General features: G+C 68.9%; 52 protein-coding genes, 1 tRNA gene and 1 pseudogene (2 of these 54 cut by a window edge). 26 read left to right on the forward strand and 28 right to left on the reverse strand.

All coding sequences use genetic code 11. The features are described 5' to 3' along the window. The 3 genes in view from ACFHWE_RS04690 to ACFHWE_RS04700 are tightly spaced (each overlapping or abutting the next) and all read left to right on the forward strand, a layout consistent with a single transcriptional unit that may run on beyond the window. Positions 1-352, forward strand: the 3' end of a protein-coding gene (locus tag ACFHWE_RS04690) for a GNAT family N-acetyltransferase (protein ID WP_416599355.1). 596 nt of this gene lie to the left of the window's left edge; 352 of the gene's 948 nt are visible here — the last part of the coding sequence; the start codon falls outside the window, past its left edge; its stop codon occupies positions 350-352. Next, on the forward strand, positions 349-1,509 hold the full coding sequence (locus ACFHWE_RS04695; protein WP_416599356.1) for a peptidogalycan biosysnthesis protein: 1,161 nt from the start codon (positions 349-351) through the stop codon (positions 1,507-1,509). Before ACFHWE_RS04690 ends, ACFHWE_RS04695 begins: the two co-directional genes overlap by 4 nt. After that, entirely contained in the window at positions 1,496-2,143 is a 648-nt protein-coding gene (locus ACFHWE_RS04700) for a histidine phosphatase family protein (protein WP_416599357.1), read from the forward strand. The genes ACFHWE_RS04695 and ACFHWE_RS04700 overlap by 14 nt, the downstream gene beginning before the upstream one ends. On the opposite strand, the gene ACFHWE_RS04705 is transcribed toward ACFHWE_RS04700, so the two are convergent. Genes ACFHWE_RS04705 through ACFHWE_RS04735 form a run of 7 tightly spaced genes read right to left on the reverse strand, consistent with a single transcriptional unit; the run spans position 2,140 to position 9,837 of the window. Then, the gene (locus ACFHWE_RS04705; RefSeq protein WP_416599358.1) at positions 2,140-3,789 is read right to left on the reverse strand and encodes an ABC-F family ATP-binding cassette domain-containing protein; all 1,650 of its coding nucleotides are present in this window, start codon (positions 3,787-3,789) and stop codon (positions 2,140-2,142) included. The genes ACFHWE_RS04700 and ACFHWE_RS04705 overlap by 4 nt on opposite strands. Beyond that, positions 3,786-4,946, reverse strand: coding sequence for a hydroxymethylcytosylglucuronate/cytosylglucuronate synthase (locus ACFHWE_RS04710; protein ID WP_416599359.1), 1,161 nt, complete (start codon positions 4,944-4,946; stop codon positions 3,786-3,788). Before ACFHWE_RS04710 ends, ACFHWE_RS04705 begins: the two co-directional genes overlap by 4 nt. Beyond that, on the reverse strand, positions 4,943-5,488 hold the full coding sequence (locus ACFHWE_RS04715; RefSeq protein ID WP_416599360.1) for a nucleoside 2-deoxyribosyltransferase: 546 nt from the start codon (positions 5,486-5,488) through the stop codon (positions 4,943-4,945). The genes ACFHWE_RS04710 and ACFHWE_RS04715 overlap by 4 nt, the downstream gene beginning before the upstream one ends. Next, complete coding sequence (locus tag ACFHWE_RS04720) at positions 5,485-6,414, reverse strand: hypothetical protein (RefSeq protein ID WP_416599361.1); 930 nt, start codon at positions 6,412-6,414, stop codon at positions 5,485-5,487. Before ACFHWE_RS04720 ends, ACFHWE_RS04715 begins: the two co-directional genes overlap by 4 nt. Continuing rightward, a complete protein-coding gene (locus tag ACFHWE_RS04725; RefSeq protein ID WP_416599362.1) occupies positions 6,411-7,598 on the reverse strand; it encodes a hypothetical protein in 1,188 nt (395 codons plus the stop codon). The genes ACFHWE_RS04720 and ACFHWE_RS04725 overlap by 4 nt, the downstream gene beginning before the upstream one ends. Continuing rightward, the gene (locus ACFHWE_RS04730; RefSeq protein WP_416599363.1) at positions 7,595-8,845 is read right to left on the reverse strand and encodes a DegT/DnrJ/EryC1/StrS family aminotransferase; all 1,251 of its coding nucleotides are present in this window, start codon (positions 8,843-8,845) and stop codon (positions 7,595-7,597) included. Before ACFHWE_RS04730 ends, ACFHWE_RS04725 begins: the two co-directional genes overlap by 4 nt. Next, positions 8,842-9,837 carry a radical SAM/SPASM domain-containing protein gene (locus ACFHWE_RS04735; RefSeq protein WP_416599364.1) on the reverse strand — a complete coding sequence of 332 codons (996 nt, stop codon included), beginning with the start codon at positions 9,835-9,837 and terminating at the stop codon, positions 8,842-8,844. Before ACFHWE_RS04735 ends, ACFHWE_RS04730 begins: the two co-directional genes overlap by 4 nt. 1,187 nt (positions 9,838-11,024) lie before the next feature. On the opposite strand from ACFHWE_RS04735, the gene ACFHWE_RS04740 reads away from it, so the two are divergent. Then, entirely contained in the window at positions 11,025-12,218 is a 1,194-nt protein-coding gene (locus tag ACFHWE_RS04740) for a damage-control phosphatase ARMT1 family protein (protein ID WP_416599365.1), read from the forward strand. 838 nt (positions 12,219-13,056) lie between these two features. Here ACFHWE_RS04740 and ACFHWE_RS04745 read toward each other — a convergent pair. Continuing rightward, positions 13,057-13,401 (reverse strand): hypothetical protein, encoded by a 345-nt coding sequence (locus ACFHWE_RS04745; protein ID WP_416599366.1) that lies wholly within the window; start codon positions 13,399-13,401, stop codon positions 13,057-13,059. A 451-nt stretch (positions 13,402-13,852) separates the two neighbouring features. Here ACFHWE_RS04745 and ACFHWE_RS04750 point away from each other — a divergent pair, with 451 nt between their 5' ends. The 4 genes from ACFHWE_RS04750 to ACFHWE_RS04765 all read left to right on the forward strand — a co-directional run bounded on the left by ACFHWE_RS04750 (position 13,853) and on the right by ACFHWE_RS04765 (position 15,996). Next, complete coding sequence (locus tag ACFHWE_RS04750) at positions 13,853-14,731, forward strand: helix-turn-helix domain-containing protein (RefSeq protein WP_416599367.1); 879 nt, start codon at positions 13,853-13,855, stop codon at positions 14,729-14,731. Further along, positions 14,728-14,910: a DUF397 domain-containing protein gene (locus tag ACFHWE_RS04755; protein ID WP_416599368.1), complete on the forward strand. Its 183-nt coding sequence runs from the start codon at positions 14,728-14,730 to the stop codon at positions 14,908-14,910. The genes ACFHWE_RS04750 and ACFHWE_RS04755 overlap by 4 nt, the downstream gene beginning before the upstream one ends. A gap of 329 nt (positions 14,911-15,239) precedes the next feature. After that, positions 15,240-15,539, forward strand: a complete 300-nt coding sequence (locus tag ACFHWE_RS04760; protein WP_416599369.1) for a hypothetical protein — start codon at positions 15,240-15,242, stop codon at positions 15,537-15,539. Positions 15,540-15,744: 205 nt separating this feature from the next. Further along, on the forward strand, positions 15,745-15,996 hold the full coding sequence (locus ACFHWE_RS04765) for a helix-turn-helix domain-containing protein (protein ID WP_416599370.1): 252 nt from the start codon (positions 15,745-15,747) through the stop codon (positions 15,994-15,996). Positions 15,997-17,181: 1,185 nt separating this feature from the next. Here ACFHWE_RS04765 and ACFHWE_RS04770 read toward each other — a convergent pair. Further along, entirely contained in the window at positions 17,182-17,931 is a 750-nt protein-coding gene (locus ACFHWE_RS04770) for a GntR family transcriptional regulator (RefSeq protein WP_416599371.1), read from the reverse strand. A gap of 203 nt (positions 17,932-18,134) precedes the next feature. On the opposite strand from ACFHWE_RS04770, the gene ACFHWE_RS04775 reads away from it, so the two are divergent. From ACFHWE_RS04775 to ACFHWE_RS04800, 6 genes are all read left to right on the forward strand, one after another. Beyond that, positions 18,135-18,812, forward strand: coding sequence for a hypothetical protein (locus ACFHWE_RS04775; RefSeq protein ID WP_416599372.1), 678 nt, complete (start codon positions 18,135-18,137; stop codon positions 18,810-18,812). Between the two features lie 101 nt (positions 18,813-18,913). Continuing rightward, positions 18,914-19,483 (forward strand): NUDIX hydrolase, encoded by a 570-nt coding sequence (locus ACFHWE_RS04780; protein ID WP_416599373.1) that lies wholly within the window; start codon positions 18,914-18,916, stop codon positions 19,481-19,483. Between the two features lie 195 nt (positions 19,484-19,678). Next, complete coding sequence (locus ACFHWE_RS04785; protein ID WP_416599374.1) at positions 19,679-19,936, forward strand: DUF2742 domain-containing protein; 258 nt, start codon at positions 19,679-19,681, stop codon at positions 19,934-19,936. Next, positions 19,933-21,378, forward strand: a complete 1,446-nt coding sequence (locus tag ACFHWE_RS04790) for a DUF3631 domain-containing protein (protein WP_416599375.1) — start codon at positions 19,933-19,935, stop codon at positions 21,376-21,378. The genes ACFHWE_RS04785 and ACFHWE_RS04790 overlap by 4 nt, the downstream gene beginning before the upstream one ends. 93 nt (positions 21,379-21,471) lie before the next feature. Next, positions 21,472-21,690: a helix-turn-helix domain-containing protein gene (locus ACFHWE_RS04795; protein ID WP_416599376.1), complete on the forward strand. Its 219-nt coding sequence runs from the start codon at positions 21,472-21,474 to the stop codon at positions 21,688-21,690. Next, positions 21,690-22,910 carry a tyrosine-type recombinase/integrase gene (locus tag ACFHWE_RS04800; protein ID WP_416599377.1) on the forward strand — a complete coding sequence of 407 codons (1,221 nt, stop codon included), beginning with the start codon at positions 21,690-21,692 and terminating at the stop codon, positions 22,908-22,910. Before ACFHWE_RS04795 ends, ACFHWE_RS04800 begins: the two co-directional genes overlap by 1 nt. Before the next feature lie 93 nt (positions 22,911-23,003). Here the strand turns inward: ACFHWE_RS04800 and ACFHWE_RS04805 are convergent. The 9 genes from ACFHWE_RS04805 to dnaA all read right to left on the reverse strand — a co-directional run bounded on the left by ACFHWE_RS04805 (position 23,004) and on the right by dnaA (position 35,693). Beyond that, a tRNA-Ile gene (locus tag ACFHWE_RS04805) sits at positions 23,004-23,080 on the reverse strand. Between the two features lie 173 nt (positions 23,081-23,253). Continuing rightward, positions 23,254-24,108 (reverse strand): DUF3566 domain-containing protein, encoded by an 855-nt coding sequence (locus ACFHWE_RS04810; RefSeq protein ID WP_416599378.1) that lies wholly within the window; start codon positions 24,106-24,108, stop codon positions 23,254-23,256. 107 nt (positions 24,109-24,215) lie between these two features. Beyond that, complete coding sequence (gyrA, locus tag ACFHWE_RS04815) at positions 24,216-26,789, reverse strand: DNA gyrase subunit A (RefSeq protein WP_416599379.1); 2,574 nt, start codon at positions 26,787-26,789, stop codon at positions 24,216-24,218. An 85-nt stretch (positions 26,790-26,874) separates the two neighbouring features. After that, the gene (gene gyrB, locus ACFHWE_RS04820) at positions 26,875-28,812 is read right to left on the reverse strand and encodes a DNA topoisomerase (ATP-hydrolyzing) subunit B (protein WP_416599380.1); all 1,938 of its coding nucleotides are present in this window, start codon (positions 28,810-28,812) and stop codon (positions 26,875-26,877) included. A 348-nt stretch (positions 28,813-29,160) separates the two neighbouring features. After that, positions 29,161-29,628 carry a DUF721 domain-containing protein gene (locus ACFHWE_RS04825; RefSeq protein ID WP_416599381.1) on the reverse strand — a complete coding sequence of 156 codons (468 nt, stop codon included), beginning with the start codon at positions 29,626-29,628 and terminating at the stop codon, positions 29,161-29,163. 58 nt (positions 29,629-29,686) lie between these two features. Beyond that, entirely contained in the window at positions 29,687-30,820 is a 1,134-nt protein-coding gene (recF, locus tag ACFHWE_RS04830) for a DNA replication/repair protein RecF (protein ID WP_416599382.1), read from the reverse strand. Positions 30,821-30,879: 59 nt separating this feature from the next. Further along, entirely contained in the window at positions 30,880-31,785 is a 906-nt protein-coding gene (gene gnd, locus ACFHWE_RS04835) for a phosphogluconate dehydrogenase (NAD(+)-dependent, decarboxylating) (protein ID WP_416599383.1), read from the reverse strand. Positions 31,786-31,893: 108 nt separating this feature from the next. Then, the gene (dnaN, locus tag ACFHWE_RS04840) at positions 31,894-33,033 is read right to left on the reverse strand and encodes a DNA polymerase III subunit beta (protein ID WP_416599384.1); all 1,140 of its coding nucleotides are present in this window, start codon (positions 33,031-33,033) and stop codon (positions 31,894-31,896) included. A 974-nt stretch (positions 33,034-34,007) separates the two neighbouring features. After that, entirely contained in the window at positions 34,008-35,693 is a 1,686-nt protein-coding gene (gene dnaA, locus ACFHWE_RS04845) for a chromosomal replication initiator protein DnaA (RefSeq protein WP_416599385.1), read from the reverse strand. Between the two features lie 724 nt (positions 35,694-36,417). Between dnaA and rpmH the strand changes: the two genes are divergently transcribed. From rpmH to ACFHWE_RS04885, 8 genes are all read left to right on the forward strand, one after another. Further along, complete coding sequence (gene rpmH / locus ACFHWE_RS04850; protein WP_028647916.1) at positions 36,418-36,561, forward strand: 50S ribosomal protein L34; 144 nt, start codon at positions 36,418-36,420, stop codon at positions 36,559-36,561. Between the two features lie 93 nt (positions 36,562-36,654). Next, positions 36,655-37,134, forward strand: coding sequence for a ribonuclease P protein component (gene rnpA, locus ACFHWE_RS04855; protein ID WP_416599386.1), 480 nt, complete (start codon positions 36,655-36,657; stop codon positions 37,132-37,134). Then, entirely contained in the window at positions 37,131-37,433 is a 303-nt protein-coding gene (yidD, locus tag ACFHWE_RS04860) for a membrane protein insertion efficiency factor YidD (RefSeq protein ID WP_416599387.1), read from the forward strand. Before rnpA ends, yidD begins: the two co-directional genes overlap by 4 nt. A gap of 28 nt (positions 37,434-37,461) precedes the next feature. After that, complete coding sequence (gene yidC, locus ACFHWE_RS04865; RefSeq protein WP_416599388.1) at positions 37,462-38,415, forward strand: membrane protein insertase YidC; 954 nt, start codon at positions 37,462-37,464, stop codon at positions 38,413-38,415. Positions 38,416-38,631: 216 nt separating this feature from the next. Then, on the forward strand, positions 38,632-39,120 hold the full coding sequence (locus ACFHWE_RS04870) for a protein jag (RefSeq protein ID WP_416599389.1): 489 nt from the start codon (positions 38,632-38,634) through the stop codon (positions 39,118-39,120). 281 nt (positions 39,121-39,401) lie between these two features. After that, the gene (gene rsmG, locus ACFHWE_RS04875) at positions 39,402-40,130 is read left to right on the forward strand and encodes a 16S rRNA (guanine(527)-N(7))-methyltransferase RsmG (RefSeq protein WP_416599390.1); all 729 of its coding nucleotides are present in this window, start codon (positions 39,402-39,404) and stop codon (positions 40,128-40,130) included. A gap of 8 nt (positions 40,131-40,138) precedes the next feature. Beyond that, positions 40,139-41,170: a ParA family protein gene (locus ACFHWE_RS04880; RefSeq protein ID WP_416599391.1), complete on the forward strand. Its 1,032-nt coding sequence runs from the start codon at positions 40,139-40,141 to the stop codon at positions 41,168-41,170. 53 nt (positions 41,171-41,223) lie between these two features. Beyond that, a complete protein-coding gene (locus ACFHWE_RS04885; protein ID WP_416599392.1) occupies positions 41,224-42,234 on the forward strand; it encodes a ParB/RepB/Spo0J family partition protein in 1,011 nt (336 codons plus the stop codon). 133 nt (positions 42,235-42,367) lie between these two features. Here the strand turns inward: ACFHWE_RS04885 and trxA are convergent, their stop codons facing one another. The 8 genes from trxA to ACFHWE_RS04925 all read right to left on the reverse strand — a co-directional run bounded on the left by trxA (position 42,368) and on the right by ACFHWE_RS04925 (position 53,397). Continuing rightward, a complete protein-coding gene (gene trxA, locus ACFHWE_RS04890; RefSeq protein WP_416599468.1) occupies positions 42,368-42,691 on the reverse strand; it encodes a thioredoxin in 324 nt (107 codons plus the stop codon). A 41-nt stretch (positions 42,692-42,732) separates the two neighbouring features. Then, entirely contained in the window at positions 42,733-43,665 is a 933-nt protein-coding gene (trxB, locus tag ACFHWE_RS04895) for a thioredoxin-disulfide reductase (protein ID WP_028647909.1), read from the reverse strand. A 139-nt stretch (positions 43,666-43,804) separates the two neighbouring features. Continuing rightward, entirely contained in the window at positions 43,805-44,632 is an 828-nt protein-coding gene (locus ACFHWE_RS04900; RefSeq protein WP_416599393.1) for an anti-sigma factor family protein, read from the reverse strand. After that, positions 44,629-45,255: an RNA polymerase sigma factor SigM gene (gene sigM / locus ACFHWE_RS04905; protein ID WP_416599394.1), complete on the reverse strand. Its 627-nt coding sequence runs from the start codon at positions 45,253-45,255 to the stop codon at positions 44,629-44,631. Before sigM ends, ACFHWE_RS04900 begins: the two co-directional genes overlap by 4 nt. Positions 45,256-45,275: 20 nt before the next feature. Beyond that, positions 45,276-46,841, reverse strand: coding sequence for a hypothetical protein (locus ACFHWE_RS04910; protein WP_416599395.1), 1,566 nt, complete (start codon positions 46,839-46,841; stop codon positions 45,276-45,278). A 273-nt stretch (positions 46,842-47,114) separates the two neighbouring features. Then, positions 47,115-48,905, reverse strand: coding sequence for a murein biosynthesis integral membrane protein MurJ (murJ, locus tag ACFHWE_RS04915; protein ID WP_416599469.1), 1,791 nt, complete (start codon positions 48,903-48,905; stop codon positions 47,115-47,117). A 196-nt stretch (positions 48,906-49,101) separates the two neighbouring features. After that, positions 49,102-50,919 (reverse strand): murein biosynthesis integral membrane protein MurJ, encoded by a 1,818-nt coding sequence (gene murJ / locus ACFHWE_RS04920; protein ID WP_416599396.1) that lies wholly within the window; start codon positions 50,917-50,919, stop codon positions 49,102-49,104. A gap of 6 nt (positions 50,920-50,925) precedes the next feature. Then, entirely contained in the window at positions 50,926-53,397 is a 2,472-nt protein-coding gene (locus tag ACFHWE_RS04925; protein ID WP_416599397.1) for a DUF6049 family protein, read from the reverse strand. Between the two features lie 233 nt (positions 53,398-53,630). Here ACFHWE_RS04925 and ACFHWE_RS04930 point away from each other — a divergent pair, with 233 nt between their 5' ends. The 4 genes and pseudogenes from ACFHWE_RS04930 to ACFHWE_RS04945 all read left to right on the forward strand — a co-directional run bounded on the left by ACFHWE_RS04930 (position 53,631) and on the right by ACFHWE_RS04945 (position 55,957). Further along, positions 53,631-55,121: a CCA tRNA nucleotidyltransferase gene (locus ACFHWE_RS04930; RefSeq protein WP_416599398.1), complete on the forward strand. Its 1,491-nt coding sequence runs from the start codon at positions 53,631-53,633 to the stop codon at positions 55,119-55,121. 159 nt (positions 55,122-55,280) lie between these two features. Then, a pseudogene (locus ACFHWE_RS04935) lies at positions 55,281-55,388 on the forward strand (type II toxin-antitoxin system Phd/YefM family antitoxin); the annotation flags it as partial. Between the two features lie 9 nt (positions 55,389-55,397). Further along, positions 55,398-55,535: a hypothetical protein gene (locus ACFHWE_RS04940; RefSeq protein ID WP_416599477.1), complete on the forward strand. Its 138-nt coding sequence runs from the start codon at positions 55,398-55,400 to the stop codon at positions 55,533-55,535. Continuing rightward, on the forward strand, positions 55,532-55,957 hold the full coding sequence (locus ACFHWE_RS04945) for a type II toxin-antitoxin system VapC family toxin (protein ID WP_416599399.1): 426 nt from the start codon (positions 55,532-55,534) through the stop codon (positions 55,955-55,957). The genes ACFHWE_RS04940 and ACFHWE_RS04945 overlap by 4 nt, the downstream gene beginning before the upstream one ends. A gap of 15 nt (positions 55,958-55,972) precedes the next feature. On the opposite strand, the gene ACFHWE_RS04950 is transcribed toward ACFHWE_RS04945, so the two are convergent. Both ACFHWE_RS04950 and ACFHWE_RS04955 read right to left on the reverse strand, forming a co-directional pair. Continuing rightward, positions 55,973-57,271, reverse strand: a complete 1,299-nt coding sequence (locus ACFHWE_RS04950) for an MFS transporter (protein ID WP_416599400.1) — start codon at positions 57,269-57,271, stop codon at positions 55,973-55,975. Positions 57,272-57,351: 80 nt separating this feature from the next. Beyond that, on the reverse strand, positions 57,352-57,671 hold the final stretch of the coding sequence (locus tag ACFHWE_RS04955; RefSeq protein WP_416599401.1) for an inositol-3-phosphate synthase. It continues 757 nt past the right edge of the window; only the last 320 of its 1,077 coding nucleotides appear in the window; the start codon falls outside the window, past its right edge; it ends in the stop codon at positions 57,352-57,354.

A 57,671-nucleotide genomic window follows, 5' to 3' on the forward strand; every position in this document is an offset into this window, starting at 1 on the left:
CGGACGTCCGATCGCCTACCGGCTGGACGCGAGGCACGATTCCACCGTGTACGCACTGGAGTGGTCCTTCGACGCCCGCTTCGGACGGTACGCCCCCGGCATGTTCCTCATGGTCGATGGACTTCCCCAGTGCTGGGCCGACGCCGACCTGGAACGCGTCGACCTGTTCGGCAGTCCGGACACTCTGAAGCAACTTCTGGCCACCGGCACCCGGGAACGGGTCGACCTCGCATGGCCTTCGGGCAGCGCGGTCCACCGGCTTCGACATGAGCGGCAGGCCCATGACGCCCGTCTGCGCCAGCGGTTCGAGCGGGGCATAGGCCTGGCGGTCACCTACGGCGGGCGGGAATGACGAAGATCAGGGAATTCGACACGGTGAGCGGCGTACCAGATGAGGTGTGGCCGCAGAGCGAGCGTTTCGCGGGACTCTTCTCCTCACCGGAGTGGTTCCGTCTCGCCGAGGCCGCGGGCGCGCGCTTCCGCTACCTGGTCACCCCCTCCAGCGACCCGGCGATGCTCCCCGTTCTCGTCGACGGGGTGCGGCCGGGCGGCGGGTACGACCACGCGAGCAGTGTCCTGCGGCCCGCTCTCGGGTCCGCTCCGGGCTGGACCCCCTGTTTGACCGTCGGTTCGTGGAACAGCACGGTGTCCATCGGCCCGGTGCGATCTGATCCCGAAGCCCACGGCAGCACGGCGGCGGTCGCCGGACTCGTCGAACGGGCGTTGTCCCTCTCAACGGAGCACGCTCACCGCTCGCTGGCCTGGCCGTTCCTCACTCAGGACGCGGCGGCGCGGATCATCGCCGCCAAGCCGGAGAACACCCTGGTGCTGCGCTGTGAGCCGACGACGTTCATGGAGATCCGCCAGCCGAGCTTCGAGGAACACTTGGCGGAGATGTCCGCGCGGCGCCGCTGGAAACTACTGCGGGAGGAACGACGCTTCTCGGACGCGGGCCTGGAGCTCGGGGTCGAGCCCCTGGCCGAGATCGCCGACGAGGCGCTCAATCTCATCGTCGCCGGTACCGCGCGACGCGGCGGCCTCGCTGATCGGAAGAGAACCGAGAGTCTGCTCATGGCCCAGGCGGACATCATGGGGCGGAGGATGATCGCCTTCACCGCGAGGCGGGCAGGGCGGCTGGTGGCCGTGACCACCGCGATCGCCTCCCACGGCGGTTTCCATACCCGCTCCTTCGGCGCTACCGACGACCTGGTCGACAGGGACGGCGCCTACTTCGTCCTGGCCTATGGTGCTCCACTGCGTTACGCGCATGAGCAAGACCTGAACTGGGTGTACGCGGGGCTGGGAGCCTACGAGGCGAAAGCCAGACGGGGGTTCCAGCTCTTGCCCCTGTGGACGGCTTTCATCACCGAGCGTCCTGTCACGGATGAGGAGCGTGCGGCGGCCGGGAAGTGGAACGCGTCGGTCGAGACCCGCTGGCGCGATTGGTACCGAACAAAGCTGCGAACGGAACTCCCCGACTGCTGGAGGTGGTCATATGGCCGAGAGTGAGCGTCTGTTGGTCTTCGTGCGGCACGGCGAGGCCGTGAGCAGCCAGGATGTCTGGGACGCCGACGACCAACGCCCCCTCACTGAGAAAGGTGAGAGCGCGGCACAGCGGGTTGCGAAGGAGGTCGCCGCTTTCCGCCCGGAGCGTCTCTACAGTTCGCCGTCCCTGCGAGCCAGGCAGACGGCCGCGCGGATCGCCGAGCGCATCGGTATGGAACCGGAGCTCGAGCCCGGCCTCTTGGAACGGACCTTCCACAGCCTGGAGGGACTCAGCCTCGATGAGATCGCCGTGCGACATGGCCCGGCGGTCCTGGAGGCCGTGCACCGCCGGAACACCGACGATCTGGTGATCGACGGCGATGAATCCTTCGCCGCCGCGGTCCAACGGGGTCGGGAAAGCGTCGAACGGCTCGTCTCAGGTTCCTACAGGCGGGTCGTCGCCGTGTCCCACGGAGGCCCGCACTGCTGGGCGGTCAGCGCGCTCTGCGGCATCGCGCCGGGGGCCCGGATGTTCCAGCTGGCGGAGGCCCACCTCACGGTGCTCGCCTTCCGTCTCACGAGCGGTGGTCGGCCGGAACTGTCGCGGATCGTCGCGATCAACACGGCGTCCCTTCCGACCACCGTCAGGTGCCGTTAGGTCCGCCGAACGGTGAGGGACCTGATGGAAGCGGAGGAGTACGGATCGGCTTCGCCCGCCACGACGCGGACCGCGTCCTCGTAGTCCGTGATCTCGAAGAACCTGCCGTCGTGCTGGAGGTACAGGAACCGGTCGAGGGTCCGGAGGAACGCCCGGTCGTGCGAGACGGCCAGTACCGTTCCCTCGAACCCGTCGAGCGCGTGTTCCAACGCGACCGAGGAGTCGATGTCGAGGTTGTCGGTCGGCTCGTCCAACAGCAGCAGATTGCTCCCTTCGAGCTCTAGGCAGAGGACTTCCAGGCGCGCCTTCTGCCCTCCGGAGAGGGTGTCGTAGGGGCGGTGCGCGGAGGCCTGTAGTCCGTAGCGGGCCAGAGCGGACATCGAGGCCTCATGGTTGCCGGTCCACCGGCTGACGATGTCGACCACCACGGATCCGAGGAAGTCGTCCCGGACGTTAACCTGGGTGAAGTGGCCTGGCCGGACCCGGCTTCCCAGCTCGTAGGACCCTTCAAAGGGAACGTCCTCACCGGCGAACAGCCGCATGAGGTGGGATTTCCCGGACCCGTTCGGACCGATCAGACCTGCACGTTCGCCGAAGCGCAGCTCGGTGTCGAAGGGCAGGACAAGACCGTCGAGTCCCAGGCTTCCGCAGCGCAGCACACGTCGACCTGACGCCGAACCGCGCAGCCGTACGTGGATCCTCTGCTCCGGGACCGGAGGCGGTGGGGGCCCGGCGTCGACGAACCTGCGCCAACGGGTCTCCGCGGCGTCTGCTTTGGGAGCGTTGCGGGAATTGAGGGCGGCCCGCTGCTTCATGATCTTGTAGTGCTGGAAGAGGCGCCGTTCCTCCTCCTTCCACCGCTGTAGCTCGTCTCCGAGTGACCGCTGACGCTTCTCCCGGGCCTCCTCGTAGGTCACGTAGGACTCGGGGTGGATCCAGGCCCCGGTGGCCTCCAGGGTGACGACCTTGGCGGCGGCCCTGCCCAGCAGCTCGCGGTCGTGGCTGATGAGCAGCACCGTCTTCGGTGACGCGGCCAGCAGGTTCTCCAGCCATCGCTTCGCTGGAATGTCGAGGTAGTTGTCGGGCTCGTCGAGAAGGAGTACGGCCGCGTCGGAATGGAACAGGGCGTCGAGCACGATCTGCTTGCGCTCCCCACCGGACAGTTCTGTGACCTTCCGGTCTCCGACTTCGGACAGGCCTAAGCGCACCACCCGCCGCAGCGTCGCGTCCCACCGGGCCTCCAGCTCGTAACCGCCCAGGTCGGACCATTCACTGATCGCGTCTCCCAGTTCCAGCCCGGCCCGATCGTCGCCCTCGGTCAGGCGGCGTTCGGTGTCGGTGATTCGATGCCCGACCTCGTCGAGGGGGCGTGGGGCGAACCGCAGCAGCATCTGGCGCATGGTCTCGTCCGGACGGTCGAATCCCACGTCCTGGGGCATGTGGAGCGCTGGTCCCCCGATGGAGATCTCGCCTTCGTCGGGTTCGAGCCCACCACCCAGGATCCGCATGAGCGTGGACTTACCGACGCCGTTGTTGCCGATCAGCGCGACGTGCTCGCCGGGGGATACGAGGAAGGACACCCCGAAGAACAGGTCCTCGCCGCCGGGGTGGGCGTAGGAGATGTCCGTGACGGATAGGTGACTCATAGGACTCCTGTGCTCAACCGTTGTGCCATCGCTTCACGGACCACGTTCCCGAGGATTTCCGACACCTGGTTGGGACCTTCGTCGGTCGCGTCCGGTCTCCCTCCCACAAAGGCACTCCTGACGTATGCAATGGCCGCGCTCACATCGGTCTCCAACGTGGCGGCAACCCTATCCGGATCGGCGGCGCCCAGTGCTGCGTCGATGACCCCGATTGCGGCTTCCTCCCCGTTCAACCGGGCCAGTTCCACAGTGTCCCGGTCGAGCACCGCGGGGCTCCAGGTGACGCGCGCCCGCTGGTCGACCGTGTCGGCGAAGCGGTCGGAGTTGAAGATCTGGCTGAGGTTTTGCGGGGGCAGACAGACGGTCGGGGTTCCCGCACTCTGTGCTTCCAACAGCGTAGTCAGGCCAGGAGAGGTGATGAGCAGTCCCGCACCGGCCGTCAGGGTGAGGAAGTCCTCGTGGGTTCTGGGCCCCACCGAGTCGATGATCGTCAGCTCGTCAGTGAGCCCACTCAGGTCTTCGGAACCCACGTTGCCGCAGACGTGCGTCCTGGTGATCCCGGACCGGGCCAGTGCCCGAAGGGTCGGCCCCAGTACGAGCCTCAGATACGCCGGGTTGCCGTCCGGGTTGGTAGGCGAGTGCAGCCCACCGAGGTTAATCACCGCCATGGCGGGATCCCGGTACCTCTCTGAAACCCTTTTGACGATGGAGTCCACCCAGTGCAGGCGGGCGATCCGGCTCAACGGCCGCCACGCTGTTCGGGGCAGGACCGGGCACTGCTGCGCGCAGTAGGCGGCGACGCCGTGCGGGACGGTATCGGCCTCGGTCCACAGGTAGGGGAGGCTGTCGACGTAGACCGTGGGGCAGTCGGCTGCCTGCAACGCTTCGGCGGCCTCGGGGTCGAGCACCACCAGACCGGCCACCACCTCGTGACGATCGAGCAGAGCACGCAGCCGGTCCCGGTCACGGGGCCACTCCTCGTACCAGGCCTCGACATCGAGTGCGGCCAGGATTCGGCGCCCGAGTGTACTGCCGAGCACGACGAGACGGGACTCGAGCCCGCCGCGCTTCATCGCTTCGAGAATCGCGCTGAGTTTGCCGGCGCTGCCCCAGCCGAAATCGACCGCGCAGACGGCCAGGGCCGGTGGGGCGCTCACCGGCCTGACATCCCGATGTAGCCGGTTCCGCCCGGCACGGACTCGGCATCAGCATGAGGGGGAGCCTCGGTATCTGCCTTCGCCGCGATGAGCGTCGCCTGGATCACGGACTCCACGAAGGTGTCCGACCAGTACGCGTCGGCTTCGAGGTAGGTCACGTCGGTGATGGTGTGGAGACCGCTGATCAGTGGGGTGCAGTCCTCGCCGTCATCCATGACGGCGAGGACCGGCTTGCCGAGTGCGGAGGCCCACCCGAGCTCCACCGCGCCCCCTCCGGAAGCGGGGTATCCGACCACCGCACAGACGGCGTCGGCGACCCGCATGGCACGGAAGTCGGCGGTGGTGCATTCTTCGGCGGGGAGCCACTCCGCTCCCCAGCGTTCGTTGTGATGGGCGCTGAATACGTGGGCACCCGCCTCGATGAGCCCTCTGCGCAGGCGGTTCAGCCGGTTTCGCAGATCCGCGCGCACCAGCCGGGTGGAGGGATCGAGCCACTGTGTGTAGGGCGCCGCCAGGAAGACGTGGGGACCGTTGGACGTCAAGAGAGGCTCCCTTCAGAGCATGAGCGTTCGAAGAGTCCGATGACGGAGTGCCAGAAGACTTGGACATCTGGATCGGCGCCGTCCAGGGTCTTCACGGGATCCTGAAGAAGATCCGCGAGGAGTATCCGGTCACCTTCGGCGCTCCTGGTGGCGCGGTCTCCGCCGGAGCGTCCCGGTGCGGGCAGCGTGACCAGATGGTGGGTGGGCCAGGCCCCGTTGAGCCGACGTGCCTCGGCAACCGCCTTGACCTGCTGGACGTTCTCGATGACGAGAACCCCGTCGGGGCACGGGCCCATGACGTGCTCGACCACGGGTCGCCGGTAGTGGGCGACGTTCGCCCGGTAGTAGTCGTAGAAGTACGTGTAGGGCGTTCCGCGTGGAAACGCCGATCCGTCCAGCAGGTGGTACAGACCGTCGAGCCTGTCGTTCGGCAGATCGGACCGGTCTATTTCCACCGTCGTGCTGACGGCCTTCCATAGGGCGGCCCCGTCCGTGTGGACGAGACGGGACCCGACGGGAGTGTTCAGCTGGTCGAAGAGACACTCCGCGTGCCGTGCCACCTCGTGCCAGGCCGACGCCAGTTCGTGGCCACCGGGCACGACGCGGATCTCCTCACCGATTCCGATGAAGAAGAGGAGCGGGCGGTCCAGGAGGCGGGCGACCGTTGCGCTGTGGACGAGGTCCGCCAGCACGGTCGCGGCCAGGCGCCGGGGGTCGGCTTCGCTGTGGTCCACGCAGGCGGCCGAGACCACCACGTCCGGATTCGGCGGTGTGGAGTCGGTCGTCGTACCCGTGACGAAGACGCCCTCCGCGGGGCGTAGCCATTCAAGGGGCTGCCGGAGGAACCGCACTTCGTAGCGGGACATCTCCTGAGCGAGCTCCTGCCCGTACATGGCCGTCACGAGGCGTGTGGTCAGCGGCGTCATGCGAGCCGCCGTCCCGTGGAGGACAGGGCCAGGGCCCAGCGCTCCAGCCCGAGCCCCGCGCATCCAGTCGTCCAGCCCGGTCGGACGTACCCCCGCTCGGTGAAGTGGTCCCCGTGGCGGTTCACGGAGGCGAGCGTGATCTCACCTTCGGCGGTACGGGCCCGTAGTTCGTGCTTGCGGCCGGGGGCGCAGTTCGAGAGATAGAACGGATCGTCGGCGTCCGCCCAGCGGCAGTGGAGACCGAGCTGTTCGGCCAGTGCTTCCAGGAAGTCCGCCACCGCGGCAGCGGTCCGAGCAGTGAACACTGGGTCGCCAGCCCAGAGGATCTCACGGCAGGTGAACGTCGGCAGGCAGCCATGCTCCGCGTCGTATTCGGGCTCGCGTCGGAAGACGACCGCGTCGAAGGTCGCCATGACGGGATCGCCACCGTGGCCGAGATCAGCGAAGGAACCGAGACAGGCGGCCGGGAGGAGGGCGGTGTCCGGGCCCAGGTGGATGACCTGCTCGGGATGGGCGTCGTAGTACCCCAGCTCGCGGAGTTCGGCCACCGTGATCAGGGATTCGGCTGGCGGCCACAGCTGACCTCCACGGCTGGTCACGAATTCACGTACGGCAGTCTTGATGTCCTCGACAGCCGCACCAGCCTCGGGTGCGAGGCCATACCTGGCCTTCACCCGGGGTACGGAGGACTCGGCGGGAGAAGCCGTTTCGCCATAGCCGAGAGCCGACAGGGTGGTGGCGCTGAGCGGGAGGGCGGAAGGACTGTCCGCGACCGCCAGGACGCGCAGCTCCTCGCACCGGCTCACGGAGAAACGGACGTCCGGGTGCGCCAGAGCGAGCCGGTACTCGGTGCGTCGGCGCTTCCGCCTGTCATCTGCGGTCGGCTCACCGCTCGACGGGAGTTCGAGCGTGAGCCGCGCTCGCCGCGGGGACCTGACCCCACCCGTCTCGACCGCGTCCACCAGTGCCTCGTACCGGCGCAGGCTCCGTGGATGTGCTGCGGCTGGATCGAGGGTCATGCCGAGTGTGTGTTCGAGGACTGCGAGCACACACACGACGTCGAGACTGTCCCATTCGGCATCGGGAGCGGTGTCCAGACCGGATCTGGCCAGAGCGGTCCTGAGTCTCCGGTGATCATCCGTGGACAGCATGGATCCGGTGCTCTCCACCCACTGCGTACTCATGAAACCCTCCCTGGCAGGTCGTGAGTACGCAGGTAATAGGCCATGACCTTGCGGACGGCGGCGCTGGTGGCCGTGATGTCGTCCTCACCGAGACCGGGGCCCAGCTCGATGCAGACCTGACGCGCCAAGACGTCGGAGGCCACGGGTACCGCCTCAGCCCGGTAGTCCGGCCTGTGCCCGTCGGGCAGCCTCGTGAACAGCGGCGGCCGCTGGTCACGGAGCCATCCGATATCGGTCAGGCAGGGGTGGCTCGGGTCGCACCCCACGCCCTCGGCACGGATGGCCTCCACGATCTCGTCCCGCCACGAGGTCAATCCGGTCGGCACGAGGGTGTTCAGCTTGAAGTAGGCGTGCGCGCTCCCGTCGTGTACGACCGGGAAGGTCAGTTCCAGCCCAGCCAGCTCCTCACGCAGCCGGGCGGCCCATCGCGCTCTCGTGCGCAGTTCCTCGTCGAGCCGGGCGAGCTGGTGCAGGCCGAGGACCGCCTGTACCTCCGTGAGGTTGTAGCTGTAGCCCATCTCCCGGTAGTCGAACCAGTCCTCCCCCTTGCCCTTGTGCGCCAACGCGCGGACCGTTTCGGCGAAGGCGTCGTCATCGGTGATGACCATGCCGCCCTCACCGACGGCGATGTGCTTTCGGCAGCAGAGGCTGAACGCGGCCGCAAGACCGAAGGTACCGGTCAGCCGCCCAGCGGACGGCGCTCCGTGCGATTGACCGCAGTCCTCGATGACCACGAGCCCGTGACGGGAGGCGAGCGCGGTGAGTTCCGGCATCGGGCACGGCTGGCCGTACATGTGGACCGGGACCAGCATCCGGGTGCGGTCAGTGATCTTGCGCGCGCAGTCCTCCGGGTCCATCGCTCCTGTGAGGGGGTCGATGTCGACGATCACCGGGACGATCTCGGCCTGGATCATCGCCGAAGCGGCGGACACATAGGCGTTGGCTGGGAGGAGGGCCTCGCTCCCGGACGGGAGCCGGGCCGCCAGATAGGCCAGGTGCAGCGCGGCAGTGCCGGAGCTCACCGCGATGGCGTGCTTGCGCTGGAAGCAGCTGGCGTAGGCGCTCTCGAACCGCCGCACTCGGCTGCCGCCGTAGAACTGTGCGAGCGTGCCGCTCTCCAGGACTTCCACGACCTCGGCCTTGGCGGCATCGCTGATCAGCGGATTGGCCGGTCTCCTCTCCGCTCGTACGGGTCCGCCGCCGTGGAGGGCCAGCCGCAAGGGACCCGTCTCGGGCGCGATCGTCATCGACTCGCTCCTTCCAACGCGTGGTCCGCGGCCAGGCGCCGGAGGAAGTGATTCATCGTGCGTGAGGCGGGGTCGCATCGAGAGCAGGCCGTGTTCGTCCCCTCGGCACACCGCGCGCGCAGGTCCTCGGCACGTGACCCGCCCCAGTGACCGGATGCGGACCCTTCGCGAACATCGGCGATGACGCCATCGGCGTAGGCCAGCATGTTGCATCCGTAGACTTCGCCGCTGTCGGCCCTGACGTACGCGATGAACGTCGGGACCGTGCATGGTGCGGGCCGCTGCTCGCCGAACATGTCGGGGTCCGCGATCACGTCGACACCGTGCTCCTTCGCGCGGTCGATCAGCGCGGGGATCAGTCGGCGGAGGCGGGAACGCTGTTCGGCGGTCGGGACGAGGTCATCGTGGTCGCGGACCGGGATCAGATGCCACCAGCGCGGCGGCAGGTCGTGGCTGAGCAGGAGGTCCGCCAGTGTCTGGAGGTCCTCCACGCCCATTCGCTGGACCACCGTGTTCACGCCGTAGCTCATGCCCGCCGTGGTCACGGCGTCGATGCCCGCCAGACACTTGTCGAACAGGCCTCGGTTCCGCCGGATCCGGTCATGGGTGGCGCCTACCCCGTCCAGGCTGATGACGATCTCGGCGCAACCGGCGTCCGCCAGGCGCCGAGCCTTCGAGGTGAGCAGGCGTCCGTTGGTGATGACCGAGACCCGGGCCCCTGATTCCGCTCCTCGGCGTACAAGGCCTGGCAGTCCCCGAAGGAGCAGAGGCTCGCCGCCGGTGAATCTGATCGCTCGCGGGCGCCGCGCGAGAACGCGGTCGAGAACCTCTCTGAAGTCCTCGGCCGATCTTGCTGACCTGGTCCTCTTCCAGCATTCACACATGTTGCAGCGCACGTTGCAGTCATCGAAGAGGTTGAAGTAGACCAACTCTGGGACGTCGGCACCCGAACCTTGGTGTTCGTCCGCATCTTCCTGGGATATGACGCTCATCGCGCGGTCCCTCCCCTTTCCTTGTGCAGACACAGGAGAAGTCTCGGGCCGCGACGGTCACCGCCGTAAGTGAGAGTTCCTCTCCCCGGGGAGAGGAACTCTCACCCTGAGTTGGAGGCAGATGGAGTCACTGGGGCCGTGACAGCGGACAGAGAGAACGCACTGGCCATTGACACAGGATTCCGGCCGCCCCTCAGCCAGGTTGTGCTGGCACTCCTACCAGACACCGATGCTGCACATCCGGCAACATGCCAGGTTCGGCACACAACAGCCTCGACTGGGGCGTCTACGCCCCCACCATCCACAGGTGGGAACACCTGCTCGGACAGTCCTCACCTCGACCACACGAAACGGGACAGCGCGGACGACCCCGCCTGAGTCCTCTGTGGGTCGAGTGACTCATGGGGCTTCCCGAGGGCTGAGTCACCGACTGCGACATATCCCGGCCCCAACAGCTCTGTGAACTGGGAAACGGCGTCATCCCCGCCCAAGTGTCAACGGCATTTGAGATTCTACGCGGCGTCCGCACCGAACCCTAGGCGGAGAAAACAAAGCCCCAACATGAACTCCCCTCGGCACCCCGAGGGCCTGGGGGCACTGTTTAGTGCGGTGCCCCCAGTGGCCTCAAGGGTTGTAGACACAGTAGTAGAAACACTAGTAGACACAGCAGACTACACAGCAGTAGAAACACTAGATGACGCTACTGTTGACACAGGGTCCCGCTTGAAGTGGGCAGAGTGGCGACGCCACAGGGGATGCCGCACGTCGGCAAACGCCGACATCCTACCTATCATACATACTTCACTCATCCCCACCTCAACTCTCCCTGTGTTCAGTTCATAAGATACGCACGAGACTTATCAAATAAAACTATGCACCGAAGGTGCTCGAAATAATGCCACCAGACATCCTCAAGATCGCGATCCCAACAACTACCATGCTAATCGTGATCCTACGTACAACCAATAAAATCAATAGCAAAAGTCTCCACGCAAGAGTCACCTTCCAACTCCTTCCCGCCAATACGTTCGGCCCTCGCCCTGAAGACGTCGGAGGTACAGCTCGTCGCCTCACTGCACTGCGCGGCGTACAACGGGGTGAGGACCAGGTGCTCGTCGGAAGCGCGGCGGGTGTCGTGGCGTTGAGGATCAGGAACTGACAAGCGGTACACCAAGAGCCGAGGAGAGATGGCAGTGGGAGCATCCGACAGCGCCAGCGGGCCCAACGCTCCGGTGATCACGAGCGACACCCCCGAAACGTTCGCGTGGGGTGTCCTCGCCAAGCGCCACCCGGCCCTGATCCAGCAGGTCCGCGACGCCTTCCCCTACGCACCCCAGCAGCACCGCGCCCTCGACACCCTGCTGGAGGAGATCACCGAAGGCGTCATCGAACCGCTGCCGACAGCCGCTCACGACCACAGCACCTGGACTGCCTGGGGACGTGAACACTTCGGACGCTCGTGGTTCGACGCCCCGTTCCTGTGGGCCGAGAGCTACTTCTACCGCAAGCTCCTCCAAGCCGTCGGATACTTCGACCCCGGCCCCTGGCAGGGAGTGGACCCCTTCGCCCCCTTCAAACAGGCCGAGCTGCGCAGCGAGGAACTGGCCGAGGAGCTGGGCGCCCTGGACGACCTGGCCGCGCGGCCCCGCCAGGAACAGGCCGAAGCACTGCTGCATGCCTCGCTCTGGGGCAACCGCGCCGACCTGGGCTTTCGCATCTCAGCCGGAGACGCAGCGCACAGCGCTGCGGTCTCCCACCTGGTCGCCGACGACAGCTCCCTGCTCTGGTCACTCCTGACCACCGACGAACCGGTCACCGTCAACGTGGTCGCCGACAACGCGGGCCGCGAACTCATCCCGGACCTGGTCCTCATCGACCACCTGCTCCGGCACCGCCACGCCAGCACCGTCACGCTTCACGTCAAGCCCTACCCCTACTACGTCTCCGACGCCATGACGGCAGACGTGATCGACTGTCTCCGGCGACTGCTCCAGGCTCAGGGCCGAGCCGGTGAGATCGGTCAGCGCTTGTGGCAGGCCATGAGCAGTGGCCAGCTCACGGTGAGCGCCCACCCGTTCTTCTGCGCGCCACTGCCGTACCGGGACATGCCCGACGACCTCCGCGCGGAGCTCTCCAACGGCGACCTCACCATCCTCAAGGGCGACCTTAACTACCGCCGCCTCGTGGGCGACCAGCTCTGGGAACCCACGATCTCGTTCCAGGACGCCACGGCGTACTTCCCTGGGCCGGTCGCCGCACTGCGCACCCTGAAATCCGACGTCATCACCGGCCTCCGCGAGGAGACGCTGGCCGAGATGGAGGAGAGCGGCCAGGACTGGCGTACCAGCGGCACCCACGCCGTCATCCAAGCCCGCCGGTGAGCGGGCCCCTCGCGCTGCCAGTCACAGGTCCGGTCCATGCTCCGACCGTTGTTCCCCGGTCAGGCCCCGCTACGCACGCCGGACGAGGTATCGGTCCGTGCCCTGTGCGGTGCTGTAGGGCTCCGGCCGCAGAGCCGCGCGTACGACGTTGCACGTACGGGGCGGTACCGCCCCGCCCCTGTTGGGGCGGTACCGGGGCCCGCGCGCCCAGGACGGAACACCGGACGCGCGGGGGCCAGGGGGCGGTGGCGCCCGCTACGGGGTACGGGCACCACCTCGGCCGTCAGCGTTGCCTTCGACCGACCGCGCCCGGTATTGGGGAGTACCGGGAACGGAGCTGTGTAGCGCTTCGCGCAAGACCCTTTGGACGGATGCGACGGGGTCGTCGGGGTCATGCGGGAGCAGGGGCAGGATGACTGCGAGCCCGACCGCTTCGGCGGCGTTGCGAGGAACGCCGAGTACGGCGGGCGTCGGTCTGGGGGACGTCACACCATGGCCTTTCGGTAGAGGTGAGCGTCGACGTAGGGGCGCACGAGCGCCAGGGGCGGTGCCTCGTCGATCGCTCGCATGTCTCGGCGCGCCTGTTCGGGGGTGTCAGCGCGCACGACGTGACCGGCTCGGGTCGCGAGGTAGCAGTGACCGCCCGAGCCGGTCGGCAACGCGATCATGCACCATGCGGGGAACTCACGACCGAGGAGCTCAGCAGGCGCATGAAACGCGCGGTATTTGCGGCAAGCCTGCCGGGGGATGCGTGCCTCGCACGGAGCAGGACCGCACGACCGGTGACGGCCTCGAGCCGGACGTAGCACCGCGGCGAACAACTCGAGTACGAGCCGGATCACGACGCCCCCTTTGGAGGAAGCGCGACGCTGGCCTCGGCGACGGGAATCCGTCGGCGCTCGCCGCGGACGCTGCGTACCTCGAGCACGTGACCGGTCGAGCCGGGGGCGCCCTGTTTGTAGCCGATCACCATGCCGGGCGTCTCGGACGTGTCCTGAACGCTGCGCACCCACGAGCCGAGCGGAAACTCGCGGTGCATCTCGCGCCACAAGGTCACGAGGCGTACGAGGTCGAGGTGGGTGATGAGCTCGCCGACCTCAGCGCCGGTCATCTCGTTCCCCTCGGCGATCACAGCGTCGTCGGTCACCAAGATGTCGCGCTGATCAGGCAGGAACAGTTCCATCACGCGCTCACCGCCGAGAAGAGGTAGCAGCGAATACGCCCAGATCGCCGCCGAGGCGCGCCTGTTGCGAGGGTGAACCGCATGGGGGTTTGAGGGGTAAAGTCGCTCATGTCAGCGCTCCATTGCAGCGTTGTCCATCGGCCCCGGACGCCTGGACCGCGTCACGGGGCCGCTTTGTGTTCAGTTGTTCGGCGGAGTGTGTTCGCCCTCTCGGGTGCCCTGTTCGAGGGACACCCGGACGTAGTGCTTGCGCCACGGGCCGGGAACAACAGGGGTTGCAACAGGGCGACGGACTCGCGTGCGCACCATGGGGGCTCTCCCGTGGTCAGACAACTACGGATGAGAGTCAAGTCTCACCCTGCAAGCACTCAAAAGCAAGTCGTTTTAAGTAACTTCGCTAGACGACTTTGATCGACTACTAGCCTCCGCGGGCTGTGGCATGCTGTGACCCATGGCAAACAGGCGCGCACCAGCCCCAGATGCCCCGACCGTGGCCAGGTGGCTACTCGCCAAAGAACTCCGCCGACTCCGAGGTGACCGGCAGTTCACGGCCGTGGTGAAGGCGATCAAGACACAACCGTCTTCGTTGGCCCGGTGGGAGTCCGGGCGAGCGGACGGGCAGGTGCCCAGCACGCACAGCCTGGACAGGCTTCTCACTCACTACGAGGTGAGCGAGGAGGAGACAGAACGCCTCATGAAGCTACGCGCAGTCGCGAAGACGCCGGGTTGGTGGCAAAGCCATGAGATCGAAAAGCACTACGGAACCCTGATCGGCCTGGAAGCAGCGGCTTCCGACATGTCCAGTTACGAGGCCCAACTCATCCCCGGGCTCATCCAGACGGAGGACTACGCGCGTTCGGTCATCACGGCCGGCGCTGCTTCTTGGCGCGGCACCGAGGAAGAGATAGAGGACCTCGTCAAGGTCCGTATGCGTCGCCAGGCCGACTGGACTTCACGCGGCACACCTCACCTGTGGGCAATCGTGGGGGAAGCCGCCATCCGGCAGGCGGTCGGAGGCCCAGACACGATGCGTGCGCAGTTGAAGCACCTTCTAGACTTGAGTCACCAGCAAAACCGCCTCACCCTGCAAGTTCTTCCGTACAGCGCCGGATCACACACCGCCATGGAGATGGCTTGCTTCGCGGTGTTGGACGTAGAGGATGCAGGACTGTCCACCGTGTATGTAGAGGGGCCGACCGCGAACCTGTTCCTGGACTCCCCGGAAGACGTCACCCGTTACCGGAGGATCTTTGAACACTTGCGCGAAGCCGCACTCAACACGACGGACAGCCGGGCTCTCATAGCCCACGTCAAGGAAGGCTTCGAATGACACCCCTCGAGTTCCGCCGCTCGTCCTACTCCGGGAGTCAGGGCAACTGTGTGGAGATCGCGGACGCCGCGGCCTTCCACGCCGTCCGGGACTCCAAGACTCCGGAACAGGCACCCCTCACCTTTGGCCGGGATGAATGGGCATCGTTCCTCAACACCACCAAGAGCAACCAGCGCTAGCGGAGGACAACGCGGCCCCTGGTCGACGACCAGGGGCCGACGCATGCCTAAAACGACCCACAACCTGAGGTCCTCACCAGAGGCTGCCTGAGCAGACGGGGAGTGCGACCGACGGTGACCTATTGTGGCCACTCGCTGCGGAATGTCACCGCTCGGTGGTAGTCAGGTGGAGTCCTTCTCCCCCATCACTCGGAGCTCTCCGTGACCGCACGCAACTTCAAAGGACAGTTCTCCTCCTGGCCGGCCACCGCGTTCTTCATCTTCTGTGGCGTTCTGCTGCTGGCGATGCTCAACGACTGATCGGGAGGATGATGGTGGCAGCACCCGGGATGTGTCCCTTCTGCGACCGTAAGATCGGGTCCCTCAAGAACGGTCGACGACGCAAGCACTACATCAACCAGACGTCGGTCTGGTTCTTCGGCTACAAGCTCTTGGAGTGCAAGGGCTCATCGCCCGACGGCACCGAACCCACGTACGACACCAAGACCGTGGCCAACCAACGGCGCAACGGCAAGATGAAGTGCCTGGCCTGCGGCAAGTGGGTGGGCTACACCAAGACCTTCCTCCCGGTGAAGCACGATGACCAGCGTGGCAGGGTATGCCGTGGCTGGAGCGACAACCAGAACTGAGCGACGACCTCAGACACGACCTGAACACACGGCTCCCGGTCGATGGCCGGGGGCCGCCGCATACCTAAAACGGCCCGCCAGCGGATCTAGGCGAACATACTCCTCGTCAGGCCCAAGGCTCACAGTCTTCCGTGGCGATGTCACGACCTGTGGACATGGAGTCTTATCCCCTTCAGAAGCAACTCCGACCACCTATGGGAGAGCAGTGGCCACGAAGACGGAAGCGTTCACGATCCGAGAGCTATACAACCTACCCGCCGCCGTCGACCTGATGACGGCCGCCCGTGCCCTGCACATGGGGCGGATGACGGCCTACGAGCTCGCCAGACGCGGCGAGTTCCCCTGTCGGCTCCTTCGCTACGGCGGGACCTACCGGGTGGTCACGGCGGAGCTCCTGGAGCTGCTGGGCGTGCCCCTGCCCGAGCGGGGCCGACCGGCTACAGTCGAGTCGACATAGCGATTCGATCTGTTGTCGACTTCGTGTCTGGCCGGTGCCGTTCAGTGCCGGGGGAGTGTGTGTTCTGACAGGGGATGCCGTGGGGTCCCACGGTCAAACAAGGAAGAGCCCTGCTCTCCGTGTGGAGAAGCAAGGCTCTGACCAGGGAAAACCGGGTGGGCGTACCAGGACTTGAACCTGGGGCCTCATCCTTATCAGTAAAGAGAACCGATGACCCGACCATGGCACAACCGCCGTTCACCTGGGCCGGAGCATCGTTGACCGTCCATGGACGTCTACCGGAATCCGTGAGCTCTGCTGTACTCGACTGCTGTACAGCGAAGCGCTCAGAGCGCCTCTGCTGCTCCGTCTCCGGCCACGATGGATTACCTTCGGGCGGTCGCGTTCACCCACCTGCGGGCATCTCACGAAGCCGGTTTTCGGGGAGCTCTCACCCGGAACCCGGGGTGAGGCTGTGCGCCCCCATGGCTAGCCATGGGGTGAGTAGGCGTGCCAGTACGTGTCACGGGACCCGTCACGGTGCTGTCACGAGCGTTGTGACAGCACCTGTCACGAGTCGCTGTCACGGGGTTCGTGACAGCGTCGTGTCAACCGCCCGTGACAGAGCTGACCTGCTGACACATGTCCCGTGACACCAGACCGGCCCACCCCCTCCCCATCGACGGGGAGAGGTGCCCGGCAGGCCGCATGCACCGGCTGTTCCCGACTGGCTGACAACCACCCGTCACGGGGTCCGTGGCACGGCTCGAAGGCGGCTTTGGGGGGTGTTTGCAGGCGTCCGTTACGAACAGACGTTACGGCTGCTCAGACCCCGTTACGGGTCGCTGTCACTAGGGTGTTACGAGTCCTGTTACAGGGCCTGGTGACAGAACCCGTTACAGGCCCCGTAACGGCCTTGAGACAGGGCTCTGTAACGGCCTTCCGCCCGCCTGCTCTCGACACGTTGCTCTACCCCAGGGGTCCCCCGCCCGGCCGGAGATGGCGTACCCCACCAGCGAACCCGTGACCGCCCCGGCTTCCGGCAGGTCCGCCACATCCGCCACAGCCGACACGCCCCAGGTCAGGGGCCTGTTTTATGTGGCGGATCTGTGGCGTGTGGCGGATAGATGCCGCCACATAGCACGAGGCAGGGAGACGGGAAAACACTGAAGCCCCGGCATGTGCCGGGGCTTCAGGGGGCTGCTTCTATTGGGGGGAGGACAGGTTCACCGTGTACTCATGACTGATCACGTGGTCAGCGGGAGAGACGTACTCCCGGTACTCGATGGGCCCCTCTTCGTTGGACCACACCGACGTACCCGCAAGAACAGGGTCTCCGACAGAGATGCCCAAAGCTTCAGCTTCCCGCTCATCAGCGCGACGGGCGGTTACCCAGTCACGCCCATGTGTGGCGGTGCTAGCCCCCTTCTCGTGGATGAGGGAGACCAGGCTTGGAATGGGCTCCAAGCCGGTCAGCTCGGGCACCTCCTGGGCGAAGTGCAGAGGAAGCCACGACACAGCCAGAATGCGCGGTGTGCCGTCCCGGTAGGTCACGGACTCCCGCCGAACCACCTTGATGTTGCCCGCGTCCGCGTTGATGCCGAGGACGTCCCCGACGTAGGCGCGCGCGGTGACGGTCCCGGCCTCACGGACCTCGATGCGGTCATGGGTTACGGCGGATGCTCGGTGCACTCGGTCGATCGGCGCGGGAGTGGCCTGCCGGAACGTCTGCACCGTGGTGCCCTGCTGGTTGGTGGCAACCAGCTTCTCACCCCGTAGCTGCTGCATGCCCCTGTGGGCGGTGCCCGGGGAAACGCCCCATTCGTCGGCGATCTCGGCCACGGTGGGCAGCCGGTCACCCTCCTTGAGGGTGCCCTGGGTGATCAGGTCGCGGTAGTGGTCAGCGATCTGCTGGTACGGAGGCAGCGGCCTCTGAACGCGAGGACTCAACTTCAAGCTCCAATCCTCGTATATCGGTCATATTCAAGCTGGCACAAGCTTACGCCCTTCGCGGACTTGACGCCAATGAATGGCTTTGACCTGCATCTTTAATGCTACCCACGGGAAACTTGTAGATCAAGGGTTGTATATGAGGCTCATATATGAATACTGGTACTTGGACGCGCTCGAACACACCTGGACGCTGGGAGACGCTGAAGATGCCGCTGCTCGCTGACCGCCCCACCACCACGACCACGGTCCCCCGCCCCCGCCACCACCACGACCACGACCAGGCCCCCGACCCCCACGCCTGGGTCAGCGACCTGTCCAACATGGAACAGGCCCTCGCACTGGCCCTGTCGGACATGCCCGCCTCGCAGACCGAGCGCACCGCCGCCCTGGGCAAGCTCCTCCCCCCGATCCTGCCCACCCGCCCCGGCGGCCCCCTCGTCCCGCCCCGCCTCACAGACCAGGGCGCGCGCACCCTCAACGCCTGGATCGCCCAGGGCTTCGCCCGCTCGGAAGGGGAAATCGCGCTGTGGCAGGACGCCAACCTGTGCCGCTCCCTCAACCGCTCCCAGGGCTGGAAGACCCCCCAGGGGCGGGCGCTGGCCCGCCGCTACGGCGGCAAGCGCCGCATCAACACCGCCGAGTCCCAGGCCCACCACGCCGTCTGCGACGGCCCCCCGGTGGAACTGCGGGTGCCCTTCCGTAAGGAGTTCGCGGCCATCCACGACCGGCTGGAAGGGCTCTACCCGGCGAGCAAGTCCGACCCCGACCACCTGCCCACACGGGCGATCATCTACCGGATGCGCACCCGTCAGGCGGTGCTGCTGGCCCGCGAGTTCGACCGCGACCTCATCCGCGAGTCCTCCATCGCGCTGGCCCTGGCCTGAATCCGCCCCCGACACAGCGCCGAATCCGACCAAGAACTGCCGCTGTGCCGGGGTCCCTCGACCGTCCGCGAAGCACGCTCCGAAACGGGAGGACTCCCATCATGCCCCACACCAGCGCCGCGCACACGCCCCCGGCCGAACCCCCGCCGGCCACCGCACAGCCGGCGGTGTTCACCGCCCCCCGCCACCAGGTCAGCATCACCACCGTCACCCTCAACGACCAGGGCCGCGTGCTGCTGGTGCGCGACCCCTGGCAGGCCCCGGAATGGACCCTGCCCACCGCCGCCCTGGAGGCGGGCGAGAGCGTCCGCCAAGCGGCCGTGCGGTGCGTGCGCGAACGCGCCGCCCTACCGGTGGAGCCCGACCGCATCACCGGCGCCTACAAGGCCCTCGCTCCGGCGCACCTGAACCTGACCTGGATCGCCGCCCCCGCCACCGACCGGCCCGCCCGCCACGGCGCCCTGTGGGTGCCCACCCATGAGGCGCTGGAACTCCTGCGCGCCGACGACGCCGACCACGCGCCCACCGGCCGCCCGCCCCTGGCCCAACGCCTCCTGGACGCCCACGCCCCGTTCGGCACACACATGCGCCTGCACCGGCCCCGCCCACCGGCCGCCCACACCGCCCACGGCGTGCCCGCCCCGGGCGCCCACCGGCCGCCCGCCCGCTGACCTGCACACCGCCCACCCCAACACGTCCGCGCCCGCCCGCCGGGCGCCGTGCCCACCCGCTCCGGGGCACCCGAGAGGGCGCCCCTGCCCCTACAACCGGGGCGAGCCGGGCACACCGGCCCTGACCTGCGGATGCCCGTGCGCCCGCTCCGGCAACCGACCGCCTTCGCGCCGCCCGAGGAAGGACACCCGCCCATGCCCGAGACCTCACGCCCACACGTGCGCTCCTACCGCCGCGAATGGGCACGCCGCCTCATCGCCCGCGGCAACACCACCGCCCCGCCGCCCGCCTACGGCACCCCCGCCTGGTGCGCCCTGCCCGAGGCCCACCCCGCCAAGATCGCCGCCGTGGTCCTGGCCGCCGAAGCCTGGGCCTGGGGCACCGACCCCCTGCCCGAGAACAACCAGCGGCCCCGCCCTACCGGCCCCGAGCACGGAGGGCACACCCGATGAGGCGCACCGACAACCGCACCCCTACCGAGGGATGGCACAGCGGCATGGACCACCTCGACCACGGCCCCGCCCTGCTCGACGACGTCGAAGCGTTCCTGCGCCGCTTCGTGGTCTTCCCCCACGACGCCGCCGCGACCGCCACCGCCCTGTGGGCCGCCCACACCCACATGATCGACGCCTTCGACTCCACCCCCCGCCTGGCCTTCCTCTCCCCCGAACCCGGCTCCGGCAAGACCCGCGCCCTGGAGATCCTGGAAACCCTGGTACCCAACCCGATGCTGGCCGTCAACGCCACCCCCGCCGCGCTGTTCCGCGCCATCGCCGACACCGACCGCAAGCCCACCGTCCTCTTCGACGAGATCGACACCGTCTTCGGCCCCAAAGCCAAGGACAACGAGGAACTGCGCGGCCTGATCAACGCCGGACACCGCCGCTCGGGCGTCTCCTACCGGTGCGTGGGCGACGGCTCCTCCCAGACCGTGGTGGCCTTCCCCTCCTACGCCGCCATCGGCCTGGGCGGACTGGGAGAGCTGCCCGACACCGTCCTGACCCGCTCGGTCATCGTGCGCATGCGCCGACGCGCCCCCCACGAAAGGGTCGAACCCTACCGGGCGCGCCTCAACGAACCCGAAGGCCACGCCCTGCGCGACCGTCTCACCGCCTGGGCCGCCCACGTGGCCGACAGCGTCCGGGAGAAGTTCCCCGCCATGCCCGAAGGCGTCAGCGACCGGCCCGCCGACGTGTGGGAACCGCTGCTGATGGTCGCCGACGCCGCAGGCGGTCCCTGGCCCGACAAGGCCCGCAGCGCGTGCGTGGAACTGGTCGCCGCCAGCACCGACCCGAGGCGGGTGTCGCTGGGGGTGCGGCTGCTGGCCGACACCCGCACCGTCTTCACCCACCAGGGCGCCGACAAGCTCCCCACCCACACCCTCCTGGCCGCGCTGGCCGAGTTGGAAGACGCGCCCTGGGCCGAACTCGGCGGCAAAGGGCTCGACTCCCGGGGCCTGTCGCGGCTGCTGAAGGACTACACCACCGCCGCAGGCGACCCGATCAAGTCCCGCACCGTGCGCATGCCCGACAACTCCACCCCCAAGGGCTACCACGCGGCGGACCTGGCCGACGCCTGGTCGCGCTACCTCCCGCCACCGGATGGCAGCCCGGCCCCCGTCGACCCCCCGCCCATGGCTAGCCAGGGAGCGGGCTCCGAAGGGGTCCCTGTGGCGGACCGATCCGCCACACCCGCGCTGTCCGCCACACAGAACACGCCTCTGACCTGGGGCGTGTCGGCTGTGGCGGATGTGGCGGACCTGCCGGAAGCCGGGCCTGTGGTGGTGGAGTCCGGCGCGTGCTGGTCCTGCGGTGACCGCTTCCGCCGGTTCGAGTCCAGCGACTACCCCGACATGTGCACCCCGTGCGCGACCAGCCTGCGCACCACGGCCTGACCCACCCGCCGAGAGAAGAAACGGCCCCGGGGCCGCCTGCCAGCAGATCCCCGGGACCGCACTCCAACCCAAAGAAGAAGGAGTACGTCCATCATGACCGAGCACACCGTTCCTGCGCAGCGTCTCCCCCAAGCCCTGTACACCGTGGAGGACGCGACAAAGGTCCTCCGGCTTTCCCGTGCCGAGCTCTACGAGCAGATGCGGGCCGGACGCCTGCGCTTCGTCAAGGTCGGCCGCGCACGCCGGATCCCGGCCGGTGCGGTCACGGAGTTCGTCGCCCTCCTGGAGAAGGAAGCCGAGGTGGCCGCCTGATGGCGAAGCGAGCACACGGGGAAGGGTCGATCTTCCCCTACCGGAACGGGTTCGCCGCCTACGTGTGGGTGGACACGCCCGAGGGCAAGCGCACGCGGAAGTGGTCCTACGGCAAGACCCGTGAGGAAGTCCACGGGAAGTGGCTCAAGAACCACATGCAGGCCAAGAAGGGGCCGGTGGCCACGTCGGTGCCGACCGTGGAGAGCTACCTGAAGTACTGGATGGAAGAGGTCGTACGGGAACCCGACTTCTCCCCGCTCACGGTCAGCACCTACGGCCAGTTCGTCCGCTACTACCTGGTGCCCTACCTGGGCAAGAAGAAGCTGGACAAGCTGACCGCCAAGGACCTTCGGGCGTGGGTGAACACGCTCCGCCGCACCTGCCAGTGCTGCGCTCAGGGCAAGGACGCCGACCGCCGACCGGACAAGCGCCGGTGCTGCGCGGTGGGGGAGTGCTGCGAGAGCTTCACGACCGAGAGCAACATCTACGAGGCCCGCAAGGTGCTGCGCAGCGCGCTGAGCAACGCGGTCCGTGAAGAGCTCCTGTCCCGCAACGTCGCGACCCTGCTGAAGATGTCCAAGCCCAAGCCGAAGAAGGACAAGCCCTGGACGCTGGACGACGTCCACCGCTTCCTCGCATCGGCCCGTGCCGACGACGACCCGCTCTACGCCGCCTACGTCCTGCTGCTGGTGCTGGGACTTCGTAAGGGCGAACTGCTGGGCCTGTGGTGGCCCGAGATCGACACGGACGCTCAGGAGGTGTCCGTGGAGTTCCAGATCCAGCGGATCAAAGGCGAACTCCGGCGACGGAGGAAGACCAAGACGGAGGACTCCGAAGCCACGCTTCCGCTCCCGGACCTGTGCGCGGAAGCGCTCCGGCTTCGGGCCGAACAGCAGGACAAGCAGCGGGCCGAGGCCACCGAGTGGGAGACGTCAGGCTACGTGTTCACCACCAGCACGGGCAGGCCGGTGGACCCCCGCAGCTTCACCAAGCAGTTCGACGCCCGGTGCACCAAGGCGAAGGTCCGCCGGATCGAGGTGCACACCACCCGCAAGACGTGCGGCACCCTGCTGGCCGCCCTGGACGTGCACCCGCGGGTCGCTATGCGAATCCTGCGGCACAGTCAGATCAAGCTGACCATGGACCTCTACACCCAGGTGCACGACGACACCACCATCGCCGCACTCAAGAAGCTGGGAGGAAGCATCACCGGAGGATGAGGTGACGCCGCACAGCGGCCGGTCTGAACGGTGATTGCTGTACTTTGCTGCTGTACACGAAAGACCCGCCGGGTGTCCGGCGGGTCTTTTGGCTGGTGGGCGTACCAGGACTTGAACCTGGGGCCTCATCCTTATCAGGGATGCGCTCTAACCGACTGAGCTATACGCCCTCGTTCCGGATGGAACTCTACCGCATCGGCGAGACCGGAGCGAACCGGTTCCGCTGCGCGGACAGGAGCGGGGCCCGGCGATCCGCGCCCCTCTCACCTTCGATTTTACCGGCTTTTCCGGTGTGCTCGGTCCACCGGCCCGGCCCCGCCTCGGGGCCGGGCACAGACGGGCCCTACTCGGCCTCGGTCAGAGTGAGGTCGATGCCGCCGACCAGGTCGGCGACCAGGTTGTACAGCATCGCGCCCACGGTGGCCAGCGCGGTGATGAGCACGATGTTCAGTGCACCGACCACGCCGGTGTAGCCGAGGACCCGGCCGGGAGAGAACCACGCGGACGGGTTGAGGCCGAGCTCGTCCTCACTGCCGTCGCCCTCCAGAAGCGCTGTCATCATGTTGGAGAGCTCGTCGAAGACACCCAGCATCGACAGAGTCGTGTAGATGACCACGACCGCCACGAACAAGACGATGAAGCACACCAGCGACACCACGAAGCTGTACTTCATCACCGACCAGGGCTCCACGCGGGAGACCGTCAGGTGTGCCTTGCGGCTCGACAGCGTCGCTTTCACGGCGCTCGGCTGTTTGTCGGCAGCCGTCTTGGACTCGGTCACTTCTGTTCCCCCCGGCCCTTCGGTGTCCCCGGTGGATTGGTCGGAACGCGTGTCCACAGCCTCCTCCTTCTTCGTCGCGGAGGAGCCCGTCGCTTCGGACGCGGCGCCCCGGCCCGGGGAGCCGGCTTCCGGTTCCCCGTCCTTGCTCTCCTCGGAGGGCTTCTCCGCGGAGGTGGCCTCACCGGCGTCGGAGCCGCCGGAGGACGTGGTCACGGCCGGAGCCTCGACCGCGTCGTCCCGCGTCTCCGGCGCCTGGCCAGGCCCGTCCTTCTCCCGACCGGGGGAGGACTTGGTGGCCACCGCCACCGTGTCGGCCCCGTCGGCCGGGGCCCGGTCCGCCGCCGCCTCGTCCTTCGCGGCCGTCGGCGTGTCCGTGTCGGATTCGTTGGTGGGGGTGTTCCGCTGCTTGTCAGACATAGAAACGCTACCGCTGGACTTTCGTTGAGACGGGTGAATGGCGCAAGAGGCGTCCCGCAAGGTTCGCGACCGGAACCCTGCGGGACCAAAAGGACCTAAGGTGCAGTCTAGACCTCAGACCCACCTTGCTCAGAGACCACGTCAGAGGCCGTGTCGTCGACTTCGGCCTCCTCTTGGGCCTCCTGGTTGCGTGCGCACGCCACGATCTTGTTGCCCTTGTTCAGGTTCATCAGCCGAACGCCCATCGTGGTGCGGCCGGACCGCTTCACCTCGGCCGCATTGGTGCGGATCACCCCGCCGTTGGAGGTGATCGCGAAGATCTCGTCCACGTCGGGGTCGACCATCATCGCACCGACGAGCTTGCCGCGCAGCTCCACGACCTTGGCCGTCAACACGCCCTTGCCGCCGCGGTTCTGCACCGGGTACTGCTCGGCCGGGGTGCGCTTGGCGTAGCCGTTCTCCGTCGCGACCAGGACGTCGGTGGCACCGTCGCCGCCCCGGATGACGTCCATGCTCAGGAGGTAGTCGCCCTCCAGGAACCGCATCCCGATCACGCCGCTGGTCGCGCGGCCCATCGGCCGCAGCGACTCGTCGGAGGCGGGGAAGCGGATCGCCTGGGCGTCGCTGGAGATCAGCAGGAGGTCGTCGTCGGGGAAGGTCAGCCGCGCGGCGATCAACTCGTCGCCCTCGCGCAGGTTGATCGCGATGATCCCCGCCGAACGGGCCGAGTCGAAGTCCTCCAGGCGCGACTTCTTCACCAGGCCCTCGCGCGTGGCGAGTACCAGGTACGGCGCGGCCTCGTAGTCGCGCAGGGCCATGATCTGGGCGATCTGTTCGTCCGGCTGGAACGGCAACAGGTTCGCCACGTGCTGGCCGCGCGCGTCCCGGGCCGCCTCCGGCAGCTCGTAGGCCTTCATCCGGTACACCCGGCCCTGGTTGGTGAAGCACAGGATCCAGTGGTGGGTGGTGGTGACGAAGAAGTGCTGGACGATGTCGTCCTGCTTGAGCTGGGCCCCGCGCACACCCTTGCCGCCGCGCTTCTGCGCCCGGTAGTTGTCGATCCGCGTGCGCTTGGCGTACCCGCCGCGGGAGATCGTGACGACCACGTCCTCCTCGGCGATGAAGTCCTCCATGCGCATGTCCCCCTCGAAGGGGATGATGTGCGTGCGCCGCTCGTCGCCGTACTTGTCGACGATCTCGGCGAGCTCGGCGCGGACGATCCTGCGCTGGCGGGCCTCGTTCTCCAGGATGTCGTTGTAGTCGGCGATCTGCGCCATGAGCTCGTCGTACTCCGACATCAACTGGTTGCGCTCCAGCGCGGCCAGCTTGCGCAACTGCATGTCGAGGATGGCGCGGGCCTGGACGTCGTCGATCTCCAGCAGGCCCATCAGGCCCGTGCGCGCCTCGTCGGCGGAGGCACTGGCGCGGATGAGGCTGATGACCTCGTCGATCCGGTCCATCGCCCGCAACAGGGCGCGCAGGATGTGCGCCCGCTCCTCGGCCTTGCGCAGCAGGTACCTGGTGCGCCGGAGGATGACCTCGATCTGGTGCTCGACCCAGTGCCGGACCATCTGGTCCAGGCGCAGGGTCCGCGGCACCCCGTCGACCAGCGCGAGCATGTTCGCGCCGAAGGTCTCCTGGAGCTGGGTGTGCTTGTAGAGGTTGTTGAGCACCACCTTGGCCACGGCGTCGCGCTTGAGCACGATCACCAGGCGCTGGCCGGTACGGCCGCTGCTCTCGTCCCGCACGTCGGCGATGCCGGTCATCTTGCCGTCCTTGACCAGGTCGGCGATCTTCAGCGCGAGGTTGTCCGGGTTGACCTGGTAGGGTAGCTCGGTGACGACCAGCGTCTGGCGTCCGCGGGTGTCCTCCTCGACCTCGACGACGGCCCGCATCGTGATGGAGCCGCGCCCGGTCCGGTAGGCCTCCTCGATCCCGCGCTTGCCGACGATGAGCCCGCGGGTGGGGAAGTCGGGACCCTTCACCCGCTCGATGAGCGCGTCCAGGAGCGTCTCGTCGTCGGTGTCGGGGTGGTCGAGGTACCAGTAGACGCCCTCGGCGACCTCCCGGAGGTTGTGGGGAGGGATGTTGGTCGCCATACCGACCGCGATGCCCGACGAACCGTTGACGAGCAGGTTCGGGAAGCGGGCGGGGAGCACGACGGGCTCGGAGGAGCGGCCGTCGTAGTTGGGCCGGAAGTCGACGGTCTCCTTGTCGATGTCCCGGAGCATCTCCATGGCCAGCGGCGCCAGCTTGCACTCGGTGTAGCGCATGGCGGCCGCCGGGTCGTTGCCCGGCGAGCCGAAGTTGCCGTTGGGGTCGACCAGCGGCATCCGCATCGACCACCACTGGGCCAAGCGCACCAGGGTGTCGTAGATGGCGCTGTCGCCGTGCGGGTGGTAGTTGCCCATGACGTCGCCGACCACGCGCGCGCACTTGAAGAAGCCGCGGTCGGGGCGGTAGCCGCCGTCGTACATGGCGTAGAGCACGCGCTGGTGGACCGGTTTGAGGCCGTCTCGCACGTCCGGCAGGGCGCGCCCCACGATGACGGACATCGCGTAGTCGAGATAGCTGCGCTGCATCTCGACCTGGATGTCGACCGGTTCGATCCGGTCACGTGCCGGCGCCTCCAGAGCGGAGTCCGTGCCCTCGGGGGAGTCGGGGTTGTTCGCATCCGCCACGGATGTCGATCCCTTCTACGAAGCTGCTTTGAGCGTGGTTCTCCCGCCCGGACCGTCCCGGGGGGACGGCTCCGGGCGGCACGGACTAGATGTCCAGGAAGCGGACGTCCTTGGCGTTGCGCTGGATGAAGGACCGGCGGGACTCGACGTCCTCACCCATGAGCACGCTGAACATCTCGTCGGCCTGGGCCGCGTCCTCCAGGCTGACCTGGAGCAGGACGCGGTGATCGGGGTCCATCGTGGTGTCCCACAGCTCGTTGGCGTTCATCTCGCCCAGACCCTTGAACCGCTGCACCATGTCGCGCGGGCGCGGGTCCCTCTTGCCCGCGGCGATCCCCTCCTCGATGACGCGGTCGCGCTCGGCGTCGGAGAAGGCGTAGCCGGCGTCGCTGCCCCGCTGGTCCCACTTGATCTTGTACAGCGGCGGCTGGGCGAGGTAGACGTGCCCGGCCTCCACCAGCGGCTTCATGAAGCGGAACAGCAGGGTGAGCAGCAGGGTGCGGATGTGCTGGCCGTCGACGTCGGCGTCGGCCATGAGGATGATCTTGTGGTAGCGCAGTTTCTCCGCGTCGAAGTCCTCGTGGATGCCGGTGCCCAGGGCGGTGATGATCGCCTGGACCTCGGTGTTCTTGAGGATCCGGTCGATCCGGGACTTCTCCACGTTGAGGATCTTGCCGCGGATCGGCAGGATCGCCTGGTGGTGGGGGTCCCGGCCGCCCTTGGCGGAGCCGCCGGCCGAGTCGCCCTCGACGATGTAGAGCTCGCACTTGGCCGGCTCGGTCGACTGGCAGTCGGAGAGCTTGCCCGGCAGGGAGGTGGACTCCAGGAGCGTCTTGCGGCGGGTCAGGTCCCGCGCGTGGCGGGCCGCGATGCGGGCACGCGCCGCCTGGCTGGCCTTGGAGACGATGTCCTTGGCCTCGCCAGGGTTGCGCTCGAACCAGTCGCGCAGGTGCTCGTTGGTGACCTTCTGGACGAAGGACTTGGCCTCGGTGTTGCCGAGCTTGGTCTTGGTCTGGCCCTCGAACTGCGGATCGGCGAGCTTGACCGAGATGATCGCGGTGAGGCCCTCTCGGATGTCGTCGCCGGTGAGGTTGTCCTCCTTCTCCCGCAGCAGCCTCTGCTCACGGGCGTACCGGTTGACCAGGGTGGTCAGCGCCGAGCGGAAGCCCTCCTCGTGGGTGCCGCCCTCCGCCGTGTTGATGGTGTTGGCGAAGGTGTGCACCGACGAGGTGTAGGACTGGTTCCACTGCATCGCGATCTCGGCCGAGATCCCCTCGCCGTCCTCCTCGAAGGAGACGATCGAGGCGTGCGCGGGTTCCTTCTTGTTGTTGATGTGGCGGACGTAGTCCGACAGACCCTCGTCGTAGTGGAAGGTGTTGACGGTGGGGCCGCCGTCGGTGTGCTCGGGCCGCTCGTCGCGGATGGTGATGGACAGCCCCTTGTTGAGGAAGGCCATCTCCTGCATGCGGCGCGCGAGCGTCTCGAACGTGAAGTCCGTGGTCTCGAAGATGCCGCCGTCGGGCCAGAACGTGATCTGGGTGCCGGTCCGCGCGGTCTCCTCCCCCTTGATCAGGTCACCGGTGGGGGCGGTCATCTCGTAGTGCTGACGCCACACGTGTCCGTCGCGGCTGATCTCCACGTCCAGCGCCGTGGACAGCGCGTTGACGACGGAGACGCCCACACCGTGCAGGCCGCCGGAGACGGCGTAGGACTTGCCGTCGAACTTGCCGCCCGCGTGCAGCGTGGTGAGTACGACCTCGACGGCCGGACGTTTCTCCACGGGGTGGAGGTCGGTGGGGATGCCGCGGCCGTTGTCGGCGACACGCACGCCGCCGTCCGCCAACAGGGTCACCTCGATGGCGTCGGCGTGACCCGCCAGCGCCTCGTCGACGGAGTTGTCCACCACCTCGTAGACCAGGTGGTGCAGGCCCCGCTCCCCGGTGGAACCGATGTACATCCCTGGACGCTTGCGTACTGCCTCAAGCCCTTCCAGGACCGTGATTGATCGAGCGTCGTAGGCCAAGTGGGAACACCCTCCTGCTGGGGACGCCTGCCGGCGGCGGCCAGGGGAGAGGGGACGGGGCGCGAAGACGGCGACCGGGCGTGCGCAGGCACGACACCAGGGGGATCACCGCTCACCGTACAGTCCGCCCGCCCATACTCTCCTGGGACGTGACACCGGCTACAGGCATCTGAAGAACCGCTTCCATGATACCCCGCGCGGTGTGACAAAGTGGCATTCGCGGCCCTGTGCCGCCTCACAACGAACGTTCGGGGAGGGAGCCGACTCCCTACACGCGGGCGGCCCCTTACGCAAGTCCCGGCGGCATTCAGTGGCCGTTGGCAGCCATACCCGCCCCGGGAACCGCGCTCAGCGCCGGTGAGGGCCCCGGCGCCGGAAGCCGGGGTTCCTGACGTCGAGGGACACGACCGTCCCCTCACCCAACTCCTCGTTCAGGCGGCGGATCAGGTCCAACGACATCGCCCGGGCGTGGGCCGCCATGGTGGGGGAGTCGGCGACGACCACCAGTTCACCGTCCTCGTAGCTCTCCGGCCGCAGGTGTTCGGCGTTGAACTCGCCGACGATGTCCGCCCAGCGGCCGAACACGCCGCCGATCGCGACCTGCTCCTGCCACCCGTGCTCGATGAGCCAGGTCCGCACCGCGTCGCCGAACAACTGGGGCTCGTTGCGCGACCGGATCCGGCCGCGTCCGCGCCTGCGCGGCATGCCCCTGGGCACCGCCCCGCGCTCGCGGGCCTCGGCCTTGGCCCGGGCCAGGGCCTGGCGGGCCAGGTCGGCGCCGGAGGCCGGGGGCGGGGGCGGGGCGGCGGAGTCCACAGGCTGTGGACCGGCGGGAGTGGGGAGGCCGGGAGTGTGCACAGGCCGTGGGCGACCGTCAGACACGTCCGACCTCCCCTTCCTTCACGGAGAACCGGGCCCCGTCCAGTTCGGCGGGGATGTCGTCGGGCACCGCCGCGGTCACCAGCACCTGCTCGGCACCGCGCACCCCCTCGGCCAGGCGACGGCGGCGCTCGTCGTCCAGTTCGGAGAACACGTCGTCGAGGATCAGGACGGGGTCGTCCCCGTCCGATCTCAGGAGGTCGAACGAGGCCAGCCTGAGCGCCAAGGCGTAGGACCAGGACTCCCCCTGGCTCGCGTAGCCCTTGGCGGGCAGGTCGCCGAGCCTGAGGCGGAGCTCGTCGCGGTGCGGCCCCACGAGGCTGATCCCGCGCTGGAGCTCCCGGTCCCGCGCGCCGACCATCGCAGCGCGCAGGGCATCGGCGAGCCGCGGCCGCTCAGCGGGGGGCTCTGTCCCCTCGGCGACGGCAGAGCAGCGGTAGGAGAGTGCTGCCGGGCCGCCGGTGTCGGTCAGCCCCGCGTAGGCCTCCGCCACGCGCGGCCGGAGATCCTCCACCAGCGCCAGGCGGGCCGCGAGGAGTTCGGCCCCGGCCTCGGCCAGGTGCTCGTCCCACACGTCCAAGGTGCTCAGATCGGGTGTGGAGCGCTGCCGGAAGATCCGCGTCGAGGCCGACTTCAGCAGGGCGTTGCGCTGTTTGAGCACCCGGTCGTAGTCCGAGCGCACACCCGCCATCCGCGGTGCGCGCGCCACCAGGAGGTCGTCGAGGAAGCGGCGCCGCTCCCCGGGGTCGCCCTTGACCAGGGCCAGGTCCTCGGGGGCGAACAGGACGGTGCGCAGGATGCCCAGGACCTCGCGCGGACGCCCCACGGCCGACTGGTTGACGCGGGCGCGGTTGGCGCGTCCGGGGTTGAGTTCGAGGTCCACCACCATGGACCGCTCGTCACGTACGACCTTGGCGCGGATGATCGCCCGCGGCGCCTCCCGCCGGATCAGCGGCGCGTCCGTGGAGACGCGGTGGCTCGCCAGGGAGGCCACGTACCCGACCGCCTCGACGAGATTGGTCTTGCCCTCCCCGTTGGCCCCGACGAACACGCTCACACCGGGGCCGAGTTCCACAAGGGTGTCCGCGTAGGACCGGAAATCGACCAGTTGCAGATGGGAAACGTACATCCGGTCCTCCTCCGGAACGGTCGTCGGGGCGGTGGGGGTGTCCGTCGGGGGCTCGGACGTCAGTCCCGGGAGGCCTTCCGCGGGTCCGGGCCGGACTTGGTGACCGCGTGGCCGCCGAACTGGTTGCGCAGGGCCGCCACCACCTTCATGGCCGGACTGTCGTCCTGGCGGGAGGCGAAGCGGGCGTAGAGCGCGGCGGTGATGGCGGGGGCGGGGACCGCGTGGTCCACGGCCGCCTGCACCGTCCAGCGGCCCTCTCCGGAGTCGTCTGCGTAACCGCGTAGCCCGGACAGGTCCGGGTCCTCCTCCAGGGCGCGGCACAGCAGGTCGAGCAGCCAGGAGCGGACCACGGTACCCTCTCGCCAACTGTCGAACGTGCCCGGGATGTCCTCGACGATGCCGGACGCGGCCATGAGCTCGTAGCCTTCGGCGAAGGACTGCATCATGCCGTACTCGATGCCGTTGTGCACCATCTTGACGAAGTGTCCGGCGCCGACCGCCCCGGCGTGCACGAAGCCGCCGCCCTCGTCGGGGGTGAGGGCCTCGAAGACCGGGCGGACCCGCTCGACGTGCTCGGCCGCCCCGCCGACCATGATCCCGTAGCCGTTGCGGCGTCCCCAGACACCGCCGCTGACGCCGACGTCGAGGTAGCCGATACCCTCGGCGCCGAGTTCCTCGGCGCGGGTCCTGTCGTCCACGTAGTGGGAGTTGCCGCCCTCGACGACGAGGTCGCCCTCGGAGAGCAGCTCGCCGAGCTGGCGGACGGTGGCGGCGGTGGGGTCGCCCGAAGGGACCATCACCCACACGGTGCGCGGCGCGTCGAGCCGGGCCAACAGGTCGGTCAGGCTGTCCACGTCGCGTTCGTCCGAGGCCACGTCGTAGCCGACGACCTCGTGGCCCTTCTCGCGAAGTCGGGCAGCCATGTTGCCGCCCATCTTCCCCAGACCGATCATTCCGAGCTGCATGCCAGTGCTCCCCTTCGCCGCCTGTGGACACGGTGGTGCCGATCGCGTCCGCGGGGTCGTCCGCGGACGCGGTTCCGGTGGACCTCAGTCAATCGAACAGGGGGCTCCTCAGCCGGACAGGCGCACCGGCATGATGAGGTAGCGGTATTCGGGGGCCGCGTCCTCCGAAGCGGGCTTGCCGGTGAGGATCGCCGGCTTGGTCGAGGTGGTGAAGTGCAGTCGCGCGGTGTCGGTGCCGATGGCGCCGAGGCCGTCGAGCAGGAAGCCCGAGTTGAACGCGATCTGGATCTCCTCGCCGTCCAGCTCGGCCTCCAAGACCTCCACGGCCTGGGCGTCCTCGCCGGTTCCGGCCTCCAGGACGAGCCTGCCGGGGCTGAAGGCCAGGCGCAGCGGGGTGTTGCGCTCGGCGACCAGCGACACGCGCTTGACGGCCTCGACGAACTCGCTGCGGCTGACCTCAGCGACGGTGTTGAAGCTGTCCGGCAGCAGGGCCCGGTACTTGGGGAACTCGCCGTCGAGCAGGCGGGTGGTGGTCCGGCGGCCGCCGCCCTCGAAGCCGATCATGCCGTCACCGCTCTCGCCGCTGGACAGGGCCACGGAGACCTCCGCGCCCGAGGTGAGCGACTTGGCGGTGTCGTGCAGGGTCTTGGCGGGGACTAGGGCGACGGCGGACAGCTCGGGGTTCTCCGGCTTCCAGGTGAGCTCGCGCACGGCCAGCCGGTACCGGTCGGTGGAGGCGAGGGTGATGGTCCCCCCCTCGATCTCCACGCGTACACCGGTGAGCATCGGCAGGGTGTCGTCCCGGCCTGCGGCGACGGCAACCTGGCTGACCGCAGCGGCGAAGGCGTCGCTGCCGACCGTGCCGCTCACGCCCGGCATCTCCGGGAGGGTCGGGTAGTCCTCGACCGGCATCGTCGTCAGGGTGAACTTGGCGCTGCCGCAGGTGACGACGGCCTTCGGGCCGTCAGTGGCGATCTCCACAGCCTGTGGAGGCAGGTTCCGGGTGATCTCGGAGAGCAGCTTGCCGGGGACCAGGACGGTTCCGGGCTCCTCGACCTCGACGTCGACCGCGGCCTGGGTGGAGACCTCGTAGTCGAACCCGGAGAGCCGGACCTGCTGGCGGCCCTCGAACTCGCCGACGTCGAGCAGGATGCCGACGAGCACCGGGACCGAGGGGCGTGTCGGGAGTGTGCGCGCGGTCCAGGCGACCGCGTCGGCCAGGATGTCGCGTTCGACCCGGAACTTCACTTTCCGACTCACTTTCCGCACGACCGGTAGGACCGGTCGAAGCCTCAACGTTGCAGCTCGTGGGCGGGTCGGCCGGGGCTCCAGCGGTGGATGCTCCGCCCGTCGGCGGCGGCCCCGGCTCCCGTGGGTCCGCCGCACGGATGCGAGCCGCGGCGGACAAGGGCGAGACCACACGTTACCCGGATTCCTCGGGTGCCGCTGCCAGCCGGCGGACGGGGTGCGGATCGAGGAGTTGTCCACAGTTTTCCCGCGAAGCGGTTTCGAAGCCACAACTGGGTAACTCTAGGTGCGTCGTAGTAGTAGGGCCTGTGGACAGTGTGGATAACCCTTGTTTATGCAGGTCAAGGTGGAGATTTTTATCCACAGGCCCTGTGGATGAGCTTGGGGATAACTCGGCCTGCCTGTGGACGACGGAGAGCGTCCACAACTTATCCACACTCTGTCCACAGCTTCGTCCACAGTTTTCCCCGGGGTTGTCCACAGCCGCTGGGGGTTTCGGTGCGGGGGGTGTGGACCGGCTGTCCACAGGAGTGGCGGAGTTACCCACAGGATCGGAGCGGTTATCCACAGCTTATCCACAGGGTTGTCCACAGATTTTGGGGGTTCCCTGTGGATAACTCGGCCAAAAAAGTCGGCAACTTTTTTTCTGGGCCGAGTACAGACTTCACCAAATCCGGTCGAACCGGTTGTGCACAGGGTTGTCCACAGCCCTTGGTGATGGCTGTGGAAAGAGCAGGTCAAACCACCCTGATCTGCTCTTTCAGGGCGGGGGCGCGGGTCGAGTGGTGGAGGCCGAACCCCGTGCTGTGGAGGGAACGGGGGCCGCTCGGTGGCGGGACGGGGCACCGCGGCGTCCTTGCACAGGGTGGGGACTCCGCCGGAGCAGCCTGTGGATAACCCTGGCGGTCCGGAAACGGCCGGGGGCGGTCCGCTACGGCGGACCGCCCCCGGAGGCCTCTTGAAAGGGAGGGGCGTCACGAGAGAGAGGGCTGGTCCTTGATCCTGCTCGTGAGCTCGTGCACCTGGTTGTAGATGGACCGGCGCTCGGCCATGAGGGCCCGCACCTTCCTGTCGGCGTGCATCACCGTGGTGTGGTCCCGGCCGAACTGCTGCCCGATCTTGGGCAGGGAGAGGTCGGTGAGCTCCCGGCAGAGGTACATGGCGATCTGCCGGGCGGTCACCAGCACACGGGAGCGCGAGGTCCCGCACAGGTCCTCCACGGTCAGGCCGAAGTAGGCGGCCGTCTGGGACATGATCGCCCCAGCCGTGACCTCGGGGACCTCGGTACTGGGCACCAGGTCCCGCAGCACCTGGCTGGTGAGGTCCAGGTCCACCGATTGCCGGTTGAGGCTGGCGAACGCGGTGACGCGGATCAGCGCGCCCTCCAGTTCGCGGATGTTGGTGGAGATCTTGCTCGCTATGAACTCCAGGACCTCGGGAGGTGCGGCCAGCCCCTCCTGGGCGGCCTTCTTCCTGAGGATGGCGATCCGCGTCTCCAGCTCCGGCGGCTGGACGTCCGTGAGCAGCCCCCACTCGAACCGGCTGCGCATCCGATCCTCCAGGGTGGTCAGTTGCTTGGGCGGCCGGTCACTGGAGATGACGATCTGCTTGTCGGAGTTGTGGAGGGTGTTGAAGGTGTGGAAGAACTCCTCCTGCGTCTGCTCCTTGTTCTCCAGGAACTGGATGTCGTCCACCAGGAGCACGTCGATGTCGCGGTACCGGCGGCGGAACCCGTCCGCCTTGCCGTCCCGGATCGAGTTGATGAACTCGTTGGTGAACTCCTCGGAGCTGACATAGCGCACCCGCGACCCCTCGTAGAGCCGGTGCGTGTAGTGGCCGATGGCGTGCAGCAGGTGCGTCTTGCCCAGGCCGGAGTCCCCGTGGATGAACAGTGGGTTGTAGGCCTTGGCGGGTGCCTCCGCCGCCGCGACCGAGGCCGCGTGGGCGAACCGGTTGCTGGAACCGATCACGAAGGTGTCGAAGGTGTACTTCGGGTTCAGCCTGGCGTGCTCTCCCGGGGGCGCCTCGGCGGACCGCCCGGGCGGGGATCCCTCGGGGTCCCCGCCCACGTCGGGTGAGAACCCCTCCTGCCCCTCCGGCGGCTCGGCGCCGTCCTCGGTGGTGGTCCCGGCGCCTTCGACGCCCTCTGCGGACGCGGGGGCCTCCGGCGGGTTCTCCGTCCCCGGTTCCCAGAGGCCGGAAGCCTCGTGTCCGCCGTCGGCCTCAGGAGGACCGGGCCACGCACCGCCGGACGCCTGGTCGTCCGGCTCTGGAGGCCGGGCGTGCTGTCCGGTGGGCGCGGGGAGGCCGGAGGGCGAGGGCGATCCGGCATGCGCTCCGTAGGGCCCCTGGGAGGAGGGGAGCGAGGGGGACGGGGTGGGCGGCGGGGTCGGTACGGCGGTGGGATCGACCGTCACCGCGACCCGGACGTCCCGGCCCAGGTGAGCGGAGAGCGCCCGGTTGATCGCCGGGTAGAGCCGGGTCTCCAGCACCTTCTTGGTGAACTCGTTGGGTGCCGCGATGAGCGCCGTGTCCTCGATCAGGCCCAGTGGACGGGTCTGCGGGAGCCAGGCGCGCTGGTGCGCGGGCAGGGAGTCGTTGTCGAGCCCGTCCAGCACGCTGGACCAGACCATTGCGAGGTTGACCTGTGCGTCAGCCAAGGTGACCTGCCACGGTTGCTGTCCCTTCGGTGCGGATCTGTTCGGTACGGATAAGGGGCGTGTGGGACGGGGGAGACCCGGTTCGTGCGGTGTTGTGGACCAACCCTCATTGTCCTCCCTCCCGGCGGTGGCGGGGGTGGGAGGACCTGTGGACGGCCGGTGCGGCGGAGCCGTGCCGGCCTGTGGACAACCTCACCCGGAGCCACAGGCCGGGAGGGGTGCCTACCTTCCGGTATCCACAGGAAGAGCGCTCTGTCCACAGGTTGTGCACAGGTTTATCCACAGGATGCCAGACGGGTGTGCACAGTGCGGAGTTATCCACAAATCCCTGTTCACAGGCTGTGTAAACCGAAATCTCCTGGGGGTTGCGTCCGTGGTTCGGCCGCTGGAGACAAGTTATCCACAGGCTGAGGTTATCCACAGGAAGGGTGTGCGTGTGGAGGAATCCCGGCCTGTGGACAACTCACCGTCCACAGGCTGCGGGGGCGCGTGGGACACGTGGCGGGCCGGGAAACGCCCACGCGGCCGCCGTGGAGCGCGACCGGAGACGGACCCTGATTTGACCCGGGTCTGGCCCCGCCGTATCTTCTTTATGCTGTGGCCGTGGATCCGCCTGCGCCTGTGACCTTCATGACGGCGCGCCCCGGCCCACGCACCGTGAGGCCCCGTATATCCTTGGGGGTCTGCCGCACGAGAATTCCCTGACACGCCCCTGGAGCCAGCAGTGAGCAAGCGTACGTACCAGCCGAACAACCGGCGTCGCGCGAAGGTCCACGGCTTCCGGCTGCGCATGCGTACGCGCGCCGGTCGCGCCATCATCGCCTCGCGCCGCCGCAAGGGGCGCTCCGCGCTGACCGTGAGCCACTAGGCCACGCTCAGCCTCCAGCCTTCGGGACCGGTCCGGCCTTCACGCCGGCCGGTCCCTTTGTCGTGGAACGAGCCGGGGTCCGAGGGAGTGCCGATGCTGTCGCCGCAGAACCGGATGCGCCGTAGCGCCGAGTTCGGTTCCGTCATGCGCTCGGGGCGCCGCTCCTCGCGCGGCGCCGTGGGTGTGGTCTACCTGCCCCCGCCCGAAGACACCCCCCGGGATCGGGCCGAGCCGCCGCGTGTCGGCTTCGTGGTGAGCAAGGCCGTGGGCAACGCGGTGGTCCGCAAGCGCGTCCAGCGCCGGCTCCGGCACGTGGTCCGCGATCGATTGGGTGTTCTGCCAGACGGTAGCCTTCTGGTGGTGCGTGCCAAACCCATCGCTGCCACCACACGGCAGTCGGAACTGGACGCGCAGCTCGACAGTGCGATCGCCGCGGCCATGCGGCCCCGTGGGACGTCCCGCCGTCGGCGGGGCCGAGGCGGATCGCGTCCCCCGGCGGTCAGACCGACGGGGAATCAGACAGTGGGGGAGCACTGCCCGGACGAGGGCGGGGAACGGTGGACGGGGCGATGACGGAGCGCGGAACGACGTTCCTGGCACAGGTGCTGATCCTGCCGATCCGCTTCTACCAGCGCTTCATCAGCCCGCTCTTCCCGCCGGTCTGCCGCTTCTATCCGTCGTGCAGTGCGTACGCCGTCGAGGCGCTCCGCGTGCACGGTGCCCTGCGGGGGTTGTGGCTGGGAGCCAGGCGCATCGCCCGCTGCCATCCCTTCAACCCGGGGGGTCTCGATCCGGTGCCGCCGCCTCGCGGGAGGCGGGGCACCGTGTCCCCGGACCCCGCGGACGGGGGCGCCGCTCCCGGGGACCAGTAGCCGAACCGAATCACCTAGGAGTTGGCCGGTGCTCGACTGGCTTTACAACATCGTCGGCCACGTGTTGGCCTGGATCCACTCGGGTCTGTCCCTCACCGGTCTGGACCCTGACAGCGGCTGGGCCTGGGGCCTGTCCATCGTCCTGCTCACCGTGCTCATGCGGCTCCTCATGGTCCCGCTGTTCGTCAAGCAGATGAGCACGCAGCGCAAGATGCAGGACCTCCAGCCCAAGATCGCCAAGCTCCGCGAGCGCTACAAGCACGACAAGGAGCGCTTGAGCCAGGAGTCCATGAAGCTCTACCAGGAGAGCGGCACCAACCCGATCATGGGCTGCCTGCCGCTCCTCCTGCAGATGCCGGTCTTCTTCGCTCTGTTCAGCGTCCTGCGCAGCGTGGCCGAGGGCAACGCCCAGTACGGCTTCTCCCAGGAACTGGCCGACAGCGCCCGCCAGGCGCTCATCTTCCAGGCGCCGATCGCCGCCCAGTTCAACAGCAGCACCGATGAACTGATCGCGCTGGGGGCCACCAGCCCCATCCTGGCCAAGGTCGTCATCGCGATCGCCTGTGTGATCATGGGGACCACGACCTTCCTCAGTATGCGCCAGAGCATCAGTCGGAGCACGGCACAGATGCCGGACAACCCGATGATGCAGTCGCAGAAGATCATGATGTACATCGCGCCGCTCTTCGGCCTCTTCGGTCTGGCGATGCCGGTCGGTGTCCTCGTCTACTGGGTCACGTCCAACGTCTGGACGATGGGGCAGCAGCACTTCCTGTACAAGAACAACCCCGCACCGGGGTCGGGGGACGACAAGGGCAAGGGTGCCCCCTCGTCGGGCGGCCCCTCCGGTGGTCCAGCCAAGGGGATGCTCGGCCGGAAGAAGGCGGTTGAATCCGCGCCGGAGCCGAAGGAACAGCCTAAGATCGAACGCAAGCAGCCGAAGAGGCAGCCGCGCTCCAAGCGCGGTAGCGGCTCCGACTAGAAGCCGTTTTTTGACCTCGATGCCGGGCCACAGAGGGTCGGCTCGGGCGCCCACGGGACCGGCGGAGGTCCAAAGAACACTGCACGTCGGCCGCCGGAGATCTTGTGGCGGGTGCGCAGGCGATACGGCCCCTGAGGCGTACGAAGGCCGGGGCGTACATGGTGAGGAGACGGGAACGCTGTGGGACGTAGCGAGGAAGAGAGCGGTGGAGTAGCGGTGGCTGAGGCGCCCGACCCCGGAGTCGACATCGAAGCCCTGGAGAACGAGGGCGACATCGCCGCGGACTACATCGAGGGACTCCTCGACATCGCGGACTTCGACGGTGATATCGACATGGACGTCGAGGGTGACCGCGCGCTCGTCTCCGTCGTCGGGGCGACGCTGGACGAGCTCATCGGTGACGACGGCGAGGTCCTGGAGGCGCTCCAGGAACTGACCCGCCTGGCCGTGCACCGGGCGACGGGTGAGCGCAGTCGGCTGATGCTCGACATCGGCGGCTACCGGGAGGGGCGCCGCAAGGTGCTCGCCGAGGTCGGTGCGGAGGCTGCGGCCAAGGTGAAGAAGACCGGCGAGGTCTACCCGTTGGAGCCGATGACGCCGTTCGAGCGCAAGGTGGTGCACGACGCCGTCGCCCAGGCCGGGTTGCGCAGCGAGTCGGAGGGCGAGGAGCCCTACCGCTACGTGGTGGTGCACCCGGCCGAATAGCCGAATGGATGGTCGCTCCCGGGGGTGGTGTTTCACGTGAAACACCACCCCCGTTTCGTGTCCCCGGGGCCTTCCTCGCCTTCTGTCGCCGTGTGGGCACCCCCGTTTCGAGGGGCTGGTCCTGGGAAAACATCGGCGGGGCGCTGGTGGTGAATCGTGGCACGGCGTGGGCACCGAGGATGTTTCACGTGAAACCATGGTGCTCCCCGGCCATAGGATCGTGTGGGGGACCAGCCCGATCATGGAAGTGACGATGGACGAGTTCCGACAGGTGGTGACCGATGACCTCGGGCGCTGATGAGCGCGGAGCCGCGCCGCCCGCCCCACCGGGCGCGGCGGAGGCGGTCTTCGGCGAGGCGATGCCGAAGGTGCGGCGCTACGCCGAGCTGCTGGCCGACGACGGTGTCCGGCGGGGACTGATCGGACCACGCGAGGTTCCTCGCCTCTGGGAGCGGCACCTGATGAACTGTGCCGTGGTGGAGGAACTGCTCCCGGAGGGCGCTCACGTGGTGGACGTCGGCTCCGGTGCCGGACTTCCCGGTCTGGTGCTGGCCCTGGTTCGCCCCGATCTCAAGGTGACCCTTCTGGAGCCCCTCCTGCGGCGGACGGTCTTCCTGGAGGAAGCGGTACAGGTCCTCGATCTGTCCAATGTCGAGGTGCGGCGGGGGCGTGCGGAGGAGGTCCATGGTGAGCTCCACACCGATTTCGTGACCGCGCGCGCCGTGGCTCCGCTGTCCCGCCTGGCCGGGTGGGCCCTGCCCCTGCTGCGCAAGAACGGCAGCCTGCTGGCGCTCAAGGGGGAGCAGGCGGAGGCCGAACTCGCTGCTTCCCAGGACGATGTTTTGAAATTGCGCCCTAGCGTGAGCGATGTGATCCGCGTGGGGCGGGGTAAAGTCGAACCCGCTACCACGGTCGTTCGCGTCACGGTGACATCCGACGGTGGTCCGCCCCTGTCCGCAGGAACCCGGAAGGCACGGGGCGGCAAGAAGAAGCGCGGACGGAAGAGGTGAACTCATTCGTGCCCCAGAACCCGACCGACTACGACGGTGTTTCACGTGAAACATCCGCGGGTGCGCACGGCGACCTGCTGGATGTTTCACGTGAAACGGCCCCCCGCGACCCCCAGGGTCATGTTTCACGTGAAACATGGAGCGGCGAAGCGCCCGCCCCGGCCGACTCCGCTGGAGTTCCCGACACCCCCCTCGCACGTGCCGCCCAGGCAGCCATGGCCGCTCGCGGCCACGGCGGCTCCTGGCCCCGCCCTGAGTCCTGCCGGGTGATCGGCGTCGCCAACCAGAAGGGCGGCGTCGGCAAGACCACGACGACCGTCAACATCGCGGCGGCGCTGGCGATGCACGGACAGCGCGTCCTGGTGATCGACCTCGACCCCCAGGGAAACGCTTCCACCGCCCTCGGTGCCGAACGGGACAACCAGTCCCGTTCCATCTACCACTGTCTGGTGGAGGACGAGGAGATCCGCAAGCTCGCGCAGCCGGTGCCGGACATCCCCAACCTGTGGTGCGCTCCGGCGACCATCGACCTCGCCGGAGCGGAGATCGAACTCGTGTCGCTCGTGGCACGTGAGGCGCGGCTCAAGCGCGCCATCGACGCCTACGACACCTCCGAGCTCGACTACATCTTCATCGACTGCCCGCCGTCGCTCGGCCTGCTCACCGTCAACGCGATGGTGGCGTGCGACGAGGTCATGATCCCGATCCAGTGCGAGTACTACGCGCTGGAGGGGCTGGGCCAGTTGCTCAACAACGTCAACCTGGTCCAGGCCCATCTGAACACCGGGCTGAAGATCAGCACGATCCTGCTGACGATGTACGACGGCCGGACCCGGCTCTCCCAGCAGGTCTCCGAGGAGGTGCGCTCGCACTTCGGCGACCTCGTCCTGGAGACGCTGGTGCCCCGCAGCGTCCGCGTCTCCGAGGCGCCCAGCTACGGGCAGTCGGTGATGACCTACGACCCGGGGTCCACTGGGGCGGCCGCCTACCTCGAAGCCGCCCGGGAGATGGCCCACAGGGCTCCGGGGACGGGTCGCTGACGCAAGGGGTGCCCCGGGGGCGGGGTGTTGACGCAAGGAGGAGGGAGTTGCCGGTGAGCCAGCAGCGGCGCGGACTCGGTAAGGGGCTGGGTGCGCTCATCCCGCAGGGACCGGGGCCGGGGGCCGGAGTGGCCTCCGTACCGACGGAGAGCGCTCCGGAGCGGAGTGTTCCGGGGGCGGTGTCGACGCCACGTGAACCGGAGCGGGTCCCGGAGCCTGACCGCGGTCCGGGTCCGGCGGAGCTGCCCGACGGGACGTACCTGGAGGAGGTCGAGCTCGGGTCGATCACCCCGAACCCGCGCCAGCCCAGGATCAACTTCGACGAGGAGGCCTTGGAGGAGCTGCGCGACTCGATCAGCGAGGTCGGCCTCCTCCAGCCCGTCGTGGTCCGCAGGATCGCGGGCGCGGACGGCTCCCCGAACTACGAGCTGATCATGGGGGAGCGGCGCTGGCGTGCGAGCAAGGAGGCCGGCCTCGACCGGATCCCGGCCATCGTCCGCAGCACATCCGACGACGACCTGCTCCGTGACGCCCTTCTGGAGAACCTGCACCGTCAGGAACTCGATCCCCTGGAGGAGGCCGCCGCCTACCAGCAGTTGCTGGACGACTTCGGCGCCACTCATGGGGAGTTGGCGCAGCGGCTCGGCAAGTCCCGCTCGCACATCACCAACACGCTGCGCCTGCTCGGCCTGCCACCCCAGGTGCAGACGCGGGTGGCGGCGCGGGTCCTCAGCGCCGGGCACGCTCGGGCGCTGTGCGGTCTGAAGGACTCCGACCTCCAGGAGCGTTTCGCCAAACGGGTGGTGGAGGAGGGGCTCTCCGTCCGTTCCCTGGAGGAGATGATCGCTCTCCGGGAGACACCGGACGACGAGCGTCCCCGCCGGAAGACGGCGCGTTCCCTCCCCCCGCCGCACGTGGAGGAGTGGGCGAGCCGTCTCGCCGACCGGCTGGACACCACCGTGAAGGTGGACGTCGGTCGGAAGAAGGGCAAGCTCGTGGTGGAGTTCGCCTCGATCGAGGACCTGGAGCGGATCATCGACCAGATGGAGTCCCAGAACACCTGACATGCCCCACATGCCCGCGTGCGGCCGGGCGGGGTGCGGGGGATACGTCCGGGGTGCCGGGGACGACGGAGGGCCCCCAGATCGACGCTGGGGGCCCTCCGGGAGGCTCGTCCGCCAGTCGGGGCGGATCCGGTCACAGGAACTCGGCGAGCTTCTCCTCCAGCTTGCGCTTGGGCTGGGCGCCGATGATCTGCTGGACGACCTCGCCGCCCTTGTAGACGTTCATCGTCGGCAGGGACATGACGTTGTACTGCCGGGGCGTCTCCGGGTTCTGGTCGGTGTTGAGCTTGACGATCTCGATCTTGTCCCCGTGCTCCTCGGCGATCTTCTCCAGGATGGGGGAGAGCTGCTTGCACGGGCCGCACCAGTCGGCCCAGAAGTCCACCAGGACGGGCTTGTCGTTGGAGAGCACCTCGTCCTTGAACGTGGCGTCGGTGACGGTCTTGACGGTCATGATTCTCCTTGGTCGGCGAAACCGGGACGTGCGTGGTGGGGTGTTCAGTTGCCCATGTCGGCGAGGAAGCGCTCCGCGTCCAGGGAGGCGGAGCAGCCGGTCCCGGCGGCGGTGATCGCCTGGCGGTACTGGTGGTCGACCACGTCGCCGCAGGCGAAGACACCCGGCAGGTTGGTGCGGGTGGAGGGGGAGTCGACCTTCACGTAGCCCTCCTCGTCCAGTTCGACCTGCTTGTCGAAGAGCTCCACGCGCGGGTCGTGGCCGATGGCGACGAACAGGCCGGTGACGTCCAGGGTGCTGGTCTCCTCGCTCTGGTTGTTCAGCACCTTCAGGCCGGTGACGCGCTCCTCACCGAGCACCTCCAGGACCTCGGTGTTCCACAGGAACGAGATCTTCTCGTTGGCCTGGGCCCGCTCGGCCATGATCTTGCTGGCGCGCAGCTCGTCGCGGCGGTGGACGACGGTGACGGACTTGGCGAAGCGGGTGAGGAAGAGCGCCTCCTCCATCGCGGTGTCGCCGCCACCCACGACGGCGATGTCCTGGTCGCGGAAGAAGAAGCCGTCGCAGGTGGCGCACCAGGAGGTGCCGCGGCCGGACAGCTCCTTCTCGCCGGGGACGCCGAGCTCGCGGTAGCCGGAGCCGGTCGCCAGGATCACGGTGTGGGCGAGGAAGGTCTCACCGCCGGCGGAGACCTCCTTGACCGGCTTGGCCAGATCCACCTCGGTGACGTCCTCGGGCACCAGTTCGGCGCCGAAGCGCTCGGCCTGCTTGCGCAGGTTGTCCATGAGGTCGGGGCCCATGATGCCGTCGGGGAAACCCGGGAAGTTCTCGACGTCGGTGGTGTTCATCAGGGCACCGCCCGCGGTGATGGAGCCCTCGAACACGAGCGGGCGCAGTTCGGCGCGCGCGGCGTAGACGGCCGCCGTGTAGCCCGCCGGTCCCGAACCGATGATGATGACATTGCGGACGTCGCTCACGCTGGTAGGCCCTTCACACAGTCGCTTCCGCGGCCACGGGCGTGGCCCCGGGGGAAGTCGGTTAGCTACAACCGATGGTAGGCGCACCGCTATTCCCGGAGGGACGCCGGTGCGACGGGGGTGAGAGGGCGGTCGCCGGTCAGGGCGCCGGGACGGTGGTGGAGGCCAGGACGTCGGGCGCGGCCTCGTCGCTTCCGGAGCAGGGGGGGACGACGTGGACGCCGACCCGCGTGCCCTCGGTGGTGTAGAACACCCAGACGGGCTCGGAGGCGGAACGGTAGTGGGCGTCGTCCACCAGGGTCACGTGGAGCCCGAGCGAGGCCTCGAACCGCTCGATACAGCGCGCGACGGCGGGGGCCGTCGCCTGTCCCAGCGGGTCCGCTCCGGAGGATGCCGACTCCAGGACGCGGACGGCCTGCTCGTCGAGTCCGGCGTCGGTGTAGACGGTCCCGCTGTTCACCAAGTCCGCCTCGTAGGCCTGGGCCGCTTCCGGCGCGGCCTCTCCCGCACCGTCGGAGAAGGGCACCGCGGTGGACACGCCGCTCTCACTGTGGGAGAGGGCGCCGTTGAGGACCGCCGCACCGCCGCCGACCACGAAGACCGCCGCGGCGGCCGCGGCGACCAGGTGGGGCAGGCCGGGGGAGAATCGCCGTCGGCGGGCCCGGGCCAGGGGCGTCACCGGGAGACCGGTGTCGACCGCCGCGTGCGTGTCGGCACCGGTGCCCGGCTCTGCCGAGCGTTCCCGGGCGGCTTCGGCGATGCGCTGGTCGAGGAGGTCGGCGACGTCGCGCGGTAGCTCCGGGGCGGGTACGGCCGCCAGGACACGGGAGACCCCCGAGAGCTGTTCCAGGGTCTGGGCACAGGTGGCGCAGGTTTCGGTGTGGGCGGTGACAGTGCGTTCCTCGTCGGCTTCCAGCAGACCTTCGGCGAGGAAGGCGAGTGCCTCCGCGTCAGGGTGAGACGTCACGATGGGTTGGCACCTCCTCTCCCTGATGTGACGTCCGGGGCTGACACAGGGTTCCTGAGATGGGCGAGCGAGGGAAGAAGTTTCGCGCGACCTCGCGCACATCTGCTCTTCACCGTTCCCGGAGCCACCTCCAGGATGCCGGCGGCCTCCTCGACGCGGTACCCGAGCATGTCCACGAGGGTCAGGGCCATGCGCTGCTCCAGGGGGAGCGTGTCGAGCGCGGCCTCGACGTCGAGGCGGGACTCGGTCCGCGAGGCGTGGTCGGGTGCCCCGCCCATCCGGCCGAGCCGCTCGTTGGACATCACGTCCAGTGTCTCGTCCTCGGTGGGGGTGGCCGGGCGGACCTTGCGGCGGCGCAGGCGGTCGTGGCAGGCGTTGACCACGATCCTGTGCAGCCAGGTGCTCACCTGGGCCTCGCCCCGGAAGCGGCCGGCGGCGCGGAACGCGGACAGGAAAGCGTCCTGGAGGGCGTCGGAGGCCTCTTCAGGGTCGCCCATCATCCGGACGGAGACAGCCCACAGGCGCTCACGGTGACGGGTCACCAGGACCCCGAAGGCCTGGTCGTCGCCCTGAGCGTGTCTGGTCAACAGCTCCCCGTCGGGAAGCTCCTGGACCGCGTCCATCAGCTCCGATCCGTTGCTCGCTATCCGGCGCCCAGAATCTCGATCTCGGTGAGTGCCGCGCGGTACTTGTCCCCGTCCATGGGGGGCTGGGTGAACCAGACGAGGACGTACCGGCCGGTGGCCCCGCCCTCGATCGTAACGGTGTTGCCCGGGCCGCTGGCGGTCGCCTCCGCGGCAACGGGCAGGGCGGCGTCCAGGCTCGCCTGGTCGGTGACGGAGGCCGGGTCGTCACCCACGCGGATCTGGACGGGGTAGTCGTTGGAGGGCGTGCTCAGGACCACTTCGCGGACCTCCTGGCTGGAGCCGAGGTCGACGATCAGGCCGACACCGGGCTTGCCGAGGTCCGCCAGGGGGTCGTCGTAGCCCTCGGAGTTCCATGGCTCGCCCGAGTCCTCGCCGTCGATGGCGCGCACGGCGTTGTCCCCGTGCTCGGATCCGTCCCCGAACGGGTCGAAGCCGTCGGCGCCCGCGGGCGTGAGCGCTTGCAGCTCTGGGCCGTCGGAGGCCTCGGGGCTCTGGTCGGCGTCTGGCTGTTCGCCGCCGCCGGGACGCATCTCGGTACCGATGATCCACGCGCCGACGACCACCACGAGGAAGACGGCCGCGGCGACCACACCGGTGACGATCTTCCTCACGGGGTCCTGCGACCGCTCGGGACGCGCCTGGGCCCGTGCCTGGGGGCGGCGCTCCGCGGCACGGGGGCCGGAGGCGGCCCTGGCGGAGCGGCGGGGGCCGGATTCGAGCTCACCGGTGCGCCGGGAGGTACCGGGTTCGGGCTCGGGGATGGCCTCGGTGGGGGTGGCGGGCAGCGGAATGAACCGCGGCACGTCGGCCATCGCGGCGGAGAACTCCGCGGGCGAGGCGATCGGTGGTCCGGGCACCAGTTGCCCGGCCAGGTAGGGCATCGCCGCGCGTGTGGTGATGGACGCCAGGGGTTCGGTGGCGTTGGGGGTGATCTGCTCGGGCTGGTAGGGGCCTCCGGGGCCCTCGGGGGCGGCGGGCAGTCCGTCGCGGGCGCCGCCCGGCCAGTACCCGGTGAGGGCGGCGTAGAGGAGGTTTCCCAGCCCCTGGGCGTCGGCGGCGGCGGGGTTGGCCGCCTGTGCGCCCACCAGTGCGGCGTCCACACCGATGCCGGTGACCTTGACCGCGCCGCCGCTGCTCCACATGAGTTTGCCGGGGCTCAGGCACAGGTGGTACAGGCCGCCGGCGTGGGCGGCGGCGATGGCCTCGGCGGCCTCGGCCACCAGGCCGGCCGCGCGTTCGGGTTCCAGGGGGCCCTGGGCGATGAGGTCGGCGAGGGAGGAGCCGATGACCCACTCCTCCACGACGTAGGGGAGGGGGGCGGTGTCGTCGGCGTCGAAGACCTGGGTGACGCGGGCGTCCGGGATCCGGCTGGTGGCCCGGGCGGCCCGGACGACCTCCGAGGCGCGGGGGAAGCCCGGCTGGAAGGTCCATACGCCGACGGGGCGCGCGAGTGTCTCGTCGGTGGCCTTCCAACGGGTGGCCCCGCTGGTCTCGCTCACCACGTGGTCGAGACGGTAGCGGTCGGCCAGCTTCGCCCCGGGTTCGATCATGTAGGTGCTCATGATGGGAGTGACGGGAGCCAGTGCCGAGGGTTCACGTCCGTGTCCCCTCCGCCGCGGCGGGTGCGGCGGATCGCGGGGGAGAGGTGCCGTGAGGGGGTGTCGGCCCTGTGTGCTGTCCCCAGCCTCCCTTCGGGCAGCTCGGATGAGAGTTCAATGGAGCAGTGCCTGTCCATGCTAGGACGCTTGAACAGCAACTTTGGAGGAGATGAGGTCACTGTTCACTTTCTCTTCCATACAGGTGATCGTCGGCTCAAGGTCGTCCGTTCGCGGTGATCAGCGGCGTCGCAGTCGAGTGGTGATCATATCGAGCATAGATGTGACTTCTGTCACATTAAGGATTCTTGATGTGAGGACGAACAGTACGCCACCGCCCACACCCCCGGCCGCCACCGAGGCGAGGGTCGGCCACACGTCACCGGGGAACCCGGAGAAGGCGTGGACCATCGCCCACCCGAACAGCGCCGAGGGCAGAGAGGCCAGGAACAGCCTGGACAGGGCCCGTGCCGTGCGGCGCCCGTCCAGGCCGTTGAGACGCCGGTGCAGCAGCCACCACATGATGACCGAGCCGACGATGTAGTAGAGGCCGTAGGGCACCGGCAGCCACACCACGACGTCCTGCGGCGGCAGCAGGAACAGCAGGGCCACCGCCGTCACCGCGTGGACGAGTTCCGAGGGGATCGCCACCAGGGCAGGGGTGCGGGTGTCGCCCAGGGCGTAGAACACGCGCATCTGGAGTTGGAACAGCGTGAAGGGGACCAGCATCACCACGAACACCATGAGGATGCGCCCGATGGCCTGCGCGTCGGCGGTGCTCGTACTGCCCTGCGCGTAGATCATCACGCAGAAAGGGACGGCGAAGACGAACATCGCCACCGAGATGGGGACGATCAGCACCGACGACAGCCTGAAGCCCCGGGAGAAGTCCGACCGCACCTGATCCTTGCGCCCTGCCGCCACGTGCGCGCTCATGCGGGGCAGCAGCGCCGTGATCACCGACACGGCGATGATCGCGTACGGCAGTTGGAACAGCATCGACGCGAACTTGTAGGCGGCGATGCCCGAGCCCGTCTCGAAGCCGAGCCCGGCCGCCGCCGCGCCCGCCCGGGTGGCCACGTTGGTGGAGACCAGGGCGCCGGCCTGGGCCACGACGATGTAGAGCATCATCCACGTGGCTGCGCCGGCGGCCTCGCCCAGCCCCGCGCCCCGCAGGTCCAGGCGCGGACGCCAGCGGAAGCCCGCGGCGGCCAGCGCCCAGAGCAGTACCACGGCCTGCACGACCTGTCCCAGGGCGGTGCCCAGCCCCAGGAGCATGAGCATCCCCGGTTCGGCGAGCAGGCCCTCGGGGGTGGGGTCGGCGACGGTGAGGGACAGGAACCACCCGCAGACCGCGATGATGACGAGGTTGTTGAGCACCGGGGCCCACATCGGGGCGCCGAACCGGTTGCGGGCGTTGAGCATGGCGCTCGCGATCCCGCTCGCCCCGATGAAGAAGATCTGGAGCACCAGGTAGCGGGCGAGGATGACCGACACCTCGAACTGGGCGCCCTCGAACCCTCCCGCGTAGATCCGGATGAACCACTCGGCGAGCAGGACCGACAGGACCGTGATCGCCAGGAGGGCGGCCAGCATGAGGGTGAACAGGCGCTGCTCGGTCCGCTCGCCGCCGTCGGCGTCCCGCTTGCGCCGCTTCACCAGGAAGGGCACGAACACACTGGACAGCAGTCCGCCGATGAGCAGGTCGTAGACCATGTACGGGACCATGCCCGCGGTCTGGTAGGCGTCGCCCAGCAACTGGGTGCCGATGGCCGCGGCGATGAGGACCGTGCGGACGAACCCCGTCGCGCGGGAGACCACCGTGCCCAGCGCCATGACGGCGCTGGACCTGGCGATGTTGCCCGGCGCGGTGTGGGAGGTGCCGCCGATCTCGTCGCCGTCCTCCAGGCCCGCGCGGTCGGCGGTTCCCGCGTCGCCGATGTCGCTGGGGTCCCGGACCGTCGTCAGCCCGGTCTCGGGGACGGTGTCCGGTTCGGAGCGCTCCAGGCGGTCGAGCACGTCGTCTGGCATGACCAGCGTGTGCCGGGTCCGCCTGTCCCTCGGTGCGGAGCCGGGGGGCCGTTCTCTCTCGTCCTCGTCATGGGTGGACACGGTCGGGCCGTCCTTGTCTCGGGGGGCGGGGCATCCTTCGAACGCGGTGCCGCACCGCAGCGGGTCGGTTCGGGCGCCCACGGGTTCGGCGGTCGTCCGTCGGGGGCGGTGGCGGTTACCGGCGCAGTCGGCCGCGGACGAGCTCCACCGCCGCGGTCAGCTCCGGAACGCGCAGCAGCTTGGCCGTCACCAGGTACAGCAGCACGCCCAGGAGGCACCCGGCGGCCGGAGCGCCGATGTAGGTGAGCAGGCCCGGACCGACGTGGGCGTCGAAGAGCCAGAGCACCCCGAACCCGGCCGCGACGCTGGGGACGACGGCCGCGTGCAGGCGAAGCAGCGTGCCGAGGGCGTGCTTGCCGTCGAGTCCGCCCAGGCGGCGGCTGAGCACGTTCCCGGCGATGGTCAGGCCGGACAGGAAGGAGACCATGAAGCCGGCGGCCACGCCGACGACCACCTTCTCCGGCGGCAGCAGCAGGTAGGAGACGGCGGCCAGCACTCCGTGCACGGCCAGGTTGGCGATGGCGATCAGTGCCACGGTGCGGGTGTCGCCCAGCGCGAAGAAGACCCGCAGCATGAGCTGGAAGACGGTGAAGGGCACCAGGCCCAGCGCCATGACCGCGAGGATCTGGCCGATGTTGGCGGCGTCGGGCTCCGAGATCGAGCCGCGTGCGAAGGCCAGGATGGCCAGCGGTTCGGCGAACAGCGCGACCGCGAACGCCGTCGGCACCAGGATGAAGGCGGAGACCCGCAGCGTGCGGGAGAACCCGGCGCGCACCGCCGCCCAGTTCCGGTCCTCGGCGTCCGCGCTCATCCGGGGCAGCAGGACGGTGATCAGCGAGACCGCGATGATGGCGTACGGCAGTTGGAAGAGCTGGTAGGAGAGGTTGTAGGCGGTGATACCGGCACCGACGTCGTGCCCGGCCTCCAGGGCGGCGACGTTGGCGGCGTTGGCGATGTTGGTGGTGATCCACAGCCCGGCCTGGGTGAGGAGCGTGTAGAGCATCATCCAGCCCGCGGTGCGCACCGCCTCGCCCAGCCCGCTGCCGCGCAGGTCCATGCGGGGGCGCCACCGGTAGCCGGAGCGGCGCAGCGCCACGAACAGCACCAGGGCCTGGAGCGCCATGCCCGCGGCGGTGCCCGCGCCCAGCAGCGTCAGGTAGGCGTGGTCCACGGGCGGTTCCTGCCCCGGGCCGGCCGTCCACAGGAACATCCCGGCCACCGCCATGATGACCAGGTTGTTGAGCACGGGAGCCCACACCGGCGCGCCGAACCGGTTGCGGGTGTTGAGCATGGCGCTGAGCAGCCCGCTCATGCCGATGAAGAAGATCTGGACCAGCAGGTACCGGGCGAGGAAGACCGAGTCGTCGAACTGCGCGTCGGTGAACCGGGAGCCGTACATCCAGATGAGGAGTTCGGCCGCCGCGACCGCGACCACGGTCAGTAGGCCCAGCGCCAGCAGGGTTGTGGTGAAGAGCCGGTCCTCGGTGGCCTTGCCGCCGTCGGCGTCGCGTTTGCGGCGCTTGACCAGGAACGGCACGATGACGCTCGCCATCAGGCCGCCGATGAGCAGGTCGTTGAGGATGAACGGGATCGTGTGCGCCGTGTGGTAGGCGTCACCGAGCAGGTGGGTGCCGATCGCCGCGCCCAGGACGATGGTTCGCGCGAACCCCGTCAGGCGGGAGGCCATGGTGCCCACGGCCATGACCATGCTCGACCGCATCATTCCGCTGCCGGAACCCTCGCCCGGGTCGGAGGGGCCGCCGGAGCCGTGGCCCGGCCCGCCGTCGTCGGAGCCGCCGTCGTCAGGCACCGGCGGCCCCTCCTCGAACACCGCGGCGGCACCGCCGTCCGGCGCGCTCTCCGCGGAGCCCTGCGGGTTCTGGGAAGCACGGCGGCGGTGGCGTCCGCGGCCGTGAGGGGAGTCGGTGACCACCGTGGATCAGGATTCCTTTCGTCGGGGCCCCGGAGCGGTCTCCCCCTCCGGGCCCTCGTCCGTGTCGGGCGTGGAGTCCGCCTCCGGCGACGTCTCCTCGGTCGTGTCGGGTCCGGCCGTCCCGGGGGCGTCCCCGGAGGCGGCCGGACCGTCGTCCCGTGCACGCTTGGCCCGGTCGCGCGACCACTTGCGCAGTGCGCGGGGGGCGAGCGCGACGACCAGGATCAGCGCGCCCACGGCGCTGATGGCCAGGGCCTGGGTGCCCAGCCCCGTGGCGTTGACCGGGATCACCGTGTCCTGTGTGGTGATCGGCTCGCCCGCGGCGTTCTGGAGGCTGGCGTGCAGTTCCGTGCGGCCGTTGATCCGGGCGGAGAGCGGTACGTAGACCGTGGTCTTGGCCCCGGGGGCGATCTCGAAGTCCTGCGTGTACTCGCCGACGCTCAGTCGTTCGGAGTTCTCTGAGTACAGCGACAGGTGGATGTGGACCGCCTCGTCCTCCAGGTCGTTGGCGACGAGGATGCCGGTGGTGCCCGTGCTGCTGGCCAGCGTGACCGGTTCTCCGGAGATGATGCGCACGTCGTCGATGTCGCTCTCCACAGCGTCGGAGAGCAGCGACCTGGTCACCCCCGCGAGGGTCTCCCGGTCGCGCCAGTGCACCGACTCCAGGCGCAGGATCGCCGGGCGGAACGGGTCGCTGCCGCCGACGAGGACGCTGTTGAACAGGCGCACGTCGCGGATGACGTCGCTCACCTGGCTCAGGTAGGTGGAGGTGAGCTCCTCGGAGTAGGCGCCCTCCGGGTAGGTGAGGGCCTGCCGGGTGGTCTCGCGCTCCTCGGCGGGGGCCGGTTCGACGGAGTCGAGCGGCTCCGCCTCCAGCCAGGGCAGGGACAGGGTGGCCGACAGCACCCCTTCGGCCATGTCGGTGCCGGGGTCCCAGTCGGCGCCGGGGTAGGCGACGACGACGCGCTCCTGGGCGGCGTTCTCCCCGGCGATCATCGCGGTCTCGGCCGCGAAGCGCTGGAGGGCGAGCGCGGCCTCCCCCGGTTCGCGCGAGGGCATGGCCAGCACCTCGGCCAGCCCCGCGTCGGCGACCAGGGCGTAGGGCTCCTCCTCGGGGCCGCCCTCGACCGGGTCCAGCGGCGCCTGCGCGGTGGGCGTGGACGACAGCCAGGAGGCGGTGGGCTTGGCCGACTCCGACAGCAGGAACCGGTGGGCCCCGCTCGTGGCGAGGAACTCGTACACGTCCTGGTCCATGAGGCCGTCCGCCGGGAGCGCGAACGAGCCGTCCGCCGTCTTGTCCAGCGCGCGCGGGACCGCCTCCCGCCCGACCGCGACCGAGGCGCGGGCGCTGCCGCCCATGTCGTTGCGCAGCAGGGCGGCCAGGTCGGGGGAGGCGTAGGGGGTGGCCACCACCGTGTCGGAGGCCAGCGCCTCCCGTGCCTCGCGCAGCCACACCTGGGCGGCCGTGTCGGGGGGCGACCCCTCCCGCCCGGGGTCGGCGCCCTCCGAGAGCGCGAGGGGGTCGCTCAGTACGTCGTGGCTTGCGCTCGCCAGGCGCACGATGTCGTCGAGCGTGGCGGGGTCGACCGCCCAGGTGACCGGGACCTTCTCGGGTTCGGCCGATTCCTCCCCCCCGGCGTCCGCCTCCCCGGTGTCCTCGGCCCCGCCGTCGGCGGCGTCGGCCTCCGTGCCCTCCGGCCCGGTCCCCTCGGGGGAGGGCGTGGACTCCGCGGGCTGCGCGGTGGCGGTGTCGGAGGCCTCGCCGGGTTCCTCGTCGAGGCCGAGGAGCTCCACCAGGTCTTCGTCGCCGGGGTCGAAGGAGAGCGGTGACTGCGCCCCCGCCGCGAGCAGGCGGCCGAGCCGCCCGTCTGCGGCCACGGACGCGGACAGGTCGCCGGTGAGGAAGGTGTCGTCGTCGGCGCGGTGGGGCCCGTCCATGAGCGGCCACACCCACGCGATGTCCACGGAGGGGACGTCCTCGCCGCCGCCCGCGTAGGGCAGGAAGGTGTACTGGGCGCCCAGCCTGTCCCCGTCCCCGTCCACGGCCTCGACCACCAGCGGGTACACGCCGAAGCCGGACAGGCCCAGGTCCTCGACGGGGACGCTGATCTCGTACCCCTCCGAGGCGTCCGGCGCGAGGACCTCGGCCACCGGTTCCTCTGGTCCGGGTGCGTCGGGCTGCCAGCCGGTGCCGGCGGCGAAGTCGGAGAGCTCGTCGCGGTTGCGGAACGAGTGCCGCGAGTAGCGCATGCGGACGGTGACGTCGTCGGCGCTCTCCGGCGTGGTGTTGGTCACCGTTCCGGAGATCTCCAGCGTGCTGCCCTCGTCGAGCGCGTCCGGGGTGAGCCGCTCGACGACGAGCGGCTCGACGGAGCCGCCCTCTGCGGGGTCCGCGGCCACGGGTGGGAGCGTGGCCGGTATCGGCAGCAGCCCTGCGGTCATGGCCATGACCGCGGCCGCGGAGGCAAATCGACGCAACGCTTGACCGGTCTCCTGGTTCGGGTCCGGGTGGCCACCGGAGGAGCGGGGGCGGATGGGGCCAGGGCGCCCGCACGGCGCACACGACGGAACGGGTGGACGCGAGATGGGCTGTACGTCCCACGACTCCACTCGAAGATACCTTCTCCACCGGTTCACGCGGTGTGCCGACGGACCCCGCTGAGTACGCGGTACGGCGGTGCGCCCGTGAAAGATCGCCTAACCTGCGTGGTGTGCCGAACACAGAGTTTCCGAGTGAGAACACCACCGCAGAACGCCCGCAGCACGTTCCGCGGGACCCGCTGACCGGGGTGCAACGGGCGGCGGTCACCGCGCTGGTCGACTCCGCCCAGCCCGTCTCGGGCCAGCTCGGTGACCTCTTCTCCTCCCACGACCAGCAACTCGCCCTCGTGGGCGGGCCGGTCCGCGACGCGCTCCTGGGCCGGGAGTCCGCCGACATCGACCTGACCACCGACGCCGTGCCGCAGCGGGTCCTGGAGATCGTCGACGGCTGGGCCGACTCGGTGTGGACGGTGGGCATCGACTTCGGCACCGTGGGCTTGCGCAAGCGGGGCCTGCAACTGGAGGTCACCACCTACCGCAGTGAGTCCTACTCGCCCAAGTCCCGCAAGCCCGAGGTCGCCTACGGCACCGATATCGAGGACGACCTGCTGCGCCGGGACTTCACCGTCAACGCGATGGCCGTACGGCTGCCACAGGTGGAGTTCATCGACCCGTTCGGCGGGCTGGCCGACCTCAAGGCCAAGGTGCTGCGGACCCCCGGCCGCCCCGAGGACTCCTTCGACGACGATCCGCTGCGCATCATGCGCGCCGTCCGCTTCGCCGCGCAGTTGGGCTTCGCGCTGGCACCCGAGGTGGCCGAGGCGGCCCGGAACATGGCGGACCGGCTCGCCATCGTCTCCGCCGAGCGGATCAGGGACGAGCTCACCAAGCTCATGCTCAGCCCGAACCCGCGCCGCGGCATCGAGCTGATGGTCGAGCTGGGGATCGCCGGCCACGTCCTGCCGGAGGTTCCCAGGATGCAGTTGGAGATCGACGAGCACCACCGGCACAAGGATGTCTACGAGCACTCCCTCACCGTCCTTGACCAGGCCATCGACCTGGAGCGCGAGCGCGGGCACGGGCCCGACCTGGTGCTGCGGCTGGCCGCCCTGCTGCACGACATCGGCAAGCCCAAGACGCGGGCCTTCGAGTCCGGGAACCGGGTGACCTTCCACCACCACGAGGTGGTGGGGGCGTCCATGACGCGCAAGCGCCTGGCCGCGCTGCGGTTCCCCAAGGACGTGGTCTCCGACGTGGCCACGCTCGTCTCCCTGCACCTGCGCTTCCACGGCTACGGCAAGGGCGAGTGGACCGACTCCGCCGTGCGCCGGTACGCGCGTGACGCCGGGGACCTGCTGGAGTGGCTGCACATTCTCACCCGCGCCGACTGCACCACCCGCAACCGCCGCAAGGCGGCGGCCCTGGCGCGCTCCTACGACGACATCGAGCGCCGGATCGCCGAGCTCGCCGAGCAGGAGGAGCTCGACCGCATCCGCCCGGACCTGGACGGCAACGAGATCCAGGAGGTCCTGGGGGTCAAGCCGGGGCCCGTCGTCGGCAAGGCCTACCGCTTCCTGCTGGAACTGCGCCTGGAGAACGGCCCGATGTCCAAGGAGGAGGCGACCAGCGCCCTGCGCGCGTGGGCCGCCGAACACCTGTGAGCCCGGCCGTCTCGGTACCGTTCGCCGTCGTCTGGGACATCTTCGGCGGGGCACGCCTCCGAGGATCGCGGGGATCCCGTGTGCCCCGACTCAGGTTTCCAACCCTGGAAAGTGGCTATATTTGATGGAGAAAAAGTAGCCACTTTGGAGGGTGGAGTCATGAGGCTCGGAATCAAGGAACTGCGTGACGGACTGAGCCGATACCTCGGAGATGTGCGAGGGGGGCGGACCATCACGGTCACAGACCACGGGAAGCCCATCGCGAAGATCGTGCCGGTGGGTGAACACAGCACACTGGACCAGCTCATCCTGGAAGGTCAGGTCAAACCCGCTCGGAGGGCCAAGCGCAGTGCCCCGGCGCGGATCAAGGCAGAGGGCACGGTGAGTGACCTGGTGGAGGAGCAGCGTAGGTGATCTGTTACTTCGACACGTCGGCGCTCGTCCCCCTCCTGGTCGACGAACCGGGATCTGCCAAGTGCGAGCGTCTGTGGGAAGCGGCGGATTCCGTCGTCGCCTCCCGTGTCCTCTACGCGGAAGCCGCAGCGGCGCTCGCGCAGGCCGAGCGAATGCGCAGGATCACCGCTTCCCAGTACACCGATGCGAAAGCGATACTCGCCGACATATGGCATCAGGTCAACGTTTTGGACGTCGACCAGGCACTGGTCGAACGTGCGGCTGATCTTGCCCGCGAACGCGGTCTGCCCGGATACGACGCGATTCACTGTGCTTCCGCTGAACGCATCAAGAGCGGTGATCTCGTGGTGGCCTGTGGGGACAGGCGGCTCCTCAACGCCTGCGAGGCGCTGGGGCTGGCCACCGGAGACACCTCTGTCTGAGCTGCCCCGGGCCGGTCAGGCGGCGCGCTCCGGGGTCTCCTCGGGGGAGGCCGTCCACCGCGCGCGGGCCGCCCACGCCAGGGACATCAGCAGGAAGGCCGCCGCCGCCCCCGCCACCACCGGGACGCTCACGCCCGACGGCGGCACCAGGGCCGCGGCGAGCGCGGCACCCAGCACGAACGTGGCGTTGAACAGCATGTCGTAGACGGAGAACACCCGGCCCCGGAAGGCGTCGTCGACGTGGCGCTGCACCAGGGTGTCGACGGTGACCTTCACCCCCTGGGAGACCAGGCCCAGGACGAACGCGGCCACCGGGAACAGCACGGGCGAGAACGGCGGTCCGCACACCGCCAGCACCATCGCCGCGGTGCCCAGCAGCAGGGAGATCCACGCGCTCGGGCTCATGCGGGCCGTCGCCCACGGGGTGGCCACCGCGCCCAGGAAGAAGCCGACTCCGGACAGCCCCGTCACCACGGAGAAGCCCGCGAACCCGGCGACGCCGCCCCCGGTGAACGTGTTGTTGTACAGCAGCAGCGTCATCAGGGTGACCAGGCCGAACAGGACGCGGTGCCCACCGATGGTGAGGAGCCCGTCCCGGGCGGCGGGCCGGGCCCGGATGTGGCGCACACCCGCGACCATGCCACGCAGCACGCCGCCCACGGCCTCCCGGACCGCCTCGGGTTCGCGCTCCAGGTGCGGTCCCAGCTCCCGGCGGCCCAGGGTGAGCGACACCCCGGCCGCACCGGCGAAGCCCAGCGCCGCGACGAACAGGATCAGCCCCGTCCCCAGGGCCGCGTCGCCGCCGACCAGGCCGATCGCCGCCCCCGTCCCCGCACCGAGGAAGCTCGCGACCGTCCCGCTCGTGGGGGTGACCGCGTTGGCCATCATCAGCTTGTCCCGGGGCACCACGTAGGGCAGGGCCGCGGAGAGCGCGGACAGGAAGAAGCGGTTGACACTCATCACCAGCAGCGCGGCAACGAAGAACGAGGTCCCCGCGCCGCTGCCCACCAGCACGGCCGTCAGCACCCCGAGGGCCGCCTTGGCCAGGGAGGACAGCAGCAGGACCTGGCGCCGCGGCCAGCGGTCGATCAGAACGCCGGCGAAGGGCGCCACGACGGAGAAGGGCAGCAGCAGGACGGCGAACGCCGCCGCGACCGCCCCCGCGCTCGTGTGCTGCTCGGGGCTGAAGAAGACGAAGCCCGCCAGTCCGGCCTGGTAGACCCCGTCGGAGAACTGCGAGGCCAGACGGGTACCGAACAGTCGGCGGAACCTCGGTCCCCGGAGGACCACGCGCAGATCACCGAAGAAGGACACAACGCCAGAGTAGGCCCGGCGCCCGCCCGCGCGGACCGGGGGACGCCCGGGGGCGAGGCCCCCGGGCGCGGACGCCGCCGTTACTCGGCGTCGCCCGCGATGAAGCGCTCCACCTGGTCGTGTGCCTCGCTGTCGCTGTACTGGACGGGCGGGGACTTCATGAAGTAGGAGGAGGGCTCCAGGATCGGGCCGCCGATCCCGCGGTCCTTGGCGATCTTCGCGGCGCGCACCGCGTCGATGATGATGCCCGCGGAGTTGGGGGAGTCCCACACCTCCAGCTTGTACTCCAGGTTGAGCGGCACGTCGCCGAACGCGCGGCCCTCCAGGCGGATGTAGGCCCACTTGCGGTCGTCGAGCCACGGCACGTGGTCGGACGGGCCGATGTGGACGGAGCCCGCCT

The organism is Nocardiopsis sp. LOL_012 (assembly GCF_048060475.1).
In the GTDB taxonomy this organism is placed as follows: domain Bacteria; phylum Actinomycetota; class Actinomycetes; order Streptosporangiales; family Streptosporangiaceae; genus Nocardiopsis.

Coding starts and splice junctions, on each gene's coding strand:
- rnpA (WP_416599386.1), top strand. CDS start 36,655: ATGCTGTCGCCGCAGAACCGGATGCGCCGTAGCGCCGAGTTCGGTTCC.
- ACFHWE_RS04705 (WP_416599358.1), bottom strand. CDS start 3,789: ATGAGTCACCTATCCGTCACGGACATCTCCTACGCCCACCCCGGCGGC.
- ACFHWE_RS04910 (WP_416599395.1), bottom strand. CDS start 46,841: ATGAGCACCTACATGATCGAACCCGGGGCGAAGCTGGCCGACCGCTAC.
- ACFHWE_RS04755 (WP_416599368.1), top strand. CDS start 14,728: ATGACACCCCTCGAGTTCCGCCGCTCGTCCTACTCCGGGAGTCAGGGC.
- ACFHWE_RS04725 (WP_416599362.1), bottom strand. CDS start 7,598: ATGAGTACGCAGTGGGTGGAGAGCACCGGATCCATGCTGTCCACGGAT.
- murJ (WP_416599469.1), bottom strand. CDS start 48,905: ATGCCAGACGACGTGCTCGACCGCCTGGAGCGCTCCGAACCGGACACC.
- ACFHWE_RS04810 (WP_416599378.1), bottom strand. CDS start 24,108: ATGTCTGACAAGCAGCGGAACACCCCCACCAACGAATCCGACACGGAC.
- ACFHWE_RS04795 (WP_416599376.1), top strand. CDS start 21,472: ATGACCGAGCACACCGTTCCTGCGCAGCGTCTCCCCCAAGCCCTGTAC.
- ACFHWE_RS04785 (WP_416599374.1), top strand. CDS start 19,679: ATGCCCGAGACCTCACGCCCACACGTGCGCTCCTACCGCCGCGAATGG.
- ACFHWE_RS04700 (WP_416599357.1), top strand. CDS start 1,496: ATGGCCGAGAGTGAGCGTCTGTTGGTCTTCGTGCGGCACGGCGAGGCC.
- gnd (WP_416599383.1), bottom strand. CDS start 31,785: ATGCAGCTCGGAATGATCGGTCTGGGGAAGATGGGCGGCAACATGGCT.
- yidD (WP_416599387.1), top strand. CDS start 37,131: ATGACGGAGCGCGGAACGACGTTCCTGGCACAGGTGCTGATCCTGCCG.
- rsmG (WP_416599390.1), top strand. CDS start 39,402: ATGACCTCGGGCGCTGATGAGCGCGGAGCCGCGCCGCCCGCCCCACCG.
- ACFHWE_RS04750 (WP_416599367.1), top strand. CDS start 13,853: ATGGCAAACAGGCGCGCACCAGCCCCAGATGCCCCGACCGTGGCCAGG.
- ACFHWE_RS04790 (WP_416599375.1), top strand. CDS start 19,933: ATGAGGCGCACCGACAACCGCACCCCTACCGAGGGATGGCACAGCGGC.
- ACFHWE_RS04760 (WP_416599369.1), top strand. CDS start 15,240: ATGTGTCCCTTCTGCGACCGTAAGATCGGGTCCCTCAAGAACGGTCGA.
- ACFHWE_RS04695 (WP_416599356.1), top strand. CDS start 349: ATGACGAAGATCAGGGAATTCGACACGGTGAGCGGCGTACCAGATGAG.
- ACFHWE_RS04780 (WP_416599373.1), top strand. CDS start 18,914: ATGCCCCACACCAGCGCCGCGCACACGCCCCCGGCCGAACCCCCGCCG.
- ACFHWE_RS04775 (WP_416599372.1), top strand. CDS start 18,135: ATGCCGCTGCTCGCTGACCGCCCCACCACCACGACCACGGTCCCCCGC.
- ACFHWE_RS04800 (WP_416599377.1), top strand. CDS start 21,690: ATGGCGAAGCGAGCACACGGGGAAGGGTCGATCTTCCCCTACCGGAAC.
- ACFHWE_RS04735 (WP_416599364.1), bottom strand. CDS start 9,837: ATGAGCGTCATATCCCAGGAAGATGCGGACGAACACCAAGGTTCGGGT.
- ACFHWE_RS04730 (WP_416599363.1), bottom strand. CDS start 8,845: ATGACGATCGCGCCCGAGACGGGTCCCTTGCGGCTGGCCCTCCACGGC.
- ACFHWE_RS04720 (WP_416599361.1), bottom strand. CDS start 6,414: ATGACGCCGCTGACCACACGCCTCGTGACGGCCATGTACGGGCAGGAG.
- recF (WP_416599382.1), bottom strand. CDS start 30,820: ATGTACGTTTCCCATCTGCAACTGGTCGATTTCCGGTCCTACGCGGAC.
- ACFHWE_RS04745 (WP_416599366.1), bottom strand. CDS start 13,401: ATGGAACTGTTCCTGCCTGATCAGCGCGACATCTTGGTGACCGACGAC.
- sigM (WP_416599394.1), bottom strand. CDS start 45,255: ATGGACGCGGTCCAGGAGCTTCCCGACGGGGAGCTGTTGACCAGACAC.
- ACFHWE_RS04740 (WP_416599365.1), top strand. CDS start 11,025: ATGGCAGTGGGAGCATCCGACAGCGCCAGCGGGCCCAACGCTCCGGTG.